The sequence below is a fragment of the Pseudomonas sp. FSL R10-2189 genome, assembly GCF_009600325.1.
GTDB classification, from domain to species: domain Bacteria; phylum Pseudomonadota; class Gammaproteobacteria; order Pseudomonadales; family Pseudomonadaceae; genus Aquipseudomonas; species Aquipseudomonas helleri.
This window is the reverse complement of sequence record NZ_WIVZ01000033.1, coordinates 1-57,671: the sequence shown is the minus strand read 5'-3', so window position 1 is coordinate 57,671 and position 57,671 is coordinate 1. Positions and strand designations below refer to the sequence as shown.

The window sequence follows — 57,671 nt, the reverse complement described above, 5'->3', positions numbered from 1 at the left end:
GGCCTCGCGGGCCCACGCCTGATTATGGCTACACAACTCTGTTACCAGCAGGCTACCGCCAGGTTTCAACAAGGTGGCCAGTTGCCTGAGTGCATCGGCCGGTGCCGCGAAATGGTGCAAGACCATGTTCACCACCACGCAATCGGCCTGCAGGTGCGCATCGTGCAGCGCGTCGGCCAGGAGCAGGCTGACGTTGTTCAGTGACTCGCGTTCACATAGCTGGCGGGCCAGCTCAAGCATTACCGAGCTGTTGTCCAGTGCCGTGACGTGCTGGAAGCGTTGGGCCAGGTCGGGCAAGAAACTGCCGTCTCCGGGGCCGACTTCAAGGGCCGTGGCGGCTGGGCTGAAGCTCTGTTTGTCGAGCAGCGTCAACACGCTGTCCCGATACTGTGGCACGCCAGCGATCAAGTCCTGTTGAGCTCGAAATTTCTCGGCAATACGCGAGAAAAAGTCCTGGCTGGCCGCTGCTCGTTGTCCATGTACGGCACTGATGCGTGCTTGCACGTCGGCGGGCAGGGTCAGGTTGTCGACCTCTTCCAGCAATGCAGCATGCAACTTGCCGCCCAGCAGTTCGGTGTGGGGCAGGGCACGACGATAAAAAATGGCATTGCCTTCGCGACGCGTGGCCACCAGTTGTGCCTGGGACAACACCTTGAGGTGGTGGCTCATGCCTGACTGGCCGGTGGCAAATATGTGCGTCAGTTCCAGCACTCCAAATGAATCGTTGGCCAACGCGCGCAGCACATTGAGTCGCAGCGGGTCACCTCCGGCCTTGCACAGGGCGGAGAGCTCGTCGCAATCGTCATGGCGAATAGAAGGCACGCGTAAGTTCATGGGGGCGCAGTCTAGTTACCCGTCTCACACCTCGCAAGTTCAATATCAAAACTTTTTGATATTGATCGATAACCGGTTCGTTGGTCGGATGTCTTGCACTCAATAACGAAATGAAATGTCCGATCTTCAACAGGTTGAACGGTTAAGCGCATGAAAAACGCTTCAAGCGACTATCTGTCATTGCCCCGAAGGCGGTGGGTGAGGGAAAATGCTCGCCTTTTTTCCGTTTCGATTTAACTTTCAATACCCAGGAGAACAGCGATGCCCAGCCGTCGTGAGCGTGCCAACGCCATTCGTGCACTCAGCATGGATGCCGTGCAAAAAGCCAACAGCGGCCATCCAGGTGCCCCTATGGGTATGGCGGATATCGCCGAAGTACTGTGGCGCGATTATCTGAAGCACAACCCGAGCAATCCTTCGTTCGCTGACCGTGACCGCTTCGTGCTGTCCAACGGCCACGGCTCGATGCTGATCTACTCGTTGTTGCACCTGACCGGCTATGACCTGTCGATCGACGACCTGAAAAACTTCCGCCAACTGCACAGCCGTACCCCGGGCCACCCGGAGTTCGGTTACACGCCGGGCGTAGAAACCACCACTGGCCCGCTGGGTCAGGGCCTGGCCAATGCCGTGGGCTTTGCCCTGGCTGAAAAAGTCATGGGCGCGCAGTTCAACCGTCCTGGCCACAACGTTGTCGATCACCACACCTACGTGTTCCTGGGTGATGGCTGCATGATGGAAGGCATTTCCCACGAAGTTGGCTCGTTGGCCGGCACCTTGGGCCTGAACAAGCTGATCGCGTTCTACGACGACAACGGCATCTCGATTGATGGTGAAGTTGAAGGCTGGTTCACCGACGACACGCCAAAGCGTTTCGAGGCCTACAACTGGCAAGTGATCCGCAACGTTGACGGTCACGACCCCGAAGAAATCAAAACTGCCATCGACACCGCGCGTAAAAGCGACAAGCCAACGCTGATCTGCTGCAAAACCACCATCGGTTTTGGCTCGCCGAACAAGCAAGGCAAAGAAGATTGCCACGGTGCTCCACTGGGCAACGACGAAATCGCCCTGACCCGCACTGCGCTGAACTGGAACCATGGCCCGTTTGAAATCCCGGCCGATATCTACGCCGAATGGGATGCCAAGCAAGCCGGTGCTGCCGTTGAGTCCGAGTGGGACAAGCGCTTCGCTGCCTACGCTGCCGAGTTCCCGGAGCTGGCTGCAGAGCTGACCCGTCGCCTGAGCGGCCAACTGCCTGCTGACTTCGATGCCAAGGCCAGCGCCTACATCGCAGAAGTCGCGGCCAAAGGCGAAACCATCGCCAGCCGTAAAGCCAGCCAAAACACCCTGAACGCCTTTGGCCCGCTGCTGCCTGAACTGCTGGGCGGCTCGGCTGACCTGGCCGGTTCCAACCTGACCCTGTGGAAAGGCTGCAAAGGTGTGAGCGCCGAAGACGCCAGCGGCAACTACGTGTACTACGGCGTACGTGAGTTCGGCATGAGCGCCATCATGAACGGCGTTGCCCTGCATGGCGGCCTGGTGCCTTACGGCGCGACCTTCTTGATGTTCATGGAATACGCCCGCAACGCCATCCGCATGTCGGCCCTGATGAAGCAGCGTGTGATCTATGTGTTCACCCACGACTCCATCGGTCTGGGCGAAGACGGCCCGACGCACCAGCCGGTTGAGCAACTGACCAGCCTGCGTACCACGCCGAACCTGGACACCTGGCGCCCAGCCGACGCAGTGGAATCTGCAGCGGCCTGGAAGTACGCCCTGGAGCGCAACGACGGCCCGTCCGCGTTGATCTTCTCGCGTCAGAACCTTAACCACCAAACCCGTGATGCTGGCCAGATCGCCAACATCAACCGCGGTGGTTACGTGCTCAAGGACTGCGCAGGCGAGCCTGAGCTGATCCTGATCTCTGCCGGTTCCGAAGTAGGCCTGGCGGTTCAGGCGTACGAGAAATTGACCGAACAAGGTCGTAAGGTCCGTGTGGTGTCGATCCCGTGCACCAGCGTGTACGAAGCTCAAGATGCAGGCTACAAACAGTCGGTTCTGCCGCTGCAAGTGAGCGCGCGTATTGCGATCGAAGCGTCCCACGCAGACTACTGGTACAAGTACGTGGGCCTGGAAGGCCGCGTGATCGGCATGACCACCTATGGCGAGTCGGCGCCTGCGCCTGCCTTGTTCGAAGAGTTCGGCTTCACCGTGGAAAACATCCTGGGTCAGGCTGAAGAGCTGCTGGAAGACTAAGCAATCCCCCCGTAGGAGCTGCCGAGGTACGAAGGCTGCGATCTTTTAAAAATCAAAAGATCGCAGCCTGCGGCAGCTCCTGCGGGGGATCGTTGTGTTTACACCCTGATAAGAGAACCCCATGCCTCAACTGCGTCCTTACAAAGTTGCACTCAACGGCTACGGCCGGATTGGTCGTTGTGTCTTGCGTGCGTTGTTTGAGCGAGGGGCGGCTGCCGGGTTTGAAATTGTTGCACTGAATGATTTGGCCGATATGGCCAGCCTCGAATATTTGACGCGCTTCGACTCCACCCATGGCCGCTTCCCCGGCGACATACGGATCGAAGGCGACTGCCTGCATATCAACGGCGACTGCGTGAAAGTGTTCCGCAGTGCCACCCCCGAAGGTATCGACTGGGCCGCGCTGGGCGTTGATCTGGTGCTGGAATGCTCCGGCGTCTATCACTCCCGTGCCGACGGCCAGCGTTTTCTCGATGCCGGGGCACCCCGTGTGCTGTTCTCGCAGCCAATGGCCAGCGAAGCCGATGTCGACGCAACCATCGTGTATGGCGTCAATCAGCACACCCTGACAGGCGACGAGCGCCTGGTGTCCAACGCCTCGTGCACCACCAACTGCGGCGTGCCGCTGTTGCGCCTGCTCGACGAAGCGTTCGGCCTTGAGTACGTGTCGATTACTACGATTCACTCGGCCATGAACGACCAGCCGGTGATTGATGCCTACCACCATGAAGACCTGCGTCGTACGCGCTCGGCGTTTCAGTCGGTGATTCCGGTGTCCACCGGCCTTGCCAAAGGCATTGAGCGTTTATTGCCGGAACTTGCCGGGCGGATTCAAGCCAAAGCCGTACGCGTGCCGACCCTGAATGTGTCATGTCTGGACATTACCTTGGTCACGGCGCGTGACACCGACGCCACCGAAGTGAACCGTGTACTGCGCGAGGCGGCGACCAGCGGCCCGCTCAAAGGCCTGTTGGCGTACACCGAGTTGCCGCACGCCAGTTGCGATTTTAACCACGACCCGCATTCGGCCATCGTCGATGCCAGCCAGACCCGCGTTTCCGGCCCTCGGCTGGTGAACCTGCTGGCCTGGTTCGACAACGAATGGGGGTTTGCCAATCGAATGATCGATGTGGCCGAGCACTATTTGCACATCACTCACCCTAAACCCGCTCTCTAACATTAGAAACTCAGGAACTGCGACCCATGACCGTGTTGAAGATGACCGACCTCGATCTCCAAGGTAAGCGCGTACTGATCCGCGAAGACCTCAACGTCCCGGTAAAGGACGGTGTTGTCGCCAGCGATGCGCGCATCCTTGCTTCGCTGCCGACCATCAAGCTGGCCCTGGAAAAAGGCGCAGCGGTTATGGTCTGCTCGCACCTGGGGCGTCCGACTGAAGGCGAGTTCTCGGCCGAGAACAGCCTCAAGCCAGTCGCTGACTACCTGAGCAAAGCCCTGGGCCGCGAAGTGCCGCTGGTCAGCGACTACCTGAACGGCGTCGACGTTAAAGCGGGCGACATCGTGTTGTTCGAAAACGTGCGCTTCAACAAGGGCGAAAAGAAAAACGCTGACGAATTGGCCAAGCAATACGCCGCCCTGTGCGACGTGTTCGTGATGGACGCTTTCGGTACTGCGCACCGCGCTGAAGGCTCGACCCACGGCGTTGCCAAGTTCGCCAAGGTTGCCGCTGCGGGCCCGTTGCTGGCTGCTGAACTGGAAGCGCTGGGCAAAGCCCTGGGCGCCCCGGCCAAGCCAATGGCGGCCATTGTTGCCGGCTCCAAAGTGTCGACCAAACTTGAAGTGCTCAACAGCCTGAGCCAGATCTGCGACCTGCTGATCGTTGGCGGCGGCATTGCCAACACCTTCCTGGCGGCTGCCGGTCACCCGGTGGGCAAATCGCTGTACGAACCCGACCTGCTGGACACAGCCCGCGCCATCGCGGCCAAGGTCAACGTGCCGCTGCCAACCGACGTCGTGGTTGCCAAGCAATTCGCAGAAACCGCTGAAGCGACCGTCAAACTGATCGGCGACGTGGCCGCTGACGACATGATCCTGGACATTGGTCCGCAAACTGCAGCGCACTTCGCTGACCTGCTGAAATCGTCCAAGACCATTCTGTGGAACGGTCCGGTAGGCGTGTTCGAGTTTGACCAGTTCGGCAACGGCACCAAAGTGCTGGCCCAGGCCATTGCTGACAGCGAAGCCTTCTCGATTGCTGGCGGTGGCGACACCCTGGCGGCCATCGACAAATACGGCATTGCTGATCAAATTTCGTACATCTCGACAGGCGGCGGTGCCTTCCTGGAGTTCGTTGAAGGCAAGGTACTGCCTGCTGTTGAAATTCTGGAAAGCCGCGCCAAAGCCTGACTATGACTCAGGCCCTGAAAGGAAGCATGGACATGGTCAAGTTGTTACCGCTGTTGATAGTTGCGGGCTTTTTGGCCGGTTGCGCCGGTTCGGCCCCGCCGCCGGCAGAGGCCGCCACTCCCGAAGAGAGTGGTTGCTACCAGGCCGACTGGCAGGCGCAGAGCGTGCCGCTGGTCAATAAACGCTCAGGGCCTGAAGCGCTGGAAAAATACGAGACCCCGCAAGCCTCAAAAGGGCGCGGGTGCCCTTGATTTGAAATGCGATTTTCTGTGGGAGCGGGCTTGCTCGCGATTGTATCGATGCGGTTAGGTAAATAAATCGCATTGCCTGCATCGCGAGCAAGCCCGCTCCCACATTGGAAACGCTGGAGCTGTAACGTTTCAGCCGCATCGAATTCGCAGCACCGGGGCCAACCCCCGATCTGCAATAACTTGAATCGCAGCCGCCTCTACGGCAGGCTTGCACGATTAACGACCCTTGTCCGGGAGAGACACACACAATGGCACTTATCAGCATGCGCCAGATGTTGGACCACGCCGCCGAATTCGGCTACGGCGTTCCAGCCTTCAACGTCAACAACCTTGAGCAGATGCGCGCGATCATGGAAGCCGCTGACAAGACTGACTCCCCGGTGATCGTTCAGGCTTCGGCCGGTGCGCGCAAGTACGCAGGTGCGCCGTTCCTGCGTCACCTGATTCTGGCGGCCATCGAAGAATTCCCGCACATCCCGGTGTGCATGCACCAAGACCACGGCACCAGCCCTGACGTCTGCCAGCGCTCCATCCAGCTGGGCTTCAGCTCGGTCATGATGGACGGCTCGCTGGGCGAAGACGGTAAAACCCCGACCGACTACGACTACAACGTTCGCGTCACTCAGCAAACCGTTGCCATGGCGCACGCTTGCGGCGTGTCGGTTGAAGGCGAGCTGGGCTGCCTGGGTTCTTTGGAAACCGGCATGGCGGGCGAAGAAGACGGTATCGGCGCTGAAGGCGTTCTGGATCACAGCCAAATGCTGACCGACCCGGAAGAAGCCGCAGACTTCGTAAAGCGCACCCAAGTGGACGCCCTGGCTATCGCCATCGGTACTTCCCACGGCGCTTACAAGTTCACCAAGCCACCTACCGGCGACGTGTTGGCGATTGACCGCATCAAAGAAATCCACAAGCGCATCCCGAACACTCACTTGGTAATGCACGGTTCGTCTTCGGTGCCACAAGAGTGGCTGGCGATCATCAACCAGTACGGCGGCGACATTAAAGAAACCTACGGTGTGCCGGTTGAAGAAATCGTTGAAGGCATCAAGTACGGCGTGCGCAAGGTCAACATCGACACCGACCTGCGTCTGGCCTCGACTGGCGCCATGCGTCGCCTGATGGCCACCAACCCAAGCGAGTTTGACCCGCGCAAATTCTTCGGCGCTACCGTGACGGCCATGCGCGACGTGTGCATCGCCCGTTACGAAGCCTTCGGCACCGCTGGCAATGCCTCGAAGATCAAGCCGATCTCCCTGGAAGCCATGTACCAGCGTTACCTCAAAGGTGAGCTGAACGCCAAGGTCAACTAAGCCTTAAGCGTCATGAAAAAGCCCGCAGCGATGCGGGCTTTTTTGTGCTCCTACAAGGTGTGGTGTATTTTTTCGGGATCTATGCCGTTGCCCTTGAGCAGGGCGTCCACCAGTGAACGGGCCATCTCGACCGAGTGCACCAGCGACCACACCAGCCCGCGCTCGATGCCGCTGGCCATTTCGGTGATTTCATCCGACACCTCTTCTGCCCCCTTGAGCATGATCGACACGTGCTGCAAGGCTTGCAGGGCGCGAACATCTGCCAGCACGGCAAACGGTGACTCAGGGCTGATGCCTTGCGCTTGCGTCGGCTGCAAGGTCTCCAGGTCTACGGGAGGGTCTTCGCGCAGGCGTTTGAGCAGGTCTTGGGTTGCATCATCGTGCAGATGATCATCACGCTGGATGCGTTTTGCTTTAGGACCGTCGGGCGTCGTCTTTTTCATGTCTCTTCCACGGGGATCATCGGCGACTCAAGAAGATAGCCCCCGGCCTTTCCACGCCGCAAGCAGCGCTTGCGGTCCCCGCGCTTTCTCGGAAGTGTCCGCCTCTTGGCAACGTAAACGTCTGACAAGGTAGCCATAAAAGCTGGATTCGCTACACTGGCGAACTTTTACGCTGTGCGTTGGCGCCCCATGACCGTGCTCAAATACCTCCAGGCTTACCCCCAATCGTTGCAGGATCAAGTGCGCCAATTGATCGAGCGCGACCAATTGGGCAGCTACCTGAACGAGCGTTATCCACAGCGCCATGCGGTGCAAAGCGACAAGGCCTTGTATGCCTACGCGCACGAGATCAAACAGCAATACCTGCGCAACGCGCCGTCCTTTGACAAGGTGCTGTTTGACAACCGCCTCGACCTCACCCACCGTGCGCTGGGCTTGCACACGACTATTTCGCGGGTGCAGGGTGGCAAGCTCAAGGCCAAGAAAGAACTGCGCGTGGCCTCGTTGTTCAAGGACGCTGCGCCAGAGTTCTTGAAGATGATCGTGGTGCACGAACTGGCGCACCTCAAAGAGTCCGACCACAACAAGGCGTTCTACAAACTGTGCGAACACATGCTGCCGGGTTATCACCAGCTGGAGTTTGACCTGCGGGTGTACCTGACCTGGCGCGATGCCCGCACTTAAGCTCGCACCTACAGGTGGCGTACTACATAACGGGAGTTCTGAATGGAAGTCAGTAAAACCAAAAGCAGTTTTTACCGGCGTTTGTACGTGGCCTGGTTGATCGACAGCCAAACCGCCAGCAGTGTGCCAGCGCTGACCGACGTCACCGGCATGCCGCGCCGCACCGCCCAGGACACCATTGCTGCCCTGGCCGATCTGGACATCGTGTGTGAGTTCGAACAACAGGACGGCGCCCGCAATCATGCCGGGCGCTACCTGATTCACAGCTGGGGAGCGATCGACAAGGCCTGGGTTGGCCAGCACCTGGAGCAGATCAAGCAGGTGCTCGGTTACCCTTAACCCCGGCGCATGCCGATGTGCGGGATGTCATCTTCAAGGTACGTCTCGCCTTCGGCCCGAAACCCGTGCTGCTCATAAAATGACTGCAAGTGCGCTTGCGCGGACATGAAAATCGGTTGCCCGGACCAATACTCTTCAATGTTTTCCAGCGCCACTTCCAGTAAGCGGTGCCCAAGCTTTTGCCCGCGCCCCCGGGGGGCAATGATCACCCGGCCAATGACCACGTCGCCGCCTTGGGATTCGGGGTCGAGCAAGCGGGCGTAGGCCACCAGCTTGTCGTCTTGCCAGCCCATCACGTGCAGCGTATCGCCCGACAGGTCTTGGCCGTCGACATCTTGATACGCGCATTTCTGTTCAACGACGAAGACTTCCGAGCGCAGCTCCAGAATGGCGTAGAGCTGTTCTTTGCCCAGATCGTCGTGGTGTTTGCAGAGCCAGTCAGTGGTCACGGTGTTGTCCTTGTTATCGAAACGATGGCCCGATAGTAGGCGTGATACTGACTGGCGCCAAGCTGCGATAAATCCTACGGAGCTTTGACCAAATGTGCAGCCAGGGTGCGCAACGGGCCGAGTTGGCGGCAAATCAGCGCCAACTGGGTTTGCACCAGCCGCAGGTTTTCATCAATGTCATCTGGCATCTGCTCCAGCTCATTGGCCAGTTTTTCTTCCTCGTCGCTTTGCACCGGCACCGGCAGCTTGGCGCTCAAACCATGGGCAATCTGGTCGATGCTGTCAGCAATGCGCCGCCCGGCGCCTTCGATCAACTGCTCGCGCAGCTCTGCCGGCAGTTCAGTGCCGCGATGCGCGCCCAGCCCCGACAAATAACTGAGCAAAGTGTGCGAGAGCACCAGAAAGCGGAAGCCCATGTCGGCGTCCTTACGGAAATGCCCCGGCTCCATCAGCATGTTGGCCAGCGTGGTCGACAGCGCCGCATCGGCGTTGTGGGCATTACGCCGGGCCAGACGATAGGCCAGGTCATCGCTTTTGCCCTGGGCGTATTGCTGGAGGATCTGGCGCAGGTACTGGCTGTTGCAGATCAAGGTATTGGCCAGCGCCTGATTGAGCCGACGGCCCTGCCAGTCCGGCAAGAACAGGAACACCGCCGCTGCCGCAATCACGCTGCCTACCAAGGTATCAAACAGCCGTGGCAAGAACAGCCCGTAACCGTCGCCCACCTGGTTGAAGCAGAACAGAACCATCAAGGTAATGGCGGCCGTGCTCAAGGTGTAACGCGTGGTGCGGTTGGTAAAGAACACCACCCCGGCCACCACCGCAAACAGCGACTGAATGATGGGGTTGGGGAACAGGTCGAACAGCGCCCAGCCCACCGCCAGGCCAATGGCCGTGCCGATAATCCGCTGGCTGAACTTGCGCCGCGTCGCGCCGTAGCTCGGCTGGCAGACGAACAGCGTGGTGAGGATGATCCAGTAACCCTGGCTTGGGTGAATCCAGTGCACCATGCCAAAGCCGATGCTCAACGCCAAAGGCAGGCGCAGGGCGTGGCGAAAGATCAGCGACGTCGGTGTGAGGTGCTGGCGCAGGCGCGACCACACGTCCTTGAGGTTGCGCGGTGAGCGGTCCAGCAGGCTGCTGTCGGTGGCATCGGCCAGGGCGTCGGGGTTGCTCGCATCGCTGAGCAAACGGTCCAGCGTGCCGAGGTTGGCCGCCAGTGCGCGCAGTGAGCGCAGCAGCCCGCGCCAGGCGGGATTGCTCTGAATGCGCAAGTGTTCGAGGGAGGCGTGCAAGTCGCCCAAGGCCTCGGCAAAGCTGTCGTCATAGACAAACGGCTGGCGCAGCTTGATCGACTCCGAGAGGCGCTGGCAGGCTACGCCTTGCTGGCGCAGCAGGCGTTGGCAACGGAACATCACGTCACTGTGGAAGAACGCGTCGGCGAGTGCGTTGTATGGGTAGTGCGACGAGCTGGCGCGTTCGTGAATGTCTTGCGCGAGGAAGTACAGCTTGAGGTAACGGCTGATTTTCGAGCCCGGCCGCGAATTGCCGACCCGGTGCAAAATGATCTCTTTGGCGGTGTTGAGTGCGGCCACCACGCGGCCGTTTTGCCGGGCCAGCTCCAGGCGGCCCGCCTCTACATCCAGCTTGCGCACCGGTTCAAACAGCGCCGACTTGAGCTTGAGGTACAAGCCCAGTTCCCAAAACAGCCGCGCCAGGCTCTGCTGTACCGGCTGGTTGGAAAACAGCGCCTGCCACAGCACCGAGAGCAGCCCGTACCAGGCCGCACCGGCCACCAGCAACAGCGGTTCGTGCCAGAAATCGGTGACTTCGCCACCGCGCTGGTCCACGCCGATCATGGTGTACACGGCCAGAATCAAGGTGGCCGAGGCAATCGCCCCGTAGCGTTCACCCAGCGCTCCGAGCATGGTCAGGGCAAAACTGGCCAGGGCCAGCGCGATGACCAGCAACCAAGGGTAGGGGAAGAGTAATTCGACACTGAGCGCCGAGGCGCTGAAGCACACCAGCGTGACCAGCAACGCATTCAAGCGGCCTTGCCAGCTGTCATCGGTTTCGGCCAGGGCGCTGGCAATAATCCCCAGGAACAAAGGAATCAGCAGCGACATCTCGTCCTGATACCAGCAAAAAGCCATGCTGCCGGTCAGGGCGATGAACACCCGGACGCTGTAACTGAACTTGTCCCGCGCCCACAAGCGGCGCAGTGATTGGCTGAAAGAGGTCGATGACATGGAGTGGCGGTGCCTGGCTCGAGATTCGCTAAATTGAGCCAGATAAGACGTTAGTGCAATGGCACTGTTCACATCGAACAGAAAATATTTTTTGCCTGAATACAAACCCGCGTTGAAGGTACGCCTGTGTCAGGCGTACTGCGCGGCGGCATACCCGGATGCCCACGCCCACTGGAAGTTGAAGCCGCCCAGGTGGCCGCTTACATCCAGCACTTCGCCGACAAAATACAGCCCCGGGCTTTTCAGCGATTCCATGGTCTTGGACGACACTTCGCGAGTGTCCACGCCACCCAGCGTGACTTCGGCGGTGCGATAGCCTTCGGTCCCGGCGGGCACGACAGTCCAGCACGCCAGCTTGTTGGCCACGTCGGCCAGTTCACTTGGTGTGTATTGCTTCATGGGTTTGGACACGAACCAATGCTCGGCCAGCAAGTTGGCCATCTTCTTGGTGAAGATTTCCCCGAGCAGGGTTTTCAGTTCGCTGTTCGGGCGTTCGGCCTGTTGGGCTTGCAGCCAGCTCAGCGCGTCCAGATCCGGCAACAGGTTGATCTCAACCGTGTCACCGCTGTTCCAGAACGACGAGATCTGCAAAATCGCCGGGCCGCTCAGGCCGCGGTGGGTGAACAGAATGTTCTCGCGAAAACTCTGATCGTTGCAGTTCACCAGGCAGTCCACCGAGGTGCCCGACAGTTCACTGCAAATCTCTTTGAGCTGATCGGTGATGGTGAACGGCACCAATCCTGCGCGGGTCGGCAGCAAGGTGTGGCCGAACTGCCTGGCCACTTGGTAACCAAACCCGGTGGCGCCCAGCGTCGGGATCGACAAGCCGCCGGTAGCGATCACCAGCGACTGGCAGTTCAACTGATCCAGCGTGGTCTTGAGGCTGTAACCGCTGTCGGTTTTTTCGATCTGCTCCACCGAGGTGTCCAGGTGCAGGCTGACACCGGCTTGCTGGCACTCGCTGAGGAGCATCTCAAGGATGTCGCTGGACTTGTTATCGCAAAACAACTGGCCGAGTTTTTTCTCGTGGTAAGGCACGCCGTGTTTGCTCACCAGTTCGATGAAGTCCCATTGGGTGTATCGGGCCAGCGCCGATTTACAGAAGTGCGGGTTCTGCGACAGAAAGTTGCCCGGCTCGGTGTACATATTGGTGAAGTTGCAGCGACCACCGCCCGACATCAGGATCTTTTTGCCGGCCTTGTTGGCGTGGTCAATCAGCAACACCTTGCGCCCACGCCCGGCAGCGGTCAGCGCGCACATCAAACCTGCGGCGCCAGCGCCAATAATCACAACGTCGGTGGTACGCAAAGCGGTGTCCTCAAATACGGCGGGGAACTCTGTAGGAGCGAGCTTGCTCGCGATCTATTGATCTTTAAAAGCAAAGATCGCGAGCAAGCTCGCTCCTACAGGGGCGGGGTGGGGGGGGGTTACAACACTCGAACGCGCAGCGAGCGGCCTTTGATTTTGCCTTCGCTCAAGCGCTGGCAAGCCTGCTTGGCGATGGTGCGATCCACGGCCACGTAGGCCTGGAAATCAAAGATCGCGATTTTGCCGACTTGGGCACCGGGGATGCCTGCGTCGCCGGTCAAGGCACCCAGAATGTCGCCAGGGCGGACTTTGTCTTTGCGGCCTGCGCCAATCACCAGGGTGCTCATGGCTGGCAGCAACGGGGCGCCGCCCTTGGAGGTCAGAGTGTCCAGCGATTCCCAGTTCAGCGGGGCCTTTTGCAGTTGCTCGATGGCCTGGGCGCGGTGCGCTTCAGACGGTGCCACCAGGCTGATCGCGATGCCTTTTTCGCCTGCACGGCCGGTACGGCCCACGCGGTGAATGTGGATCTCCGAATCACGGGCCAACTCAACGTTGATCACCATGTCCAGCGCGTCGATGTCCAGACCACGGGCGGCCACGTCGGTAGCAACCAGCACCGAGGTCGAGCGGTTGGCGAACATCGCCAGCACTTGATCGCGGTCGCGTTGTTCCAGGTCGCCGTGCAGGCCAACAGCCGAAATGCCCTTGGAAGTCAGGTGGTCAACGGTTTCTTGTACCTGCTGCTTGGTGAAGCAGAACGCCACGCACGACTGCGGACGGAAGTGCGCCAGCACTTTGGTCACGGCGCTCATGCGTTCATCGGGGGCGATTTCGAAGAAGCGCTGCTCAATCTGGCTGTCGGTGTGCAGCGCCTCAGCCTTGACTTGCTGCGGGTCGCGCATGAACTTGGAGGCCAACTGCTTGATGCCCACCGGGTAAGTGGCCGAAAACAGCAGGGTCTGGCGACGTGCCGGGGTCTGCACAATGATGTCTTCGATGGCGTCGTAGAAACCCATGTCGAGCATGCGGTCGGCTTCGTCGAGCACCAGCGTGTTCAGGCCGTCGAGCACCAGCGAACCTTTGCGCAAGTGCTGCTGGATACGCCCCGGCGTGCCGACAATGATGTGCGCGCCGTGCTCCAGCGAGCCGATTTGCGGGCCGAACGACACGCCGCCACACAGGGTCAGCACTTTGATGTTGTCTTCGGCGCGGGCCAGACGGCGAATTTCCTTGGCCACCTGGTCAGCCAGTTCGCGGGTAGGGCAAATCACCAGCGCCTGGCAGCCGAAGTAGCGCGGGTTGATCGGGTTCAGCAGGCCGATGCCGAAGGCGGCGGTTTTGCCGCTGCCGGTCTTGGCCTGAGCGATCAGGTCCATGCCTTTGAGGATCACCGGCAAGCTCTGCGCCTGAATCGGCGTCATCTGGGCATAACCGAGGGAGTCGAGGTTAGCCAGCATGGCGGCGGACAGGGGGAGCGTGTTGAAAGCGGTGGCAATGGTGGTCACGGGACTGGCCTGCAAAACAAAATGTCGCGCAGTGTAACAGCCCGTTGCCCAATGCCCGAACATTCTGGACGAGAAGTCATCACCTTCTCTGTAGGAGCGAGCTTGCCTCGCGATCTTTTAGACGATCAAAAGATCGCGAGACAAAGGCCCTATTAATGATCCAGCTCATGCTCCGAGTTGGCTTTGGGCTTACGACCGTCCTGCGGTGACAGTTGCAAGAAGATCGCCGCTGCCAGCATGGCCATGATGCCGACGGTCAGGAAGGTCAACTGGAACGCCCCCAGCACGGTGTGCACGTCGTCACCGGCGCCGTCGCCCGAGAACCCGCCCAGCAAGGCACCGGCACAGGCAACCCCAAGGCTCAGCGACAACTGCGCCACCACCGAAAGCAAGCTGTTGCCGCTGCTGGCGCTGGCATCGTCCAGGTCGATCAAGGTCACGGTGTTCATGGCAGTGAACTGCAGCGAGTTGATGGCCCCCAAAATCGCCAGCATCGTCAGCAGCAGCGGGTACGGGGTTTGAGCCGTGACCAGGCCCATGCTGGCCAGCATGATGCCGAGTGCCAGCGTGTTGCCGGTCAGGATCGTGCGATAGCCCAGACGCTCGATCAACGGCCGTGCGCCCCACTTGGCCAGCATGGCGGCGGCTGCCAATGGCAACATGCTCATGCCGGCGTCTGACGGTGAATAGCCCAGCGCCACTTGCAGCAGCAACGGCACCAGAAACGGCAAGGCGCCGCTGCCCAGGCGGGCAAACAGGTTGCCCAAAATGCCCACGGCAAAGGTTTTGGTTTTAAACAGCGTCGGGGAAAAAAGCGGGTTGCTGATGTTGGCGGCCCGCAGCCAGTACGCCGCCAGGCACGCCAGCCCGGCAAACAGCAGCAACATGACCCGCAGGTGCGGCATGTGCAGTTCGCCCAGGCCTTCCATGGCGATGGTGATAAACACCATGGCCGCGCCAAACAGCAAGAAGCCCCAGGCATCGAAGCGTGAGCGCCCGTCGCCGCGCAAGTCGGGGATCATTTTCCAGACCGCCCAGCAGCCCAGCATGCCCACCGGCAGGTTGATCAAAAAGATCCAGTGCCAGCTCAGGTACTGCACCATCCAGCCGCCCAGGGTGGGACCGATCAGCGGGCCGAGCAGGCCGGGGATGGTAATAAAGCCCATGATCCGCACCAGCTCCGAACGCGGGTAGGCCTTGAGCACCACCAGCCGCCCGACCGGCACCATCAAGGCACCGCCCAGCCCTTGAAGCACACGGGCGGCGATCAATTCATTGAGCGTGCCGGACAAGGCGCACAGCAGCGAGCCGAGGCTGAACAGCAAAATGGCGCTGAAGAAGATTTTTTTGGTGCCGAAGCGGTCAGCGATCCAGCCCGAGGCCGGGATCAGCAAGGCCACCGTGAGCATGTAGGCAACGATCACCCCTTGCATGCGCAGCGGGTTTTCCTTGAGGTCGCTGGCCATGGCCGGCAGTGCGGTGTTGAGGATCGTGCCGTCGAGCGACTGCATGAAAAACGCGATGGCCACCACCCAAGGCAACCACCGTAAAATTTCGGGCGTGAGAACCGGACGTTCGGGCATAGGACCTCTTGTTGTGATCATTCAAAAACCTGTGGGAGCGGGCTTGCTCGCGATGCAGGCGACTCGGTATGCCTGCATCATCGTGCCGCTGCCATCGCGAGCAAGCCCGCTCCCACAATTTGGAGTGATGCTGCCTCTTACAACGTGAGCGTGAGTTTTTTGACCACCGCACCCGGCAATAGATTCGATGCAGTCTGGCGTTGGTCGTAGGTGCTGGCCGAGACCAGCAGCTCCCGCTCTGCCGTCAGTGCTTCTAGCTGCGAACCCAGCAGGCTGTACACGCTGTCATCAAACCGCATGGTATTCACCGGGGCCTTGATCTCGCCGTCTTCGACCCAGAACGTGGCGAACCGGGTCATGCCGGTCAGGCGTGCTGCTGGTTGATCAGAATAGTTCAAGTACCACAGGTTGCTGATGTACAGCCCGGTGCCCAACTGCTTGAGGATATCGGCCTGCGCCAGTTGCCCGGCCGCCATTGCCAGTGCGCTGGGTGCTTCGCTGCCCGGCGCGCCGTTGACCTTGAGGCCATATTCAGCGGCGCTGCGCGAACTCACCAGTTGCTCGGCGGCCTTGCCGTGTTTGACCAGCGACAAGTCCTGACGCGGGTAGCCCTCGCCGGAAAACGCCGGGCTTAACGACTGGCTTACGTGTTCGTCCAGCGACACCAGCGGGCTCAGCTCGGCATCACCGCCATAGAGCTTTTGCAGCGGGCTGTATTTGCTGGCCAGCGCTTGGGCCGAGAAGCCGCCCCAGCAGAGCATGCTCATGACTTCTTCCAGTGCCGCAGGGGCCAGGTAAGCGCGGTACTCGCCGGGGGCCAGTACGTGGGCCGGGCGGTCGAGAAACGCCAACTGCTCGCGGGCCAGTTGCATGCGCTGGGCGAAGCGCTCGCTGTCCCACTGGGCACCGGCGTAGCTGGCTTTAACCGCTTGGCCGTTGCTGTGGAACAGGCTCCAGTCAAAGTTGAAACTGTTGGCCTCGTGCCAGCCCAGCGCGCCTTGCGAACTGGCGTAGCCGTAGCTGATCGGGCCGCTGGCGTAGAAGCCGACCAGATCAACCCCGTGGGCGGCGCGGCGGATTTCATCCAGCACCTGCGCCGTGTCCGGCAACGGTTCGGTTTGCTCGGTGTGGCTGTGCCACGGCTCCGAGTTGAGCAGCAAATACGGGTCGACCGGCAGCAGCGGCACGGTGTCGCGCAGTTGTTTCAGCGCATCGGACACCCGTTGTTGGTCAACCGCAGGCTCACCGGCCAGGGTTATGTTGACGCTGGCATGGCGGCCTTCGTTGATCAGCTTGAGGCTAAGGCTGGCCTGCTGAACCACACCGGCCTGGCGCACTTTACCCTTGTTGAAGCGAATAAACTCCGAGGTTTCGGCGTTGTAGCCCACGGTGAATTGCTCGGGGCTGACCAGCGCCTTGCGCAGCCACGCCACCAACCCTTCGAACTGCTCGGCCTGACTCATTGGCGTACCCATCAGGCATCCCCTCCAAACACATCAATTTGACTGAACACACAGGCCGGGGACGCGTGCCCCACGCGGATCACCTGGTTGGGTTCTCCTTTGCCGCAGTTGGGCGTGCCCAATACCTTAAAGGTGCTGGCGTCGCCCACGGCGCTAAGGTCGCGCCAGAACTGCTCGGAAATACCCCGATAGTTGGGGTTTTTCACCACGCCTTTGAGTTCGCCATTTTCGATCAACTGGCCCCATTCACAGCCGAACTGGAACTTGTTGCGGGCATCGTCAATCGACCATGAGCGGTTGTTGGCCATCAAAATGCCGTGCTCGATGCCGCCAATCAACTGCGCCATGGACTGATCGCCCGGCTCGATATTGAGGTTGGCCATGCGGTCAATCGGGGCGCGGTTCCAGCTGCAGGCGCGGCTGTTGGCCACGCCTTCGAGGCCTGCACGGAACTGCGACAGCGCGCCGCCCAGCGGGCGCAGGAGCAGACCTTCGCGGATCAAGAATTCTTTGCTCGCGGGGGTTCCGTCATCGTCAAAGCTGTAACTGGCGAGTTGCTCGGGAATCGTCGGGTCGAATGTCACGTTGAGCAAGTTAGAGCCGTATTGCAGGCTGCCGAAGTCGCTGATTTTGACGAAGCTGGTGCCGGCGTAATTGCGCTCGTCGCCCAAGATCCGGTCCAACTCCAGCGGGTGGCCGATGGACTCGTGGATCTGCAGGATCATCTGGTCGGGCATCAGCAGCAAGTCGCGGGTGCCTTGCGGGGTGTTGGGGGCGAGCAGCAATTGCAGCGCTTGGTCGGCCACCGTGGGGCCTGCGCCGATCAGACCGCAGCGGCGGATCACATCGGCGCCGCCTTGCTGGCCAAAGTTATCGCGGCCCAAGGTGCGGCTTTGGCTGTCTTGGCCGTCGTAGGCGGTCACGCTCATGCCGGGGAAGACAAACCGTTGCGCCTGCCGCAGCTCGGCGCCTGCGCTGTTGAGGTAGATCTGTTCGACGTGGGTCAGCCCTAGCGAGGCAACCCAACTCACCAGCCGCTCGTCCTTGGGCACGGCGGCCGACTCGGCGCCCAGCAGCGCATAGCAGTCGCTCAGGGACGGGAACGCCTGGTCGAGATCGGGCGAGCAGTAATCAGACTTGGCGTTGGACACCGGCTCGTGGCCCAGGTCGAGCAGCGCGTGGTCGGCGATTAACTGGGCCTGGGCTTCGGCACGTTCCAGCGCAGCTTGCAGCCCCGCCTGGGATAAATCGTTGGTGGCCGCGTAGGCTTCTACGCCCTTGAGCCGGACGGTCAGCATCGCCCCTTGATCGTGGTTGAAATAAGGCGGTTCTGCGACGTTTTTGCGTACCGACAGGTATTGCCCGGATTCACGTACATAACGCAGCGAAAAGAACTCGGCTCGGGTACGCAGGGCGGCAAAGCGCTGCTTGAGCTGAGGGTGAAAATCGAACATGCACGGACCTCCGAAAGCGGGAAATCGGGTGTACAGCGGGGAGTGAGACGCGAAACGAGGACCTAGAGTAGGCCTGCGTAGAGGTGGGGGCAAGCGGGGGAGAATGAAACGTCATGGATCTGTAGGAGCGAGCTTGTCTCGCGATCTTTTAAACGATCAAAAGATCGCGAGGCAAGCTCGCTCCTACAGTTATTGCGGTGTTACTGCGCGGTGCGGCTCACTTCGCGCAGGGGCTTGCCACGCACAGGGGCATCGCCTGCGACGTAGTAGTCGGCGGTGCTGCGCGGCAATGGCTGGCGGCCACGAATCTTGTCGGCGATTTTCTCGGCGATCATGATCGTCGGCGCGTTCAGGTTACCGGTGGTGATCAGCGGCATGATCGAGGCATCGACCACACGCAGACCTTGCAGGCCATGTACGCGACCTTCGCCGTCAACCACGGCCATCTCGTCGGTGCCCATTTTGCACGAGCAGGACGGGTGGAAGGCCGTTTCGGCGTGTTCACGGATAAACGTGTCCAGCTCTTCGTCGGTCTGCTTGTCGATGCCCGGGCTGATTTCGCGGCCACGGTACGCGTCCAGTGCAGGCTGCTGCATGATTTCACGGGTCAGGCGGATGCCGTCGCGGAACTCTTGCCAGTCTTGCTCGGTGGACATGTAGTTGAACAGGATGCTCGGGTATTCACGCGGGTCGCGGGACTTCACGTTGACCCGGCCACGGCTCGGCGAACGCATGGAACCCATGTGCGCCTGGAAGCCGTGCTCTTTCACACCGTTGCTGCCGTTGTAGTTAATCGCCACCGGCAAGAAGTGGTACTGAATGTTCGGCCAGTCGAAATGCTCGCGGGTGCGGATAAAGCCACCGGCTTCGAACTGGTTGCTGGCACCAATGCCTTTGCCGGCGAACAGCCACTCGGCGCCAATGGCCGGCTGGTTCCACCACAGCAGCGACGGGTACAGCGACACCGGCTGAGTGCACGCGTATTGCAGGTACAGCTCAAGGTGGTCTTGCAGGTTCTGGCCAACGCCCGGCAGGTCATGCACCACCGGGATGTCGAGGCTGTTGAGCAGTTCGGCCGGGCCTACACCCGAACGTTGCAGTACAGTCGGCGAACCGATGGCGCCGCTGCACAGCAGGACTTCTTTGCGTGCACGGGCTTCAATGCGCACGTGGTTGTCGCCGGTCATGTAATGCACGCCGACCGCACGCTTGCCTTCAAAGATAATCTTGTCGGTCAGGGCATGGGTGACGATGGTCAGCGTCGGGCGCTGTTTGGCGATGTCCAGGTAACCGCGAGCGGTGCTGGCGCGACGGCCGTTTGGCGTCACGGTACGGTCCATCGGGCCGAAGCCTTCTTGCTGGTAGCCGTTCAAGTCTTCGGTGCGCGGGTAACCGGCTTGCACGCCTGCTTCAACCATGGCGTGGAACAGCACGTTGTTACCGGCTTTAGGCGTGGTCACGCTGACCGGGCCATCGCCGCCGTGGTAATCGTTGGGGCCGATGTCGCGGGTTTCTGCCTTGCGGAAATACGGCAGGCAGTCCAGGTACGACCAGTCTTCCAGGCCAGGGTTTTTTGCCCAGCCGTCGTAGTCCATCGCGTTACCACGGATGTAGCACATGCCGTTGATCAGCGACGAGCCGCCCAGGCCCTTGCCACGGCCACATTCCATGCGGCGACCGTCCATGTGTGGTTCCGGGTCGGTTTCGAACGCCCAGTTGTAGCGACGGCCTTGCAGCGGGAACGCCAGCGCGGCAGGCATTTGGGTACGGAAGTCGAAACGGTAGTCCGGGCCGCCTGCTTCAAGCAGCAGCACGGTGACGCCTTGGTCTTCAGTCAGACGGGTCGCCAAGGTGTTACCGGCAGAGCCGGCACCAATGATGATGTAGTCGAATTCTTGGGACATAAAATGCACCCTCTTTGAAGTTGTGGCACAAACCGTGGGAGCGGGCTTGCTCGCGATTCATGCGACGCGGTCTGTCAGGCAGACCGCAGCGATTCCATCGCGGGCAAGCCCGCTCCCACAGGGCTTAGAACACCGAAACGTAGTCGCCCAGCTCTACCTGTACCGATTTGATCTGGGTGTACTGAGCCAGCGAGCTGATGCCGTTTTCACGGCCAATACCCGATTGCTTGTAACCGCCCACCGGCATTTTTGCGTCGGACTCGCCCCACGCGTTGATCCAGCAAATGCCCGCTTCCAGCTGATGAATCACGCGGTGCGCGCGGTTCAGGTCTTTGGTGACGATACCGGCGGCCAGGCCGAACTCGGTGTCGTTGGCGCGGCGGATCACTTCTTCTTCGGTGTCGTACGTCAGGATGCTCATCACCGGGCCAAAGATTTCTTCTTTGACGATGGTCATCTCGTCGGTGCAGTCAGTGAACACGGTCGGGGCCACGAAGGCGCCTTTGCCCAGTGCGCCTTCGGTCAGACGTTCGCCGCCGCACAGCACGCGGGCGCCTTCTTCTTTACCCTTGGCAATGTAGCCCAGCACGCTTTCCATGTGAGCAAAGCTGACCAGCGGGCCGAAGTTGGTGTTTTCGTCTTCCGGGTTGCCGATGCGGATGCGCGCAACGCGCTCCAAAATCTTGGCTTCGAAAGCGGCTTTGAGTGCGGTTGGCACGAACACGCGGGTGCCGTTGGTGCACACCTGGCCCGAGCTGTAGAAGTTGGCCATCATCGCGGTGTCAGCCGCGCGGTCCAGGTCAGCGTCGTCAAAAATGATCAGTGGCGACTTGCCGCCCAGTTCCATGGTCACTTCCTTCAAGGAAGAGCTGGTGGCGCTGGAGGTGACTTTTTTGCCGGTGTCGGTGCCGCCGGTGAACGAGATTTTCTCGATGCGCGGGTGCTCGGTCAGCCAGGTGCCGACTTCACGGCCGCTGCCGGTCAGAACGTTGAACACGCCGTCTGGCAGGCCCGCTTCGGTGAAGATCTCAGCCAGCTTCAAGGTGGTCAGCGAGGTGACTTCGCTTGGCTTGAAGATCATCGCGTTACCGGCCGCCAGGGCGGGTGCGGATTTCCACAGGGCGATCTGGATCGGGTAGTTCCAGGCGCCAATACCGGCCACAACGCCCAGCGGCTCGCGGCGGGTGTAAACGAAAGAGGTGGTGCGCAGCGGGATTTGCTCGCCTTCGATGGCGGGCGCCAGGCCTGCGTAGTATTCCAGCACGTCGGCGCCGGTGACGATGTCGACGTAACGGGTTTCGGAGTACGACTTGCCGGTGTCCAGGGTTTCCAGAGCCGCCAGTTCATCGTTGCGCTCGCGCAGGATCTCAACGGCGCGACGCAGAATGCGCGAACGCTCCATGGAGGTCATGGCGGCCCAGATTTTCTGGCCTTTTTCAGCGCTGACAACAGCGCGCTCGACGTCTTCCTTGGTCGCACGTTGCACTTGTGCGAGGACTTCGCCGTTAGCCGGGTTGATGGCATCGAAAGTAGCGTCGCTACCGGCGTCGGTGTAGCCGCCGTCGATGTAGAGTTTTTGCAATTCGAAACGGGCCATAAAATCCTCGCAAGTGCAGACAAGTGGTGGGCGTTAATCGTCAATCGGGTGCCATCTAACTGTGGCAGCGCAGATTCACGACAGTTCAGGGGTTAAGCGTTAATTGAGGCCTAACTCACCTGTTTCGCCAGTTGTAGATCCATGTATTCGTAGCAGATGCGTTGTGCCTGTTCGGTGTCGAAAGCGTCACCCGACAGAGCACCCCGCAACCATAGACCATCGATGAGCGCTGCCAGGCCCCGTGCGGCGTTGCGGGCTTGAGCCTGCGGCAACACGCGACGAAATTGGCAGCACAGATTGGAGTACAAGCGGTGATCGTTGATCCGCTGCAATCTGTGCAACGACGGTTGGTGCATGCTGGCTGCCCAAAAGGCCAACCAGGTTTTCATCGCCGGGCCACTGACCTGGCTCGCGTCAAAGTTGCCTTCAACGATCACCTTCAAGTGCGCCCTTGGGCTGTCATCGTCGAGTGCTTGGCGGCGCTCGGCGACGTTATCGATCAGAACGTTCATCAGATACCGCATGGTGGCGGCGATCAGACCGTTCTTGTCCTTGAAATAGTGACTGATGATGCCGTTTGAAACGCCCGCCAAACGGGCGATTAGCGCAATGCTGGCATCTGCCATCCCGACCTGATCGACCGCCGTCAAAGTGGCTTCGATCAACTGCTGGCGGCGTATGGGTTGCATACCGACCTTGGGCATTGTGTGCATCTCCTTGGGGCCGGCGCGCAGCGCATGACAATCACTGAACGACGGCCAGTCTATTTTGTTTTGATTGAACGTTCAATCAACAAAGAATAAGATCTGCGACAATTCGTCGCGTGCTGTGGTGCTTTTCCTACAACAAGTGCCGAAAACGACACGGTAAATACCGCCGGATCCCCTGCGTTTGTAGGAGCGAGCTTGCTCCTGCAGAAGCAGGCCCTGCTCAGGGACAGGCAGGGTCCGGTTTTTTTAGCGGTGTCTTTATATCACTCGACCGTTGGTCGCTATGTAACCGATTGGTCGAGTGGTGCGTTGCCTTTAGTCCTTGTGTCGCACTTGCCTGGAGCACCCGTGCAATGAGTTCTGCCTCTCTTATAAAGACCCCGCCACAAAAGGTGACGGTCAATGGTTGGGTGTTTTACACCTCTACCGCCCTGATACTGCTGTTGACTGCCATCCTGATCGCCTTCCCCGAAGAAGCCGGCCACATTCTGGGCGTTGCCCAAGAGTGGCTGTCGCGCAGCTTCGGCTGGTACTACATGGTGGTCATCGCCGCCTATCTGATTTTTGTCGTGGGCCTGGCGTTCTCGTCCTACGGCAAACTGAAACTGGGTACCAAGCAAGACAAGCCCGACTTCAGTTACGGCGCGTGGGCCGGGATGCTGTTCTCGTCGGGTATCGGCATTTCCTTGCTGTACTTTGGCGCGTCCGAGCCGCTGGACCACTTCTTCAACCCGCCAGAAGGCGTGTCGGCCAGCCATGAAGCGGCGCGTCAGGCGTTGCAACTGACCTTCCTGCACTGGGGCCTGCACGGCTGGGCGATCTACGCACTGGTGGGGTTGGCCGTGGCGTACTTTGCTTATCGCCACAACCAGCCGCTGGCGCTGCGTTCGGCGCTGTACCCGCTGATGGGTGAGCGTTGGGTCAAAGGTGCGGCGGGCCACGCGGTCGACGGCTTCGGCATGTTCGTGACTCTGCTCGGCCTGGTGACCAACCTGGGCATTGGCTCGATGCAAGTGTCGTCGGGGCTGGAAAACCTGTTCGGCATGGCGCACAGCAACACCAACCTGCTGATCGTCATCATCGTGATGAGCACCGTGGCCACCATCGCGGCGGTCTCGGGTGTTGAAAACGGCATTCGTCGGCTGTCCAACCTGAACATCATCCTGTTCAGCGGCCTGCTGATTTTCGTGCTGCTGTTCGGCCCTACCTTGCACCTGCTCAACGGCTTCGTGCAGAACGTGGGTGATTACCTCAATGGCATCATCATGAAAACCTTCGACCTGTACGTGTACGAAGGCGACAGCAAGAAAACCGAAGGCTGGCTGGGTCTGTGGACCCTGTTCTACTGGGCCTGGTGGATTTCCTGGGCACCATTTGTGGGCATGTTCATTGCGCGTATTTCCCGTGGTCGTACCGTGCGTGAACTGGTAGCCGGCGTGCTGTTGATTCCGCTGGGCTTCACCCTGGCGTGGCTGTCGATTTTCGGTAACTCGGCACTGGACCTGGTGGTGAACCAGGGCGCGGTAGAACTGGGCAAAACTGCCCTTGAACAACCGTCGATGGCGATTTACCAACTGCTTGAGCATTACCCCGCGTCGAAAATCGTGATTGGTGTGTCGATTTTTGTTGGCTTCGTGCTGTTCCTGACTCCGGCGGATTCGGGCGCGGTGATGATGGCCAACCTGTCGTGTAAAGGTGGCGACGTAGACGAAGACGCGCCGCACTGGCTGCGCATTTTCTGGTCGGTAGTGATCACCCTGGTGACCATTGGTTTGCTGTTTGCCGGTAACTTTGCGGCCATGCAAACCATGGTGGTGCTGGCGGGCCTGCCGTTCTCGGTGGTGCTGGTGCTGTTTATGTTTGGCCTGCACAAAGCCATGCGCCAGGACACCCTGGTGGAACAAGAGCAAGCGGAACTGGCGGCCCGTGGTCGTCGTGGTTTCAGCGAGCGTTTGACCACCCAGGACCTGCAACCGACCCAAGCCGTGGTGCAGCGCTTTATGGACAGGCACGTGACCCCGGCACTGGAAGAAGCGGCGGCGCAATTGCGTGCTCAAGGTCTGCACGTGCAAACCCTGTTGGGCGCTGCTAAGCGCTGCATGGGCGTGCGGGTAGACATGGAAGAAGGCAACCCGTTTGTCTACGAAGTGAGCCTGGACGGTTACCTGGCCGCGCCAAGCGACTCCGGGCAAGACGAAGTGCGCAGCCGTTACTACCGGGCCGAGGTGTACCTGCACAACGGCAACCAGGAGTACGACTTGATGGGCTTCACTGACGAGCAAATCTGCCGAGACGTGCTTGACCAGTTTGAAAGCCATCGCCAGCTCCTTGGCCGCGTTTACAGCTAAGAGCCCAGCACTCCTGTAGGAGCGAGCTTGTCTCGCGATCTTTTAAAAGATCAAAAGATCGCGAGCTCGCTCCTACAAGGGGTTAATCATTAACCCAGATTCTTACCCAACAGGGCGTGGTACAACTCGGTATCACCCAGTATCCCCACCACTTTCTGATTGTCGTGCAGCACCAGTTTGTTACCGGTCTGGTAGCGAATTTGCAGCGCATCGCGCATGCCGATATTAGAGTCCACCAGCGTCGGCCTGCGGCCCAGGCTGTCGACCGATTGCCCGCTTTTCCATTGCTGTAAATCCACCACGCCCGCGCCATTGCGCACGCCTTTGATGGTGTTGCCTTCGTGCAGGTCGATCCACGAATCATCCCCCGGATCAATGCACACCGAGCCGTTGATGCGTTTGCAGTTGTCCAGCGTGCGCATCAGGCTGCGCCCGCACAACACGTTCAGCGGGTTGGTGTGCGCGACAAACGTGCGCACGTAGTCATCGGCCGGGTTGAGCACGATTTCTTCCGGCTTGCTGTACTGGATGATCTTGCCGTCTTTCATGATCGCGATGCGGCTGCCCAGTTTCAGCGCCTCATCCAGGTCGTGGCTAACAAACACGATGGTCTTGCTGAGCTTGCGTTGCAGCTCCAGCAACTCGTCTTGCAGGCCCTGACGAATCAGCGGGTCAAGTGCCGAGAACGGTTCGTCCATCAGCAGAATATCGGCGTCCATCGCCAGCGCCCGCGCCAGGCCAACACGCTGCTGCATGCCGCCGCTCAATTCGTCGGGCTTTTTATTGCGCCATTGGCTCAGGCCCACCAGTTCCAGCTTTTCATCCACCAGCGCCTTGCGTTCTTTTTCAGGGCGGCCCTGCATTTCCAGGCCAAAGCTGATGTTCTCGCGCACCGTCAGCCAGGGCATCAGGGCGAACTTTTGAAAGACCATGGCGATGCGCTTGGTGCGCATCATTTTCAGCTCGGCGGGGGTACACGAGGCGATGTCGATTTGCTTGCCTTCGTGCTCCACAAACAACTGGCCACGGCTCACCGTGTTGAGGCCGTTGATACAGCGCAGCAAGCTGGATTTGCCCGAACCGGACAAGCCCATGAGCACGCAGATTTCGCCTTTGTCGATGTCCAGGCTGGCCTTTTCAACGCCGACAATCTGCCCGGTTTTTTTCAGGATCTGATCCCGCGAAAGGCCCTCGTCCAGCAGCTTCAGCGCCTCACGCGGTTTTTTGGCGAAGATCACGTCAACCTTGTCGAAGCGAATAATACTCATGCGTCAGCTCCTTTTTTGGCGTCCGGCTGTTTGCAGATCCGGTCGAGCATGATCGCCAGCAACACAATCGCCAGCCCGGCTTCAAAGCCCAGCGCGATGTCAGCCGTGTTCAGGGCGTTGACCACCGGTTTGCCCAAGCCATCAGCGCCCACCAGCGCGGCGATCACCACCATCGACAGCGACAGCATGATGCACTGGGTCACCCCGGCCGCGATGCTCGGCATGGCGTGGGGCAGTTCGATACGGGTGAGCAACTGGCGGCGCGAGCAGCCAAACGCCTTACCGGCATCCAGCAGTTCATGGGGCACGTCACGAATGCCCAGGTAGGTGAGGCGGATCGGCGCGGCAATCGCAAACACCACGGTCGAAATCAGCCCCGGTACCACGCCCAAGCCAAACAGGGTCAGGGTAGGGATGAGGTACACAAACGTCGGCACGGTTTGCATCAAGTCCAGCACCGGACGCATGCACGTATACACCGCCGGTTTATGCGCGGCGACAATGCCCAGCGGCACGCCGATGATCACGCACACAAAGGTGGCAAACACCACCTGCGCGAGGGTTTCCATGGTCTCTTGCCAATACCCCAGGTTGAGGATCAGCAAAAACGACAACGCAACAAAGACCGTAAGCCCCCACTTGCGTTGAATCAGGTGGGCAAACAACGCGATTAACCCGATAAACGCCAGCGGGTTGAACCAGGTCAGCGCAAACGTCACGCCATGGATCATGGCTTCGAGTGTGGTCGCAATGGCATCGAAGATATTGGCGCCATGTTTGGTCAGCCAGTCGACGAAGTCGGCGATGTACTCGCCCAACGGGATTTTGTGATCTATCAGCATGGTATGAACGTCCGCATGCAAGTGGAGTGAAAACGGAGCCAGCGCGGCAAGCCGGCTGGCGTCCGCGATTACTTCGCGAGGCTGGCCTTGACCGCCTCAAGCCCCGGCTTGCCATCAACCGTGGTCACGCCCGCGAGCCAGGTGTCGAGCACCTGCGGGTTCTGTTTAAGCCAGGCTTTGGCAGCCACATCCGGCTTGATCTTTTCGTCCAGCACCTTGCCCATCAGCGTGCTTTCCATGTCGAGGGTGAACACCAGGTTTTTCAGCAGTTGGCCAACGTTGCTGCATTCCTGTGAGTAGCCTTTGCGGGTGTTGGTATAGATGGTGGCCTGGCCGAAGTTGGGGCCAAAAAATTCATCGCCACCGGTGAGGTACTTCATCTTGAAACGGGTATTCATGGGGTGCGGTTCCCAGCCCAAAAACACCACGTCGGTGCCGCGTCGCTGAGCGCGTTCGACTTGCGACAACATCCCGGCTTCGCTCGACTCAACCACCTTGAAGCCTGCGTCCTTGAGGCCAAATGCGTTCTTGTCGATCATGCTTTGAATCGTGCGATTGCCGTCGTTGCCCGGTTCGATCCCGTAGATCTTGCCGTCCAGTTCCTTCTTGAATTTAGGCAGGTCAGCGAAGTCCTTAAGGCCCTTGTCATACAGCGCCTGCGGTACGGCGAGGGTGTACTTGGCGTTTTCCAGGTTGGCGCGCACCGTTTCAACGGTGCCCGCATCGCGGTAAGCCTTGATGTCGTTTTCCATGGTGGGCATCCAGTTGCCCAAGAAGACGTCCATGTTTTTGCCATCGGCCAGGGACTTGTACGTCACCGGCACCGAAATCATGGTGGTTTTGGTTTTGTAGCCCAGTGCATCCAGTACTGCGCTGGTGACCGCCGTGGTGACCGTGATGTCGGTCCAGCCCACGTCCGAAAAATTAACCGTGCTGCACTGCGCAGGCTCGGCAGCCTGGGCGATGGCGGGCAGACTCAGTACGGCAGCCAACAGCAAAGGGTAGGAATGTTTCATGCAACGACTCCTGTGTGTCTGGGTGGCAGTTTTCGATCGAAAAGCCGCCCCCTCGGGTGATGCCGGTTGGCATCTGGCAATCGAGTCGAGACTGATCATGTAACAGCCAAAATCAAACGCCTACCGCCCGCGTCGCATCCAGTACAGGCAGGGTCGTATCTGATACCTGCGAGGTCGCATTTGGACGTTTCCTCCCCAAAAACCGCACTTTTCCCGCGTCTAATCCGCATAAAACGGCGACGGCGCTGGCAGACAATAGCGAGTCGTTGCTGGACGTTTTCAGGGGCTGGAAACCGACCATGATGCGAGCACTCATTACGAGGCTCGTCCCCATGGCTATCAGCGTGTTTGACCTGTTCAAGATCGGCATTGGCCCCTCCAGCTCCCACACCGTGGGGCCCATGCGGGCTGCTGCGCTGTTTGTGCAGGGGTTGCGCGAACGCGACCAACTGCAACAGGTGCGACGCATTGAGGTGCAGCTTTACGGTTCCCTGTCGGCCACCGGCATCGGGCATGGCAGCGACAACGCCGTGATCATGGGCCTGATGGGCGAGTGGCCAGACGCCATCGACCCGGCGCACATTGGCCCGCGCATCGCAGAGCTGCACGACAGCCAGACCTTGCTGCTCGATGGCTATCTGCCCATCCCGTTTGTGTGGGCCAGTGACATGCGCCTGCTCGACGAAAACCTGCCGTTTCACCCCAACGCCATGACCCTGATCGCCGAAACCACAAACGGCGAACTGCACCGCGACACCTACTATTCGGTGGGCGGCGGTTTTGTGGTGGATGCGGCGCAAGCGGCCAGCGGTGTCATGGACATGGACCGCACCGAGTTGCCCTATGACTTTGGCAGCGCTGTGGAGCTGCTTGATTTGTGCCGCGAACATCACCTGAGCGTGGCCGCCTTGATGATGGCCAACGAACGCACCTGGCGCAGCGAAGATGAAATCCGTTGTGGCCTGATCAAACTCTGGCGCGCCATGCAGGACTGCGTCGAGCACGGCTTGAAACACGAAGGCATCCTGCCCGGCGGCCTCAACGTGCGCCGCCGCGCCGCCCGTTTGCACCGCAGCTTGCAGGAACTGGGCAAGCCCAACGTGATCGGCTCAACCTTGAGCGCCATGGAATGGGTCAACCTGTTCGCCCTGGCGGTCAACGAAGAAAACGCCGCGGGCGGGCGCATGGTCACGGCGCCCACCAACGGCGCGGCGGGCATCATCCCGGCGGTGCTGCACTACTTTATGAAGTTCAGCGACGAGGTCAGCGAAGCCAACGTCGTCGACTACTTATTAAGCGCGGCGGCGATTGGCATTTTGTGCAAAAAGAACGCCTCGATTTCGGGTGCCGAAGTGGGTTGCCAGGGCGAAGTCGGTTCGGCCTGCGCCATGGCCGCGGCCGGGCTGGCGCAAATCCTCGGGGCCAGCCCCGAGCAACTGTGCAACGCCGCTGAAATTGGCCTGGAACACAACCTGGGCCTCACCTGCGACCCGGTGGGCGGGCTGGTACAAGTGCCGTGCATCGAGCGCAACGCCATTGCGGCGGTCAAAGCCATCAACGCCGCGCAAATGGCCCTGCGCGGGGACGGTCAGCACTTTATTTCACTGGACCGGGTGATCCGCACCATGCGCGACACCGGCGCCGACATGCACGACAAATACAAAGAAACCTCACGCGGCGGGTTAGCCGTGAGTGCCGTGGAATGTTGATAACTGTAGGAGCGAGCTTGCCTCGCGATCTTTTAACGATCAAAAGATCGCGAGACAAGCTCGCTCCTACAGGGGCTGAACCTAGCAGTTCTGCCAGTAGGCAATGAGTCGTGCAGGGCACAAGGTAATGGCATTTGCTGACCTATGGATGTGTCTATGCTCCGCCTCTACCGTTACGACCCACTTGATCGACTGACAGACGTTGCCGGTCACCAGCGCTTCTACAACCAGGCCCGTTTAGCCACCGAAATCCAGGGCACAGTGCCGCGCAGTGTGTTTCAGGTGGGCGATCACTTGTTGGCCGAGGGCGGAGTGGATGGCAGCAACCTGCTGGCCACCGACCTGCAACGCTCGGTGTTGCACGCAGTAAACCCCGATAAAACCCAACCGATTGTTTACAACGCGTATGGCCATCGCCCGCCTGAAAGCGGTGTGGCCAGTGTGCTGGGCTTTAATGGCGAACGGGCTGATCCGGTGACGGGGCATTATTTATTGGGCAATGGCTATCGGGCGTTTAACCCGGTGTTGATGCGCTTTAACAGCCCGGACAGTTGGAGCCCGTTTGGGCGGGGCGGGATTAATAGTTATGGGTATGTGGGGGGCGATCCGGTTAATCGGGTTGATCCCAGCGGGCATTTTTGGCGCGCGTTGAAAAATTGGTTGTTTAAGTCAGGTAGTAAAAGATCTCTCGCAGTACAGGCGGCTCCCATCATTGCCAGACGTAACTCAATCGACCTGGAGAGTCAGTTAATGAAGGATTTTAAAGTGTTAATGCCGAATATTTATGCGGGCCGAACAGTAGCCAGTGATCATAAATTCTCGAGGCTTGAGGTAGTGGGGCATGGTGGTTTTTATGAACACGGTGGTAAACAGGTAGGCGTTATTGCTTCTAGTGGCCAAGCGTTTACAGCAGAAGAGCTGGGTAAAGCGCTAGTGTCAAATGGGCATATGAAGAAGGCCAAAGAGGTCCATTTAATAATGTGTCATTCTGCAGATGTGGCCAGCTATACGGGGAAATCTTTTGCTCAAGAACTCTCTGATCATTTGAATGTACCCGTAACGGGTTACAGGGGGGAGGTCGTGCGCAGGCCTTCAAGTTACCTGCTGGATGTGGTTGATAGTACTGCAGCCGATCCAATGGTTCGCTATGTACGCGTGAGTTCAATGGTTTTAGATAAAACAGCTCTTATCAGGCAAGGGTTATCCAGTGATTACTTTAGGCCAGTAACTTTTACACCTGGATAAGCCCGATTTCAATGCAATACGCAGTGCTTATAACGCGCCTGCTTGCACTCAGGCGCGTGCCGTTTAGTGCGTGACCAGACGGTCCAGCGATGTATCGACAAAGGTCTTGGCCAGCTCCGCCAAGTGCCCTATGGACAGCACCACATCGCGCTGATTGCCGCTCAAACCATTCCCCGCCTCACTCGCCGAAGCAACCATGCAGCGCAACAAGTCTGACGCCTGGGCCAAAGCCGCTTCTAAATTGACGCTGCCGGGTATGGCATACATGGCCTGATCCATGTGCCGTGGAGGCTTATGGTTGTGCAGGTAGTAATCAAGGGCGCGACCGGCCGCTGCACGGTCCAGTAACTGTGACGTGCGCTCAACGGCATCGGGGGATGTGACAGGTGGATCGGGTGTCAGTTTTTTCATGGTTACAGCTCCAACCTCGTTAAGGGAACTGACACCTGTCGCGACTAAACGAATGGGTGGCAGCCGTACGCAGGTTAGTCGACCGGTGAGCTTGGAAACCGGCGCACCCTAAGGTGCCCTGCGCACGGCCACCATAAAGTTGCGGCCGAAAAAAAGCGCCTCACTCAGGTGGCGCTTTGCGCCTTGCTCACATGCTGGGCGACTAAACCCGACCGCTGTTTTTTGCAGCGATGGCCGAGACTATGCTCCGAATGGAGTGGGCGCAAGCGAACGGGATTTTCTCGGAAGTGTCCTTGGATTGAAAGCGAAACGTCGTACGAAATGGCTGATTTTCGCGGTGCCAAGGGGGCTCACGTTTTTTGTAGGAGCGAGCTTGCTCGCGATCTTTTGATCTCTTAAAAGATCGCGAGCAAGCTCGCTCCTACAGAGGTTTATACCTAGCAGATCTGCCAGTAGGCAGTTGCTCCGTGCAGGTGCAAGCTGAGCGCAAGTCCCTGTACACGACGAGCGTATACACATGCCCACAGTCCTTTATGCCTACGACCCACTGGACCGCTTGATCCAGACGGCGGGTATTCGGCGCTTTTACAACAGCTCGCGCATGACCACTGAAATTGAGGGAACAGTGCAGCGCAGTGTGTTTCAGGTGGGCGATCACGTGTTGGCCGAGGGCGGGGCGGGTGGCAGCAACCTGCTGGCCACCGACTTGCAACGCTCGGTGTTGCACACGGTTAACCCCGATAAAACCCAACCCATTGCTTACAACGTGTATGGCCATCGCCCGGCTGAAAGCGGCGTGGCCAGTGTGCTGGGCTTTAATGGCGAGCGCGCTGACCCGGTGACGGGGCATTATTTATTGGGCAATGGCTACCGGGCGTTTAACCCGGTGTTGATGCGTTTTAATAGCCCGGACAGTTGGAGCCCGTTTGGGAAAGGCGGGTTAAATAGTTATGGGTATTGTGGAGGTGATTCAGTTAATCGAGTTGACTCAAGTGGGCATTTTTTTCTGGCTGCGTTGCGAAAAGCAGCAGACAGTTTTTGGGCGTTTTACCGTACGCCGATCGGTATGCATAAAAAAGCGACGTCTAATTATATAAAGCTGAATTCAGACATTTATGCGTATGAACAATTATCAAAAAAAGGTCAGCGTAAAATTGTTTTAGATACACATGGTAGTTTTGAAGATGGGGCGCTGAAGGTTGGGTCAAAAGACAGTCCCGTTAGCCCTGATAAATTAATAAATTTAGCAAGGGAAGGGGGCATTGAGTTCGATAAATACGATGCAGTCAAACTAATGATTTGCCACAGTGCAGAGGCAAATTTTGCCCAGCAAGTCTCTAACTTGACAGGGCTTAAAACAAAGGCTTTTAAAGGGACTGCGGCGGCAGTGCCTATTGACTTCTTAGTTCCTAATATGGAAGTGGGTAAGATTTATCAGCCAATGATTAGTATGCGGACTCTGCGCAATACGGGAGTTTTTAAGCATTTTCCGCTCTCACAGAGAAATTACGACCCAGTCACATTTGTCCCCGAAAAACAGAGTGCTATCAGGCGTAACTGACAGTGCAACATGTGTGCGTGGAGCCTGTAGGAGCGAGCTTGCTCGCGATCTTTTGATCTTTTAAAAGATCGCGAGCAAGCTCGCTCCTACAGAGGTTTATACCTAGCAGATCTGCCAGTAGGCAGTTGCTCCGTGCAGGTGCAAGCTGAGCGCAAGTCCCTGTACACGACGAGCGTATACACATGCCCACAGTCCTTTATGCCTACGACCCACTGGACCGCTTGATCCAGACGGCGGGTATTCGGCGCTTTTACAACAGCTCGCGCATGACCACTGAAATTGAGGGCACAGTGCAGCGCAGTGTGTTTCAGGTGGGCGATCACGTGTTGGCCGAGGGCGGGGCGGGTGGCAGCAACCTGCTGGCCACCGACTTGCAACGCTCGGTGTTGCACACGGTTAACCCCGATAAAACCCAACCCATTGCTTACAACGTGTATGGCCATCGCCCGGCTGAAAGCGGCGTGGCCAGTGTGCTGGGCTTTAATGGCGAACGGGCTGACCCGGTGACGGGGCATTATTTATTGGGCAATGGATATCGGGCGTTTAACCCGGTGTTGATGCGTTTTAACAGCCCGGACAGTTGGAGCCCGTTTGGGCGGGGTGGAGTTAATGCATATGGTTACTGTGGAGGGAACCCTGGAAATTATAGTGATCCATCTGGGCATTTATTTGTATGGGCGCGTAATGCGATCAATGCGGTGATGAAAAGAAAAACGACGGTCGTTGATTCAGCGGGTGAATATTGGTCTTCGGCCTATGCTCAAGATAATGTTGTTTATGAGAATATAAAGAAAATTCAATCTGGTGTTTATGTGGCAGACGAAATACACAAAATAGATGGTCTGCCAGCAAGGCGGTTAGTTATTGATGCTCATGGGATTAAACAAGGGTATCCATTGAGCGGGCGCAGAGTGTTGAGCAATAAAAAGATGTTAGATTTACTTCGCAAGAATAAAGTGGATGTGGCGAATTATAATAGTGTTCACATGATTAGTTGTTTTTCGGCGGTGAGGGGTAAACACTCATTGAGTGCGAAAATTTCTTTGAAGTACAAAGTGCCCACTACAGCCTATATGAAAGTCGTCGCGGTTGGTTTAGGGCCAAAGGATATCTGGAGGCAAGAAACCAGAGCAATATCATGGTTAGAGCGCGGAATGACAGAAGTCAGAAGCGCTACCTTTTTAAGATCCAATGGCGTCGATGTTTCTGATAAGGATTTTTTCCCCGTTGTTTTCAACGGCTGACCTTCAGACATTTTGATTTAACGCGCCTGCTTGCACTCAGGCGCGTACCGTTTAGTGCGTGACCAGACGGTCCAGCGATGTATCGACAAAGGTCTTGGCCAGCTCCGCCAAGTGCCCTATGGACAGCACCACATCGCGCTGATTGCCGCTCAAACCATTCCCCGCCTCACTCGCCGAAGCAACCATGCAGCGCAACAAGTCTGACGCCTGGGCCAAAGCCGCTTCTAAATTGACGCTGCCGGGTATGGCATACATGGCCTGATCCATGTGCCGTGGAGGCTTATGGTTGTGCAGGTAGTAATCAAGGGCGCGATCGGCCGCCGCACGGTCCAGTAACTGTGACGTGCGCTCAACGGCATCGGGGGAGGTGACAGGTGGATCGGGTGTCAGTTTTTTCATGGTTACAACTCCGAACTTAATTAAAGGAGCTGTACCTGTCGCTACTAAACGAAGGTGGCAGCCGCACGCAGGTTAGTAGACCGGTAAGTTCGGGACCCGGCGCGCCCGAAGGCGCCCTGCGCACGACCACCATAAAACGCAGGCCGTAAAAAAGCGCCTCGCGGAGGTGGCGCCTTGCGCCGAACTAAACCGGGCTACTAAACCCGACCGCTGTTTTTGGCAGCGATGGCCGAGACTATGCCCCGAATGGAGTGGGCGCAAGCGAACGGGATTTTCTCGGAAGTGTCCTTGGATTGAAAGCGAAACGTCGTACGAAATGGCTGATTTTCACGGTTCCAAGGGGGCTCACGTTTTTTGTAGGAGCGAGCTTGCTCGCGATCTTTTGATCTTTTAAAAGATCGCGAGCAAGCTCGCTCCTACAGAGGTTTATACCTAGCAGATCTGCCAGTAGGCAGCCGTGTAGCGCCGGTGCAAGCTGAGCGCAAGTCCCTGTACACGACGAGCGTACACACATGCCCACAGTCCTCTATACCTACGACCCACTGGACCGCTTGATCCAGACGGCGGGTATTCGGCGCTTTTACAACAAGTCGCGCATGGTCACCGAAATTGAGGGCGCAGTGCAGCGCAGTGTGCTTCAGGTGGGCGATCACGTGTTGGCCGAGGGCGGTGCGGGTGGCAGCAAGCTGCTGGCCACCGACTTGCAACGCTCGGTGTTGCACACGGTTAACCCCGATAAAACCCAACCCATGGCTTACAACGTGTATGGCCATCGCCCGGCTAAAAGCGGCGTGGCCAGTGTGCTGGGCTTTAATGGCGAACGGGCTGACCCGGTGACGGGGCATTACTTGTTGGGCAATGGCTATCGGGCGTTTAACCCGGTGTTGATGCGTTTTAACAGCCCGGACAGTTGGAGCCCGTTTGGGAAAGGCGGGATTAATGCATATGGGTATTGTGGGGGGGACTCGGTAAATAGACGCGATGACAGTGGGCATGCTGTTTTTTTCTTGAGCGGTAAGGGAGCAGTAGAAAGTTTAGGATTTTTTTCAAAGTTGTTATCTAAGCGCAACTCAAAGACTGCGGCTAAATATGCAGCTCGTTCAGGGGCAACAGTCAATAAGGAGACTGTAGAGTTCTTTCGAATTTCAGAGTTGGAGCCTGGTATTTTTGCTGCTTATGACCGCAGGGCCACGGGTGAGCTGAGATTGACGTTGCATGGCCACGGTAATGTTGGATATATGGTCAATGATGCAGGGCAAGGGCTAACCGCTTCTTATTTGGCTCGGCTTGTTAAGAAAAAGGGATATACCGAACATACGACATCCAGAATTTGGTCATGTTATTCGGGCGCGGGGCATGCCGGGTCTTTAGCTCAGGCTTATGCTGATATTACTCAACAGAGTGTTAAAGGCATGGAAATGTCTTTGGTGTCAAAATTTGGACTTAGGCAAATAATGGAAACACTCAATAGTAAAGAGATAATTTTGGATATTCGTGACAGCGTCAGAGTAGGAAAAAAACATACCGTTATGAAAAATGCAGAACTGTTTGAAAGTAACGAGAGAGTATTTCCAGGGTATCGGAGCCGAGTGTTTACTCCCTCGGTAAGATGAAGAATTGATTTTAGTGTCGGGTGGGCGACGTCTAGCGCTTTCTGTTTGGCGCGCTTTTTAAGCGCACCGCGCCCCCTTTCAGCGCACATCCCGACCTGCACCTTTGGTGACACGGTGCGTTCCTACGTGTTTCCCACAAGTGCTACCGATTTGCTCAACACGGCTCTGCGCCCTGCGCTACGTCTGTTTAGACGGTGTTTAGAGCCGTGTTCGGCACCTCCCACCTAGACGCATTACGACGTCGTTTTCAGATTTTGTTGAATACCTATTCAAGTTTAGGCGCGGCATTTGCATCGTCATGGCAAAGCCCCCGTAAACGGTGGGTCATAACAAGAGCCTGCGCCTGGGGCCATCACCCGCTTTGTGTGAGGAGATACCGCATGACGTCGTTCAACTCCGAGGCCCAACCCCAGAACCGTACGCCTCAATCCATCGGCTTTCTGCTGCTGGACAATTTCACACTTATTTCTTTGGCGTCTGCGATTGAGCCCCTGCGCATGGCCAATCAGTTGTCGGGCCGCGAGTTGTATCGCTGGAGCACCTTAAGCGCTGACGGTAGCCAGGTGTGGGCCAGTGATGGTTTGCAAATTACCCCCGACGCCAGCATGCACAAGGCGCCGGCGCTAGACATGGTGATTGTGTGCGGCGGTATCGGCATTCAACGCGCGGTAACGCGTGAGCACGTGTCTTGGCTGCAAAGCCAGGCGCGCCAGTCGCGCCGTTTGGGTGCGGTGTGCACCGGCAGTTGGGCGCTGGCGTATGCCGGGCTGCTGGACGGTTTTGATTGCAGCGTGCATTGGGAATGTCTGGCCTCGATGCAGGAAGCCTTCCCGCGGGTGTCCATGAGTACCCGTCTGTTTACCCTCGACCGCAGCCGCTCTACCAGCTCGGGTGGCACGGCGCCGATGGACATGATGCTGCACCTGATCAGCCGCGATCATGGCCGCGAATTGTCGGCCGCCATTTCGGAAATGTTTGTGTATGAGCGCATTCGTAACGAACAGGACCATCAGCGCGTGCCGCTCAAGCACATGCTGGGCACCAACCAGCCGAAGTTGCAGGAAATCGTTGCGTTGATGGAAGCCAACCTTGAGGAGCCCATCGACCTCGATGAGCTGGCGGTGTACGTGACCGTGTCGTGTCGCCAGTTGGAGCGGCTGTTCCAAAAATACTTGCACTGCTCGCCGTCGCGGTACTACCTCAAGCTGCGCCTGGTGCGTGCGCGCCAATTGCTCAAACAAACGCCGATGTCGATTATCGAAGTGGCGGCGGTGTGCGGGTTTGTCTCGACGCCGCATTTCTCCAAGTGTTACCGCGAGTACTTTGGCATCCCGCCGCGTGATGAGCGTGTGGGGTCCAATACTGCGCAGCAAACCACCTTGGTGCCGATCCCGCAGTCCCTGCTGCTGACCCCGCTGGCCGGGCCGATGGCGTCGCTGCATCAGGCGCGGCACGAGTCGACGTTTGCCAGTGTGAGGGTGTAGTCAAAGCCTCTGTAGGAGCGAGCTTGTCTCGCGATCTTTTAAAGGTTCAAAAGATCGCGAGGCAAGCTCGCTCCTACAGGGGGTTACGCTCACCCCCGGCTTTGCTTGTATTGCACCAGCCCCGGCAGCAACTGCTGGTCGATGGCCTGGCGCACGGCGGGCAAGATGGTTGCGCTGCCGGTGTAGAGCTTTTCTACCAGGCCCTTGAGTGCGCGAGCGTTGGTCTCGTTCAGGCCGCACACCACCGCAGAGCAGGCTTGCTCGGCGTTACCCGACACGTCAAAGCCCAGCGAGCGCAGTTGGCTCAGCAGGTCCTGCTCATCAATCAAGTCTGCGTGCATCATGCTTTTTATCCTTTCACAGAGAGGCGATCGAAGCTTGATTCTGGTAGGGCTTCCACGAACGGGCAAGCGAGGTTTGGCGCGATGTCTGGTATGCCTAAGAACAGGTCGTTTTTGGCTAAGTGCCAAGGCGCGGGGCAGGGCACACTGGGCTCAGTAACATTGCCCTAGGTTTGGTCACCGCACGGCACTCACACTGTTGGCCCCGACGCTGTAACGGCAGTTTCGGGGCTTTTTTGTGCCTGGTGTTCAGCCCTTGAGCAGCGCTGCGCAGGCGGTTTTGTAGGCGTCGTGCTGGTATTTGTTGAGCGAGGCTGGCAGCTCATACGCGTGCTTTTTAAATTGCGCGTTAAGGGTTTGCGGCGACAGTAACTGCACCTCGCAGCCCTCCAGCAATTGCAGGATGCCTTCGATTTTGAAGGTGGTGGGGCCACCAGCAAACTCGCCTTTTTTGCTGCGCTTTTTGATCGCGATGCGGGTGATGGCGTTGGCCTTCACACAGTCGGCCAGTTGGGCGGCGAAGGCTTTGACGCTGGCGGCGTTTTCATCGTCGTCCAGGGCAATTTTTTTGGTGCTGATGGCCACGTGCTCAAGGCCGCCAGCGCCCTGGGTGGCCAGGGCAAAAATGGCTTCGCTGCCTTTGATTTCAATCCCGCAAATAGTCATACGTGCCTCATGGGTCATTCCTGACCAATCGATTCCAGAAACTCCGAGCGGTCATCGCTGACTGCCGCAATGCAGTCGTTTTGAGCAATGTTGAACGCCTCGGTGCCGGCTTTGGCCGGGAACACCACAATCGCGCAATCGGCGTCACGCTGGTGCACCCACAGGGTCTGCGCGGTTTTGATTTTGCTGGTGATGTTGTTGAGCTGCGTCGCATTGGCGCCGTACAGCGCGTTGATGCGCGCTTGCAGGGCCTCGAAGTTTTCAGCCAACAACTGTTCGGCGGTATTGCGGCTAAATACCGAGCACGCCAGCGTTTGCTGGTCGTTTTCGACGGCATCACACGGGTTGTGGTCGGCATCATCGGCTACAGCTGCGCCACTGGTGATCAACGCCAAGGCCAGGAGAATCGATTTCATTGCGGCTTCCTAATCCATAGTTGAGGCGGATTCTGGCTTAAGCGCCGCGCAAAAGACAGTCACCGGCGCATCGGCGGGTGTTGTGGTCGCCAGCGCTTTGTCGCGCATTGACGCTTTCGGCAATTGCGCTGTCGCTTTTGCACCCGGCTGTTTTTACCCCCAAGCCTATGCTGGCCCCAAAGCGCCGGCAGACGATTCGGCGCAGCAAACGCCTATAAGGGGACGCCTGATGAGCCCAGCCGAGTTGCACGCAGACAGCATCGTTATCGACGGGCTGATCATTGCCAAATGGAACCGCGAGTTGTTTGAAGACATGCGCAAAGGCGGGCTCACGGCCGCCAACTGCACGGTGTCGGTGTGGGAGGGCTTTCAGGCCACGATCAATAACATTGTCGCCAGCCAAACCCTTATTCGCGAAAACAGCGACCTGGTGATCCCGGTCAAAACCACCGCTGACATTCGCCGCGCCAAGTCCTTGGGCAAAACCGGGATCATTTTCGGCTTCCAGAATGCCCATGCGTTTGAAGACCAATTGGGCTACATCGAGATCTTCAAACAGCTCGGCGTGGGCGTGGTGCAGATGTGCTACAACACGCAAAACCTGGTGGGCACCGGCTGCTATGAACGCGATGGCGGGCTTTCGGGTTTCGGCCGCGAAGTGGTCGCTGAAATGAACCGCGTGGGCATCATGTGTGACCTGTCGCACGTGGGCTCCAAAACCTCTGAAGAGGTCATCCTCGAATCGAAAAAACCGGTCTGCTACTCGCACTGTTTGCCGTCCGGGCTCAAAGAACATCCGCGCAATAAATCCGACGCTGAACTCAAGTTCATTGCCGATCACGGTGGCTTTGTCGGCGTGACCATGTTCGCGCCGTTTCTGGCCAAGGGCATTGAGTCGACCGTCGACGATTACGCCGAAGCCATCGAATACACCATGAACATCGTGGGCGAAGACGCCATCGGCATCGGCACCGACTTCACCCAGGGCCACGGCCAGGATTTCTTCGAAATGCTGACCCACGACAAAGGCTACGCGCGGCGTCTGACCAGCTTCGGCAAGATCATCAACCCGCTGGGCATCCGCACCGTGGGCGAGTTCCCGAACCTCACCGAAACCCTGATCAAGCGCGGCCACAGCGAACGCGTGGTGCGCAAGATCATGGGTGAAAACTGGGTCAACGTCCTCAAAGACGTCTGGGGCGAATAAGCCGCCACTCGCCCTCACCCATCCCTCTCCTCCGGGAGAGGGCAGGGTGAGGGGGCGAAACGAACCTTACCTCGAATTTTGGAGTTTTATTCCATGGCTAAAATCGCCCCGCAATTACCCATCGAAGTCGACAGCGAGACCGGCGTCTGGACCTCTGACGCGCTGCCGATGCTCTACGTGCCACGGCACTTTTTCGTCAACAACCACATGGGCATCGAAGAGGTGCTGGGCGCTGACGCCTACGCCGAGATCCTCTACAAGGCGGGCTACAAATCGGCCTGGCACTGGTGTGAAAAAGAAGCCGAATGCCATGGCCTGGAAGGCGTGGCGGTGTTCGAGCATTACATGAAGCGCCTGTCGCAACGTGGCTGGGGCCTGTTCACCATTCAAGACATTGACCTGGACAAAGGCACCGCCACCATCAAGCTCGAACACTCCTGTTTCGTGTACGTGTACGGCAAGGTCGGGCGCAAGGTCGACTACATGTTCACCGGCTGGTTTGCCGGGGCCATGGACCAGATTCTGCAAGCGCGCGGCAGCCAGATTCGCACCGTGGCCGAACAGGTCTACAGCGGATCCGAAGAAGGCCACGACCACGGTCTGTTTATCGTCAAGCCGCTGTAAATCGAGGATCGGGATATGGCGTTCGAAGCAATGTTTGAGCCGATTCAAATCGGCAAACTGACCATTCGCAACCGCGTGCTGAGCACTGCACACGCCGAGGTGTATGCCACGGACGGCGGCATGACCACAGCGCGCTACGTGCAGTACTACGAAGAAAAAGCCAAGGGCGGCATCGGCCTGGCGATTTGTGGCGGCTCATCCGTGGTGGCCATCGACAGCCCGCAGGAGTGGTGGAGTTCGGTCAACCTGAGCACCGACCGCATCATCCCGCATTTTCAAAACCTGGCCGACGCCATGCACAAGCACGGCGCCAAAATCATGATCCAGATTACCCACATGGGCCGTCGCTCGCGCTGGGACGGCTTTAACTGGCCGACCTTGATGTCGCCGTCCGGCGTGCGTGAGCCGGTGCACCGTGCCACCTGCAAAACCATCGAACCGGAAGAGATCTGGCGCATCATCGGCAACTACGCCAGCGCGGCGGGTCGGGCCAAAAAAGGCGGGCTCGATGGCGTGGAACTGTCGGCGGTGCACCAGCACATGATCGACCAGTTCTGGAGCCCACGGGTGAACAAGCGCACCGATGAATGGGGCGGCAGTTTTGAAAATCGCATGCGCTTCGGGCTGGAAGTGCTCAAGGCCGTGCGTGCCGAAGTGGGCCCGGATTTCTGCGTGGGCATCCGCCTGTGCGGCGACGAGTTTCACCCCGATGGCTTGAGCCACGAGGACATGAAACAAATCGCCAAGTACTACGACGACACCGGCATGCTCGACTTTATCGGCGTGGTCGGCTCGGGCTGTGACACCCACAACACCCTGGCCAACGTGATCCCGAACATGAGCTTCCCGCCGGAGCCGTTTTTGCACCTGGCGGCGGGCATCAAGGAAGTGGTCAAGGCGCCGGTGCTGCACGCGCAAAACATCAAAGACCCCAACCAGGCCACGCGGATTCTGGAGGGTGGCTACGTCGACATGGTGGGCATGACCCGCGCCCACATTGCCGACCCGCACCTGATCGCCAAAATCAAAATGGGCCAGGTCGACCAGATCAAACAATGCGTGGGCGCCAACTATTGCATCGACCGCCAGTACCAAGGGCTGGACGTGCTGTGCATTCAGAACGCTGCCACTTCCCGTGAATACATGGGCGTGCCGCACATCATCCAGAAAACCACCGGGCCCAAGCGCAAAGTGGTGGTGGTCGGCGCAGGCCCGGCCGGGATGGAAGCGGCACGGGTGGCAGCCGAGCGCGGACACGACGTGACCCTGTTCGAGAAAAACGAGGCCATTGGCGGGCAAATCAGCATCGCCGCCAAAGCCCCGCAACGTGACCAGATGGCCGGTATCACCCGTTGGTTCCAGCTGGAGCTGGCACGCTTGAACGTCGACCTGCGCCTGGGCACGGCGGCCGATGTTGCGACCATTCGCGACCTGCGCCCCGACATCGTGGTGCTGGCGGTGGGCGGGCATTCGTTTGTCGAGCAGAACGAACATTGGGGCGCCGCTGAGGGCTTGTCGGTGAGCAGCTGGGACGTGCTCGACGGCAAAGTGGCGCCGGGTAAAAACGTGCTGGTGTACGACACCATTTGCGAGTTCACCGGCATGTCCGTGGCCGACTTTATGGCCGACAAAGGCTCGCAGGTCGAGATCGTCACCGACGACACCAAGCCCGGCGTGGCGGTGGGCGGCACGTCGTTCCCGACCTACTACCGCAGCCTGTACCCCAAAGAAGTGATCATGACCGGCGACATGATGCTGGAGCGCGTGTACCGCGAAGGCGACAAGGTGATTGCCGTGCTGGAGAACGAATACACCGGCGCCAAGGAAGAACGCGTGGTGGACCAGGTGGTGATTGAAAACGGCGTGCGCCCGGACGAAGAGCTGTATTACGCGCTCAAGCCCGACTCGCGCAACAAGGGCCAGATCGACGTTGAAGCGCTGTACGCGATCCAGCCGCAACCGTGCCTGAGCGAAGCGGGTGATGGCTACTTGTTGTTCCGCCTCGGTGACTGCGTGGCGCAGCGCAACGTGCATGCCGCCATCTATGACGCCCTGCGGTTGTGCAAGGATTTCTAAGCAGCGCCCCATACCTCTGTAGGAGCGAGCTTGCCTCGCGATCTTTTGATCTTAGAAAAGATCGCGAGACAAGCTCGCTCCTACAGGGATCGTGTGAGACCCGGGAGCTTCATCATGTTGACTATCATCCTCCCCATCCTGTTATTCGCCTCCCTCGCGCTCGCCATTCTAGGCGCGGTGCGGCGCATGGCTATGTGGCGTCGTGGCCGTGCGTCGAAGGTCGATCTGCTCGGCGGGCTGCTGGCCATGCCGCGTCGCTACATGGTCGATTTGCACCACGTGGTGGCACGCGATAAATACATGGCCAACACCCACGTCGCCACCGCGGGCGGGTTTGTCCTGGCGGCGGTGCTGGCGATTGTGGTGCACGGCTTTGGCGTGCATAACCAGATCCTCGGGTACGCCTTGCTGTTCGCCACGGCGCTGATGTTTATCGGCGCGCTGTTTGTATTTAAACGCCGTCTCAACCCGCCGAGCCGTTTGTCCAAGGGCCCGTGGATGCGCCTGCCGAAAAGCCTGCTGGCGTTTTCTGCGAGCTTTTTTATCCTCACCTTGCCGGTCGCCGGGGTGCTGCCCGAAGGGTTTGGCGGCTGGTTTCTCGCAGCATTGCTGGCGGTGGGCGTGGCATGGGGCGTGTGTGAATTGTTTTTGGGCATGACCTGGGGCGGGCCCATGAAGCACGCCTTCGCCGGGGCGCTGCACCTGGCCTGGCACCGCCGCGCCGAGCGCTTCGGGGGCGGCCGTTCGACCGGCCTCAAAGCCCTCGACCTGACGGATCGCAGCGCGCCGTTGGGCGTAGAAAAACCCAAGGATTTCACCTGGAACCAACTGCTCGGTTTCGACGCTTGCGTGCAGTGCGGCAAGTGCGAAGCGGCGTGCCCTGCGTTTGCTGCAGGCCAACCGCTGAACCCGAAAAAACTTATTCAAGACATGGTCGTGGGCCTGGCCGGTGGCACCGATGCGCACTTCGCGGGCAGCCCGTACCCTGGCAAGCCGATTGGCGAACACGGCGGCAACCCGTATCAGCCGATCGTCAATGGTCTGGTCGATGCTGAAACCCTGTGGTCGTGCACCACCTGCCGCGCCTGTGTGGAAGAGTGCCCGATGATGATCGAGCACGTAGACGCCATCATCGACATGCGCCGCTTCCTCACCCTGGAAAAAGGCGCGACGCCGAACAATGGCGCGCAGGTGCTCGATAACCTGATCGCCACCGACAACCCCGGCGGTTTTGCACCCGGTGGGCGGATGAACTGGGCCGCTGATTTGAACCTCAACGTGATGCGCGACACGCCTTCGGTCGACGTGTTGTTTTGGGTCGGTGACGGCGCGTTCGACATGCGCAACCAGCGTACCTTGCGTGCCTTCGTCAAAGTGCTGAAAGCGGCCAAGGTCAGCTTTGCCGTGCTCGGTCTGGAGGAGCGCGACAGCGGCGACGTGGCCCGGCGTTTGGGCGATGAAGCGACGTTCCAGGCGCTGGCCAAACGCAACATCCAGACCCTGGCCCAGTACCGCTTCAAGCGCATCGTCACCTGCGATCCGCACAGTTTTCATGTGCTGAAAAACGAATACCCAGCCTTTGGTGGCGAGTACCTTGTGCAGCATCACAGCACTTACATGGCCGAGCTGCTGGCTGCCGGGCAATTGAACGTGAGCGCCGATACCGGCGGTAGCGTGACGTATCACGACCCGTGCTATTTGGGCCGCTACAACGGGGAATACGAGGCGCCGCGGGCGGTGCTGCGGGCGCTGGGCATTGAAGTCAAAGAGATGCAGCGCTCGGGCTTTCGCTCACGTTGCTGCGGCGGTGGCGGCGGCGCGCCGATTACCGACATCCCCGGCAAGCAGCGTATCCCCGACATGCGCATGGACGACATTCGCGAAACCGGCGCCGAGCGCGTGGCCGTGGGCTGCCCGCAGTGCACCGCCATGCTTGAAGGCGTGGTTGAGCCACGGCCGTTGATCAAAGACATTGCTGAACTGGTGGCCGATGCGCTGGTTGAACCCGCAGCGTCGGCCAAAACCACCCAGCGTGCCCCCGAAGAGGTGATCGCATGAGTGACATTATTCGCCGCGACCCGCGTGCCGAGTGGATCGCCCGTAACCGCTTGCACCCGTTGCACGCAGCCCTGCAGCCGTCGCAGCAAAGCTGGATGGGGCCTAACGGCGTCCTGCGCAAAAACGTCCACGGGGTGGGTTTTATCGGCCCCAACGGCATCAAGCGCATCGACCGCAGCGGCGTGCAGCAGGGCGGCGCGAGCAAGCGCACGGCCCGGGTTGAGGTGCAATTGCCGTTGCACCAAGTACCCGCCCCGGCGTTTTACATCGCCGTGGTGCCGGACATGGTCGGTGGCCGCTTGAGCAGCCATGACCGCGACATACTCGGGCTTGCCCATCAACTGGCGGGTGCCGACGGCGCGGTGCTGGCAGTGGTGTTCGGCGAGTCCAAGGAAACCGCGTTTGCCACGGCCGGTGTCGACCGCTTGTTACAACTCGACAGCCAGGGTTATGCACCGGAGCAACAAGTATTGAGCTTGCGGGCTGTGGATAACCAATTCACGCCCAAGCATTGGTTGCTGCCCGACAGCCGCTCGGGGGGCGGTGAGCTGGGGCGGCGTCTGGCGGCCAGCCTGGGCGAACGCCCGGCGACCCGCGTGTGGCAAATCAAGGACGGCCAATGCGTGGGCCGCGCCGGGGCCGGGCTTGAAGACGTGGCGCAAGCCGTGCCGCGCCTGATCCTCGCGGCCGCCGAATGCGCTGAGCCGGTGAGTGAAACCCGCCATGAGGCCCTGGCGGTGGAGTTATCCACAGCGGTGGTGCCGTGCTTGCCTCGCATCGAAGATGTGGGCGCGGTGGAGGTGGACCCGGCGGCGATTCCCATGGCCGAGGCGGAATTTATCCTCAGTGGTGGCAACGGCGTGAAGGACTGGACACTTTTCCACAAGACGGCTTCGGCCCTGGGCGCCACCGAAGGCGCATCGCGGGTGGCCGTAGACGACGGCTTTATGGGCCGCGAGCGCCAAGTGGGCGCCAGCGGTACGTGGGTCACGGCGCGGGTGTATGTGGCGGTCGGCATCAGCGGCGCGATCCAGCACCTGCAAGGTATTGGCGCGTGCGACAAAGTGGTGGCGATCAACCTCGACCCCGGCTGCGACATGATCAAGCGCGCTGACTTGTCGGTGATTGGCGATGGCACCGCGGTGCTGCAGGCGTTGATCGCGGCGGTTGAACAGTGGCGCCATGGCGCTAAGCGGGAAGTGGCTTAAAGGCGCCCTCACCCCAGCCCTCTCCCGGAGGGAGAGGGGGCACAAGGCATTGCATTGAGTTTGAATTCCCCTTGGTCAGTCCCCTCTCCCTCCGGGAGAGGGCTAGGGAGAGGGGCTTTTGATCTGGAGAGTTATGTATGAGCATCGACACTGTCGCACTGGTTTCAATCGGCGCTCACCCCGCTTCCGGGCGGGCCCGGCGTGCCGAGCACGATGCTCGCGCTGTTGAGCTGGGCCTGCAACTGGCTGGGGATAACCTGCATGTGCTGCACGCCGGTAACCCCCACGAGCCTGCGCTGCGCGCTTATCTGGGCATGGGCCTGGACGAATTGCATGTTCTTGAACAACCCGAGCATGCCGACGCGGTGCCGGTGCTGCGCGATTACTTGCGTGAGTCCGGGGTTCAGTTGGTGCTGACCGGCAGCCAGGCCGAAACCGGCGAAGGCTCGGGCATGCTCCCGTACCTGCTGGCCGAACAACTGGGCTGGCCGCTGCTGGTGGGCGTGGCGCAGATCGAATCTATCCACAACGGTGTGGCGACGGTGCTGCAAGCGCTGCCCCGTGGCCAGCGACGTCGGCTCAAGGTGCGCCTGCCGTTTATGGCCACTGTGGATAACGCCGCGCCTAAAGCCCGGCAGAGCGCCTACGGCCCGGCCACACGGGGGCAAATCGGCGCCCAGGAAGTCGAGGTGGTGGAGGACGAGTTATCCACACGGGGGCTTTTCCAGACCGCCAAGCCGCGCCCCAAGCGTTTGAAGGTGATCAAGGCCAAAAGCGGTGCTGACCGCATGAAGGCCGCCACAGCCAAGGCGGCCGGTGGTTCGGGGCAAGTGCTCAAAGGCGTGAGTGCCGAAGAGGGCGCGCAGGCGATTTTGAAGTTACTCATCGAAGAAGGCGTGGTGCGCTGAGTTGCCCACAAAGTCTGTTAGCGCTTATGTGGATAAGTTGTTTGCTATTGGCTAAGCGCCATACAGATCAAGGCTTTCAAGCATCTGATCAAAAAACAGCCAATTACCGTTGTTATCCACCGCGCAGCCGTTAAACCCTTGAGCAATGGCGCCTTTAAGGGGTTTTCCACAGTCGGGCAGGGCGGTGCATAAGTTGCACACATTCTCTGTTGGCGGTTATGTGGATAACGTGTTCGCGGTTAGCTACAGCCCATATAAACCGTAGCCTACACAGTTTTGGTCAAAAAATAGCCAATCGCCTTTTTAAGGATAACTTACCCACTTCCCCACAATTGCTGTGGGTGTGGCTGTGGATAAGATGTTGGTGAAGGGCTGCATGCCTTTGAACGCGTGGCCTGGGGCGTGTTGATCAAAAAATGAGCTGTGCACAGTAACACTTGGTCATAAACCCCCTTGGCGTACGCGCCGTGGGCTGCGTTAAAAAGAGCGCCTCAAGCCTGTGGAGTGACGCGTATGCCAATTTTGTTTCGTCCAGCGTTGCAAACGGATGCGCGCGACATCGCGCGCCTGTTTCAAATTTCATCGGAGGGGGGCGCCGATTACATCTGGAGCCTCATCGCACAACCGGGCGAGGCGCTGCTGGACGTGGGCGAGCGTCGCTATGCCCGCGAAGGGGTGAATTTCTCGTATGAGAACTGCCTGATTGCCGAGGCCGAAGGCCGCGTGATTGGCATGATGCACAGCTACGTGATGCGCGAAGACCCGAACCCTGAGCCGGTGACCGACCCGGTGCTGGCGCCGTACGCCGACATGGAGGTCCCCGACACGCTGTATATCTCCAGCCTGGCCTTGCATGAAGGGTGGCGCGGCCTGGGCCTGGGCCAAGAGTTTCTTAAGTACGCGCACCAGCGTTGTGATGAGTTGGGGCTCAAGGGCTTGAGCCTGATCGACTACGCTGCCAACACCGGCGCCCGCCGGTTCTATGAGCGTCATGGGTTTACGATTGTTAAAACCTGCACCGTCGTCCCGCACCCGATGATCGGGGTGACGGGCGAGGCGTATTTGATGTTTTTGGAGCGTAAGTCCCTGTAGGAGCGAGCTTGCTCGCGAGCTTTTAAAAATCAAAAGATCGCGAGCAAGCTCGCTCCTACAACGTTTTGTGTGATTACTGGGTGACGACGCCTTTGAGGTAGGCCGCTGGCGCTGCCCCCAGGTTGTTCAGCAGGCGGTCGCTGTACCAGTCGATAAAGTTGACCACACCAAACTCGTAGGTCTTGGAGTACGGCCCCGGCTGGTACGCCGTGGAGTTGATGCCGCGCTGGTTTTCTTCGGCCAGTCGACGGTCCTGGTTGTTGGTTTCGTCCCAGACTTTGCGCATGCGCTCCACGTCGTAGTCCACGCCTTCTACCGCATCTTTGTGCACCAGCCATTTGGTGGTGACGATGGTTTCTTGCGGGCCGATCGGCCACACGGTGAACACCAGAATGTGGTCACCCATGCAGTGGTTCCAGGAGTGCGGCAGGTGCAGGATGCGCATCGAGCCCAGGTCCGGGTTTTTGATCCGGCCCATGAGTTTTGCACAGCCTTGTTTGCCGTCCAGGGTCATCGATACGGTGCCTTTGAGCAGCGGCATGCGCACGATGCGGTTACGCAAACCGAAGCTGGCGTGGGCATAGGGGATTTTCTCGGCGTCCCAGGCTGCGGCAGAGGCGGCCACGTGGTCCTTGAAGGCCTGGTCGGCGCGCGGGTCGGTCACGTCGTCCCATTCCAGCAGGGTTTTTAGCAGCTCCGGGTGCGAGCCGCCGCAGTGGTAGCACTCGCGGTTGTTTTCAATCACCAGCTTCCAGTTGGCTTTTTCGACCAGGGTGGTCTGGATCGCCACCTTGGTGTTTTCCATGTCGTAGGGTTCCATGTAGTGGTTCAGCGTAGCCAGGAACTCGTCAATCGCCGGTGGGTTCTCGGCCATGCTGATAAAGATGTAGCCGCCTGCGGTTTTCACGTTGACCGGCTTGAGGCCGTACTGCTTCATGTCGAAATCGGCGCCCATCTCGGTGCCGGCAAACAGCAGGCGCCCGTCCAGCTCGTAGGTCCATTGGTGGTAGTGGCACACCAGCTTGGCGACTTTGCCTTTCTCGCTGGTACACAGCCGCGAGCCGCGATGGCGACACACGTTATGGAAGGCATGCACCTGGCCTTCTGCGCCACGGATCACGATGATCGGGTTCTTGCCCACTTGCAGGGTCAGGAAGTTGCCCTTGGCCGGGATCTCGCAGGTCATGCCCGCAATCAGCCATTCCTTTTGAAAGATTTCTTGCATGTCGATTTCGAACAGACGCTCGTCGTTATAAAACGGCTGCGGCAGCGAAAACGTCCGCTCGCGATTTTGCAACATCTCGGCGGTGGCCTTGCGTGCAGGTTCTAGTGGATCGCCCAGGCTCAGGGTTGCGGTGACGTCCATCGTTGTAGTCCTCATGGCCATTCGACGTGGCCTAAAAGTGGCTGATCAGGGGTGCGACACAAGGCAAAGCATTCACTGTTGTCAGTGGCGCTGAGTGTGCGTTCGAAGCGCCTGATCGCCATATCTGCGGGCGACATGGCCCAATCTGTTCCCGACGCTGCAGGGGCTGTTTTCAGCGGCTGGTCGCGATAAGTATGTGAATGTCGCGAATAGGTAAATGGCCGCCCAACGGCATGCGCAAAATCGCCAGCAAGAGGCCGACAGTCGGCCGTGGAGAAGCGTATGTCCAACAGCTTTCTGAATCCGGTTACCACTCAAACCTGGGCCAATGGGCGGCACATCGTGCGCTGCGTCAAAGTGATTCAGGAAACCTGGGATGTGCGCACGTTCTGCTTTATGGCGGACCAGCCGATTTTGTTCTTTTTCAAGCCGGGGCAGTTCGTGACCCTGGAACTGGAGATCGACGGCGATCCGGTGATGCGCTCGTACACCATCTCCAGCTCACCGTCGGTGCCGTACAGTTTTTCGGTGACGATCAAGCGCGTGCCGGGTGGGCGTGTGTCCAACTGGCTGCACGACACCCTGCAAGAAGGCCAGGAGCTGGCGGTGCATGGCCCGGTCGGGCTGTTTAACGCCATCGACGCGCCCAGCCCGAAGGTTTTGTACCTGAGCGGCGGCGTGGGCATCACCCCGGTGATGTCGATGGCGCGCTGGTTTTACGACACCAATGCCAATGTCGACATGGTGTTTATCCACAGCGCCCGTTCGCCCAAAGACATCATTTACCACCGCGAGCTGGAACACATGGCGTCGCGCATCGACAACTTCAGCCTGCACCTGATCTGCGAGAAACATGGTTTGGGTGAACCGTGGGCGGGGTATCGCGGTTATCTGAACCACAAAATGCTCGACCTGATGGCGCCCGACTTTATGGAGCGCGAAGTGTTTTGCTGCGGGCCGACGCCGTATATGAATGCGGTGAAACGCCTGCTGGAAAGCAACGGTTTTGACATGAGCCGTTACCACGAAGAGTCGTTTGGTGCGACGCCACCCGAAGTGCGGGCAGACGCCATCGAACAAGCCGAGCAAGCGGCCGATGCGCCGGAGCTGGACGTGGCTGACCTCAACCAGGTGGAATTCACCGCGTCAGGCAAGAGCATCCGCGTGGGCCCGGCCGAAACCGTGCACGCGGCAGCAGCCAAGCTTGGCCTGATGATCCCCAAAGCCTGCGGCATGGGCATTTGCGGCACCTGCAAAGTGCTCAAGTTGGGCGGCGAAGTTGAGATGGAACACAACGGCGGCATCACCGACGATGACGTGGCAGAAGGCTACATCTTGTCGTGTTGCAGCGTGCCCAAAGGCGACGTGCGTATCGAATTCTGAACCCTGTAGGAGCGAGCTTGCTCGCGATCTTTTGATCTTTTAAAAGCTCGCGAGCAAGCTCGCTCCTACAGGTTTAGCAGGGTTGCGGGAACAAAGGTTGCAAACCGCAGTCTTTAGGGCGCGTAAAGGCAGGTCTTCGCTAGCTTAGCGGTCGACTTTTCTTTATCGTACGCGCCCTCTGAAAACTGCTTGAGAACACCACCATGATTGAGTCATCCCTTAGCAAACTGGAACAACTGGTCAGCGACCTGGTTCAGCAAAAACAAGAACTGCTGGACGCCAACACTCAGCTGAACGCTGAACTGGCACAGGCCAAAGATGAAAACGAAAGCCTGCAACTGTCGCTGATGGAAGCTGAAGAGAAGCAAGGCGCTACCGCTGCACGCATTCAAGCCCTGGTTGAGCGCGCGAGCGTGAGCCCTGTCAACGCATGAGCGCGGACAGAGACGGTGTAAATGTCGTCTCGATTTTGGGGAACGACTACACGATCAAGGCACCGGAAGGCGAGAAACAAACGCTGCTGGCCGCCACGGTCATGTTGAAAGCTGCCCTGGCCGAAACGAAAAGAAAGTACCCGAGCTTGATCGGGGACAAATTGCTGGTTTTGGCCGCGTTGAATCTGTGCTCGCAACAGATTGAATTGCAACTGAGCCACAAACAGGAACTCGACCGTTATCAAGAGCAAGTCAGCGCCACGGTCGATGTGATTGAGCGAACCCTCGGGCAAGTCTGAGTCGGCGCGCATCACAGAGGCGGGCAAGGCAGGTAGCACCAGCACACGCTGCCTTGTCCGCTATTAACCTGAGCAGGCCTTGCTTATTTGGGTAGCCTGATCGACGTGAGCGGTTTCAAGAACGCTTCGAGTTGCTGCATTTCATCTTTAATAGCGTCGACGTTGTCGGAGGATAACGGGCCGTCAAAGTTAACCTTGCCCATATAGTGCTCTATCCGACGGGTAACGTTTGTCGCTTGCGTGTGGTAATCGTTTTTTAAAACGTTTAAGGATTCGGCCTCATTCAGCGCCTGGGTGACGGCGGTGTGATTATTTTGTAACCCGACCAGTACGGATTCACGATCTCGGCATTTCTGGATCTCAAGCCTTAATACGTTTCGGGCTTCGATCATTTTTAGATAGTTCAAATGCTCGGAAATATAGCTCACGTACTTTTTCAACAGAAGGAGTGCTTGTTTGAGTATTTCGACTTTTGACGCTGAAAAACTGACAGCGTTAATGGTTTCTTCGCTGGGGATCCAGTCCATCAGGTAATCGGCAATATTTTTATCGTCAATTAAATGAATGGCAGTGCTCAGGGTTTGTAAGTCAACGGTCAGCTGTTGTTGGCGTATCTTGCTATTTTCAAGCTCGGTGTTAATGTCCTCGGTCATCGAGTGCGGTACGCGCAAGTCCAGTTCAGACAATTTGATATCTTCGAGGTCATTTTGTGTGTTCTCCATGGCCAGGAGCAATTGGGCGATGACACGGTGCGATTCTTTTTGGCTGGTCAGGTAGTCGTATTCCAGGGCTGCGATCGATTGTTTTTTTTGTTCGTCGCCCAATGACGGGCTGTTTTCTATCTCCAGGATCATTGGCCGTAAGCGGATGTAATTTTTGTCGGTTAACCGTACGGCTATTTTTACTGTGTGAGTGAGCAGTGTCTCGTGGGCTGCATTAATTGCTTTATCCAGGCGCTGGACCTTTGAGCACAGGGCGCTGTTAAATGAAAGTTCCAGACGGCCTGCCAAGGCATTGATATTTTTTTTATTGTTCTTGATAAGCGCAATATTGATTAAGGGGAAGTCAGTCACAGTAAACATCCTTGCTTAAGTGTTTGATTGATTGGCGGTGTATAAAACATCCAGCAATGCGCTAACGGTCAGGTTGACTTCTTTCCAGGGCGCGATAGTGCGATCGATATTGGCCTGAAAAGAAATTAATGCCTGACCGGTTTTAATCAGCTTGAAGTCAGTCGCTGAGGTTTCGATATGGGCAATGATGGTTGCCCATACTGTTTTTAGCTTTTCGGTGGCTTCTGCCGCGCTACCCATGACGGTCTGCAACGTACGCAGAGACAGGCTGTGGTTGGTAACCAGCTTTGGAATACCTTCGGTGGCGAGGATCTCGCTTTCGAGTTGGGTGATCTCCCGGTTCAGTTTCCCCACGTGGTGTATGACGTCTATCAGCTCAGGGCTTAACGAAGCGGGGCCATTAAGAAAGTTTATGAAGAGGCTAAGTGGGTTGGCAGCGGACAGTCCGAACTTGCTAACGTCGAACGCCAAGAGTTTGGTCTTTTCGTTACTTTTTTGTTTGTGTGTTTCCCGTGCGTCGTTCAAGCGCAACATTAACCGATCGGCGTGTTCGGCGTGGGACACTTTACTCAATGTATTGATGCTGCGTGCGACAAGAGGAATCAAGTGTTGCTCAAGTTTATTATTAAACGAGGTGATCTCTTTGTGCAGGCTGTCGGTCTCACTGGATGCCTTTGCGATGCTTATTTTAAGGTCATCAAATGTACTGCCGAGTGTCTTATGGATTTTTTCGTCTACGGGGTCAAAGGTAATGGGCGGCAAATGTTTGATTGAGGTGCTCTCAAACTTTTCAATCTTTTCAACAATAGGCATTTGGGAAATGGTGTCAGACAGGCGGGTGATGAAGGTGGTCAGGTTATGTGAGAACACTTTCAGGCGCTCACCCGAGGTAAACAGCCCTGTCTCTATATCGGGCCAGAGCAGCGCGTGACGGTGAATGCTCTCATGAATGGTTAACAGCTCAAGAGTGCTAAATTCGGCTGTTTCAAGTTTGCCAAGTTGTTCATGTATGTCTGGCAGGGTTTTAGGCAGTTTTTTAGCGGTGCGAACATACTCTTTAATGAGCTTCATGTCTTCGGCTGTTAAGAATAATCGCGCCTCCGGACTGTTGAGTGCTTCGAAGAAGGGTGGGGGTTCATTAATGGCGGTTTTATTAATACGCTCGCGGTTTATAAATTCAATGCCGGGTGTCATTTGTTTCATGGTGTTAACCTTTTATCAGTCAGTTATGTGGTGACCCTCAAGCAGGGGGTTGCATGGCCTTAGTCAAACGCTATTTGAGTGTATTAGCCATAAGTGGAAGTCGTTTGTAGAGGTAAGAATACTGACTTGTTTTACTATTGTTCAGGCGTTGAAGATGTAGGTTTTGTGGGTGCAAGTTAGATTAATTGAAATAATTTACAGAAAAAAAAGGGAGCATAAGTAGCTCCCTTAGTGGTTTAAAACTGGACGTCGCGTGATGTTTAGTGAGCCGCCATCACTTCTCGAATATCCGCTGCCAATTCCCGTACCCGTGCTTCCTCGGTGTCCCACGAGCACATGAAGCGAGCGCCGCCTTTGCCAATGAAGGTGTAGAAGCGCCAGCCCTTGGCGGTCAAGGCGGCCACCGCGGGCTCCGACAGTTGCAAGAACACGCCGTTGGCCTGTACCGGGAACATCAGTTCCACGCCTGGAATGTCGCTGACCAGTTGGCTGAGCAGTTGCGCGCAATGGTTGGCGTGGCGTGAGTGTTTGAGCCAGGCCTGGTTTTCCAGCAAGCCCACCCACGGCGCTGACAAAAAGCGCATTTTCGACGCCAGTTGCCCGGCCTGTTTGCAGCGGTAGTCAAAGTCCACCGCCAGGTCGTGGTTGAAGAACAAAATCGCCTCGCCCACCGCCATGCCGTTTTTCGTCCCGCCAAAGCACAGCACGTCTACCCCGGCTTTCCAGCTCAGGTCGGCCGGCGAGCAGTTCAAAAACGCACAGGCATTGGAGAAACGCGCGCCGTCCATGTGTAGCAGCAAGCCCAGCTCTTTACAGGTGGCGCTGATGGCGCGGATTTCTTCAGGGGTGTACACCGTGCCCACTTCGGTGGCCTGGGTGATGGTCACTACGCGGGGTTTTGGGTAGTGAATGTCTTTGCGCTTGAGGGCGATCTCGCGGATCGACTCCGGGGAGATCTTGCCGTTTTCCGTGCGGGCCAGCAGCAGTTTGGAGCCGTTGGAGAAGAACTCCGGGGCGCCGCATTCGTCGGTTTCGACGTGGGCGGTTTCGGAGCAGATCACGCTGTGAAAGCTCTGGCACAACGACGACAACGCCAGCGAGTTGGCCGCCGTACCGTTGAAGGCAAAGAACACTTCGCTGTCGGTTTCAAACAAGGTGCGGAAGTCGTTGGCCGCACGCAGGGTCCACTCGTCATCGCCGTAAGAGCGTTGATGGCCGTGGTTGGCTTTTTCCATGGCAGACCAGACTTCGGGGCAGATACCGGAGTAGTTGTCGCTGGCGAATTGTTGGCTCTTATCAGTCATTTCCCGGTTCCGTGTCGAAGGGTGTGCTGCACTTTATCCAAGAACGCGGCAGGTGCACAGACACACATATCCTGTAGGAGCGAGCTTGCCTCGCGAGCTTTTAAACAATCAAAAGATCGCGAGGCAAGCTCGCTCCTACCGATTATGGTTTTGCGTGATGTCGTAAACGCGCCATTGCGTGGCGCGCGCAGGCATTTGATCGGCCTGTACCGGCTCTACCATCTGGCTCAAAGGGCATAAGCCTCACCGAGACGAATGGCGCGCTGGCGCTGGGAGAACGCAATGTTCAGCAAACAGGATCAGATTCAGGGTTACGACGATGCCTTGATGGCGGCGATCAACGCTGAGGAGCAGCGTCAGGAAGATCACATCGAGCTGATTGCCTCCGAGAACTACACCAGCCAGCGGGTCATGCAAGCGCAGGGCAGCGGCCTGACCAACAAGTACGCCGAAGGCTACCCCGGCAAGCGCTATTACGGCGGTTGCGAGCATGTGGATAAAGTCGAGCAATTGGCCATCGACCGCGCCAAGCAGCTGTTCGGCGCCGACTACGCCAACGTGCAGCCGCACTCGGGCAGCCAGGCTAACGCTGCGGTGTACCTGGCGTTGCTCAATGCCGGTGACACCGTGCTGGGCATGAGCCTGGCCCATGGCGGCCATTTGACCCACGGCGCCAGCGTGAGTTTTTCGGGCAAGTTGTACAACGCCGTGCAGTACGGCATCGACACGGCCACCGGGCTGATTGACTACGACGAAGTGGAACGTTTAGCGGTCGAACATCAGCCAAAGATGATCATTGCAGGGTTCTCGGCCTACTCCAAAACGCTAGATTTCGCACGCTTTCGCGAAATCGCTGACAAGGTCGGTGCGTACTTTTTTGTCGACATGGCCCACGTGGCCGGGCTGGTTGCAGCGGGCATGTACCCGAACCCGCTGCCCTACGCCGACGTGGTGACCACCACCACCCACAAAACCCTGCGCGGGCCACGTGGCGGGCTGATTTTGGCCAAGAGCAACGAAGCGCTGGAAAAGAAATTCAACTCGGCGGTGTTCCCCGGCGGTCAGGGCGGCCCGTTGATGCATGTGATTGCCGCCAAGGCGGTGTGCTTTAAAGAGGCACTGGAGCCGGGCTTCAAAACCTATCAGCAGCAGGTGATCGACAACGCCCAGGCCATGGCCGAGGTGTTTATCAAACGCGGCTACGACGTGGTCTCGGGCGGCACCGATAACCACCTGTTTTTGGTCAGCCTGATCCGTCAGGGCCTGACCGGCAAAGACGCCGACGCCGCCTTGGGCCGTGCGCATATCACCGTCAACAAAAACGCCGTGCCGAACGACCCGCAATCGCCGTTTGTGACCTCGGGCCTGCGCATCGGCACCCCGGCGGTGACATCCCGTGGCTTTAAGGTGGCGCAGTGCACGGAGTTGGCGGGCTGGATTTGCGACATCCTCGATCACCTCGGTGACCCCGATATCGAGGCCGATGTGGCGCGTCAGGTGACGTCGCTGTGCAAAGACTTCCCGGTTTATCGCTGAGCGCGTTTTTGGAGTAAGCCCTATGCAACGGTATTCAGGTTTCGGCCTTCTTAAGCACTCGTTCAGCCACCACGAAAACTGGCAAAAAATGTGGCGCACGCCGACCCCCAAAAAGGTCTATGACGTGGTCATCGTCGGCGGCGGCGGGCATGGTCTGGCCACCGCGTATTACCTGGCCAAAGAGCACGGCATCACCAACGTGGCCGTGGTCGAAAAAGGCTGGCTGGGCGGCGGCAACACGGCGCGAAACACTACCATCGTGCGTTCCAACTATTTGTGGGACGAGTCGGCGCACCTGTACGAACACGCCATGAAATTGTGGGAAGGCTTGTCCCAGGACCTCAACTACAACGTCATGTTCTCGCAGCGCGGCGTTTACAACCTGTGCCACACCCTGCAAGACATGCGCGATTCGGAACGCCGGGTCAGCGCCAACCGCCTCAATGGCGTGGACGGCGAACTGCTTAACGGCAAGCAAGTGGCGGACGAGATTCCGTACCTCGATTGCTCAAAAAATACCCGCTATCCGATCATCGGCGCCACCGTGCAACGGCGCGGCGGCGTGGCCCGGCATGACGCCGCGCCGTTGCACGGTGGCGCCGATGATCGGATAGCGGGTATTTTT

Annotated in this window: 50 protein-coding genes (1 of these 50 running past the window's edge); 26 read left to right on the top strand and 24 right to left on the bottom strand. The window is 58.5% G+C overall.

From position 1 onward, the window contains the following. Window positions 1-834, bottom strand: partial view of a metalloregulator ArsR/SmtB family transcription factor gene (locus GHO32_RS20545; protein WP_048370865.1) — the 5' portion only. The gene continues 162 nt to the left of window position 1, outside the view; 834 of the gene's 996 nt are visible here — the first part of the coding sequence; its start codon is at window positions 832-834; its stop codon lies beyond the left edge, outside the window. Window positions 835-1,095: 261 nt separating this feature from the next. On the opposite strand from GHO32_RS20545, the gene tkt reads away from it, so the two are divergent. The 5 genes from tkt to fba all read left to right on the top strand — a co-directional run bounded on the left by tkt (window position 1,096) and on the right by fba (window position 7,024). Beyond that, on the top strand, window positions 1,096-3,093 hold the full coding sequence (gene tkt / locus GHO32_RS20540) for a transketolase (RefSeq protein ID WP_153335120.1): 1,998 nt from the start codon (window positions 1,096-1,098) through the stop codon (window positions 3,091-3,093). 121 nt (window positions 3,094-3,214) lie between these two features. Further along, entirely contained in the window at window positions 3,215-4,270 is a 1,056-nt protein-coding gene (gene epd, locus GHO32_RS20535) for an erythrose-4-phosphate dehydrogenase (RefSeq protein WP_048370861.1), read from the top strand. Window positions 4,271-4,296: 26 nt separating this feature from the next. Further along, a complete protein-coding gene (locus GHO32_RS20530; RefSeq protein WP_153335121.1) occupies window positions 4,297-5,460 on the top strand; it encodes a phosphoglycerate kinase in 1,164 nt (387 codons plus the stop codon). A 32-nt stretch (window positions 5,461-5,492) separates the two neighbouring features. Continuing rightward, entirely contained in the window at window positions 5,493-5,711 is a 219-nt protein-coding gene (locus tag GHO32_RS20525; RefSeq protein ID WP_048370857.1) for a hypothetical protein, read from the top strand. A gap of 248 nt (window positions 5,712-5,959) precedes the next feature. Next, a complete protein-coding gene (fba, locus tag GHO32_RS20520; protein WP_007913760.1) occupies window positions 5,960-7,024 on the top strand; it encodes a class II fructose-bisphosphate aldolase in 1,065 nt (354 codons plus the stop codon). Window positions 7,025-7,074: 50 nt separating this feature from the next. Here the strand turns inward: fba and GHO32_RS20515 are convergent, their stop codons facing one another. Beyond that, window positions 7,075-7,467, bottom strand: a complete 393-nt coding sequence (locus GHO32_RS20515; protein WP_048385015.1) for a hypothetical protein — start codon at window positions 7,465-7,467, stop codon at window positions 7,075-7,077. 189 nt (window positions 7,468-7,656) lie between these two features. Between GHO32_RS20515 and GHO32_RS20510 the strand changes: the two genes are divergently transcribed. Both GHO32_RS20510 and GHO32_RS20505 read left to right on the top strand, forming a co-directional pair. Then, window positions 7,657-8,151 carry a YgjP-like metallopeptidase domain-containing protein gene (locus GHO32_RS20510; protein ID WP_153335122.1) on the top strand — a complete coding sequence of 165 codons (495 nt, stop codon included), beginning with the start codon at window positions 7,657-7,659 and terminating at the stop codon, window positions 8,149-8,151. 42 nt (window positions 8,152-8,193) lie between these two features. After that, on the top strand, window positions 8,194-8,490 hold the full coding sequence (locus GHO32_RS20505) for a helix-turn-helix domain-containing protein (RefSeq protein ID WP_153335123.1): 297 nt from the start codon (window positions 8,194-8,196) through the stop codon (window positions 8,488-8,490). Here GHO32_RS20505 and GHO32_RS20500 read toward each other — a convergent pair. From GHO32_RS20500 to betI, 10 genes are all read right to left on the bottom strand, one after another. Continuing rightward, window positions 8,487-8,939 carry a GNAT family N-acetyltransferase gene (locus GHO32_RS20500; protein WP_368668388.1) on the bottom strand — a complete coding sequence of 151 codons (453 nt, stop codon included), beginning with the start codon at window positions 8,937-8,939 and terminating at the stop codon, window positions 8,487-8,489. The genes GHO32_RS20505 and GHO32_RS20500 overlap by 4 nt on opposite strands. A gap of 74 nt (window positions 8,940-9,013) precedes the next feature. Continuing rightward, a complete protein-coding gene (yccS, locus tag GHO32_RS20495; protein ID WP_153335124.1) occupies window positions 9,014-11,188 on the bottom strand; it encodes a YccS family putative transporter in 2,175 nt (724 codons plus the stop codon). Between the two features lie 129 nt (window positions 11,189-11,317). Beyond that, window positions 11,318-12,496: an NAD(P)/FAD-dependent oxidoreductase gene (locus GHO32_RS20490; RefSeq protein WP_153335125.1), complete on the bottom strand. Its 1,179-nt coding sequence runs from the start codon at window positions 12,494-12,496 to the stop codon at window positions 11,318-11,320. A gap of 119 nt (window positions 12,497-12,615) precedes the next feature. Beyond that, entirely contained in the window at window positions 12,616-13,953 is a 1,338-nt protein-coding gene (gene dbpA, locus GHO32_RS20485; protein ID WP_256665477.1) for an ATP-dependent RNA helicase DbpA, read from the bottom strand. 200 nt (window positions 13,954-14,153) lie between these two features. After that, window positions 14,154-15,584: a multidrug transporter subunit MdtD gene (mdtD, locus tag GHO32_RS20480; protein ID WP_048370838.1), complete on the bottom strand. Its 1,431-nt coding sequence runs from the start codon at window positions 15,582-15,584 to the stop codon at window positions 14,154-14,156. A gap of 137 nt (window positions 15,585-15,721) precedes the next feature. Beyond that, a complete protein-coding gene (locus tag GHO32_RS20475) occupies window positions 15,722-17,059 on the bottom strand; it encodes a TldD/PmbA family protein (RefSeq protein WP_153335127.1) in 1,338 nt (445 codons plus the stop codon). Further along, the gene (locus GHO32_RS20470; protein WP_153335128.1) at window positions 17,059-18,501 is read right to left on the bottom strand and encodes a TldD/PmbA family protein; all 1,443 of its coding nucleotides are present in this window, start codon (window positions 18,499-18,501) and stop codon (window positions 17,059-17,061) included. The genes GHO32_RS20475 and GHO32_RS20470 overlap by 1 nt, the downstream gene beginning before the upstream one ends. 200 nt (window positions 18,502-18,701) lie before the next feature. Then, entirely contained in the window at window positions 18,702-20,405 is a 1,704-nt protein-coding gene (gene betA / locus GHO32_RS20465; RefSeq protein WP_153335129.1) for a choline dehydrogenase, read from the bottom strand. A gap of 124 nt (window positions 20,406-20,529) precedes the next feature. Next, complete coding sequence (betB, locus tag GHO32_RS20460) at window positions 20,530-22,002, bottom strand: betaine-aldehyde dehydrogenase (protein ID WP_048373953.1); 1,473 nt, start codon at window positions 22,000-22,002, stop codon at window positions 20,530-20,532. Between the two features lie 110 nt (window positions 22,003-22,112). Then, window positions 22,113-22,706: a transcriptional regulator BetI gene (betI, locus tag GHO32_RS20455; protein WP_048373954.1), complete on the bottom strand. Its 594-nt coding sequence runs from the start codon at window positions 22,704-22,706 to the stop codon at window positions 22,113-22,115. 416 nt (window positions 22,707-23,122) lie between these two features. Between betI and GHO32_RS20450 the strand changes: the two genes are divergently transcribed. After that, entirely contained in the window at window positions 23,123-25,060 is a 1,938-nt protein-coding gene (locus GHO32_RS20450) for a BCCT family transporter (protein ID WP_227024806.1), read from the top strand. A gap of 89 nt (window positions 25,061-25,149) precedes the next feature. On the opposite strand, the gene choV is transcribed toward GHO32_RS20450, so the two are convergent. From choV to GHO32_RS20435, 3 genes are all read right to left on the bottom strand, one after another. Beyond that, entirely contained in the window at window positions 25,150-26,328 is a 1,179-nt protein-coding gene (gene choV, locus GHO32_RS20445; protein ID WP_153335130.1) for a choline ABC transporter ATP-binding protein, read from the bottom strand. After that, window positions 26,325-27,170 (bottom strand): choline ABC transporter permease subunit, encoded by an 846-nt coding sequence (gene choW / locus GHO32_RS20440; protein ID WP_048373962.1) that lies wholly within the window; start codon window positions 27,168-27,170, stop codon window positions 26,325-26,327. Before choW ends, choV begins: the two co-directional genes overlap by 4 nt. 68 nt (window positions 27,171-27,238) lie before the next feature. Continuing rightward, window positions 27,239-28,186: a choline ABC transporter substrate-binding protein gene (locus GHO32_RS20435; protein ID WP_153335131.1), complete on the bottom strand. Its 948-nt coding sequence runs from the start codon at window positions 28,184-28,186 to the stop codon at window positions 27,239-27,241. A 332-nt stretch (window positions 28,187-28,518) separates the two neighbouring features. Here GHO32_RS20435 and GHO32_RS20430 point away from each other — a divergent pair, with 332 nt between their 5' ends. Further along, window positions 28,519-29,895 carry an L-serine ammonia-lyase gene (locus tag GHO32_RS20430; protein ID WP_153335132.1) on the top strand — a complete coding sequence of 459 codons (1,377 nt, stop codon included), beginning with the start codon at window positions 28,519-28,521 and terminating at the stop codon, window positions 29,893-29,895. A gap of 156 nt (window positions 29,896-30,051) precedes the next feature. Next, a complete protein-coding gene (locus GHO32_RS20425) occupies window positions 30,052-31,140 on the top strand; it encodes an RHS repeat-associated core domain-containing protein (protein WP_256665473.1) in 1,089 nt (362 codons plus the stop codon). Between the two features lie 63 nt (window positions 31,141-31,203). On the opposite strand, the gene GHO32_RS20420 is transcribed toward GHO32_RS20425, so the two are convergent. After that, complete coding sequence (locus GHO32_RS20420; protein WP_153335134.1) at window positions 31,204-31,551, bottom strand: DUF6124 family protein; 348 nt, start codon at window positions 31,549-31,551, stop codon at window positions 31,204-31,206. Window positions 31,552-32,068: 517 nt separating this feature from the next. Here GHO32_RS20420 and GHO32_RS20415 point away from each other — a divergent pair. Then, on the top strand, window positions 32,069-33,112 hold the full coding sequence (locus GHO32_RS20415) for an RHS repeat-associated core domain-containing protein (RefSeq protein WP_153335135.1): 1,044 nt from the start codon (window positions 32,069-32,071) through the stop codon (window positions 33,110-33,112). Between the two features lie 182 nt (window positions 33,113-33,294). Then, entirely contained in the window at window positions 33,295-34,356 is a 1,062-nt protein-coding gene (locus tag GHO32_RS20410; RefSeq protein ID WP_153335136.1) for an RHS repeat-associated core domain-containing protein, read from the top strand. Window positions 34,357-34,407: 51 nt separating this feature from the next. Here GHO32_RS20410 and GHO32_RS20405 read toward each other — a convergent pair whose 3' ends face one another. After that, entirely contained in the window at window positions 34,408-34,755 is a 348-nt protein-coding gene (locus tag GHO32_RS20405; RefSeq protein ID WP_048384996.1) for a DUF6124 family protein, read from the bottom strand. A gap of 512 nt (window positions 34,756-35,267) precedes the next feature. On the opposite strand from GHO32_RS20405, the gene GHO32_RS20400 reads away from it, so the two are divergent. After that, window positions 35,268-36,368, top strand: coding sequence for an RHS repeat-associated core domain-containing protein (locus tag GHO32_RS20400; protein ID WP_153335137.1), 1,101 nt, complete (start codon window positions 35,268-35,270; stop codon window positions 36,366-36,368). 380 nt (window positions 36,369-36,748) lie between these two features. After that, the gene (locus GHO32_RS20395) at window positions 36,749-37,852 is read left to right on the top strand and encodes a GlxA family transcriptional regulator (RefSeq protein ID WP_153442979.1); all 1,104 of its coding nucleotides are present in this window, start codon (window positions 36,749-36,751) and stop codon (window positions 37,850-37,852) included. 89 nt (window positions 37,853-37,941) lie between these two features. On the opposite strand, the gene GHO32_RS20390 is transcribed toward GHO32_RS20395, so the two are convergent. From GHO32_RS20390 to GHO32_RS20380, 3 genes are all read right to left on the bottom strand, one after another. After that, entirely contained in the window at window positions 37,942-38,196 is a 255-nt protein-coding gene (locus tag GHO32_RS20390; RefSeq protein ID WP_123750853.1) for a hypothetical protein, read from the bottom strand. 246 nt (window positions 38,197-38,442) lie between these two features. Further along, window positions 38,443-38,859: a DUF3010 family protein gene (locus tag GHO32_RS20385; protein WP_048372361.1), complete on the bottom strand. Its 417-nt coding sequence runs from the start codon at window positions 38,857-38,859 to the stop codon at window positions 38,443-38,445. Between the two features lie 14 nt (window positions 38,860-38,873). Beyond that, window positions 38,874-39,275: a lysozyme inhibitor LprI family protein gene (locus GHO32_RS20380; RefSeq protein ID WP_153335139.1), complete on the bottom strand. Its 402-nt coding sequence runs from the start codon at window positions 39,273-39,275 to the stop codon at window positions 38,874-38,876. A gap of 229 nt (window positions 39,276-39,504) precedes the next feature. Here GHO32_RS20380 and GHO32_RS20375 point away from each other — a divergent pair, with 229 nt between their 5' ends. From GHO32_RS20375 to GHO32_RS20345, 7 genes are all read left to right on the top strand, one after another. Then, entirely contained in the window at window positions 39,505-40,482 is a 978-nt protein-coding gene (locus GHO32_RS20375) for a dipeptidase (protein ID WP_153335140.1), read from the top strand. Between the two features lie 93 nt (window positions 40,483-40,575). Next, entirely contained in the window at window positions 40,576-41,106 is a 531-nt protein-coding gene (locus GHO32_RS20370) for a 4-vinyl reductase (protein WP_153335141.1), read from the top strand. A 15-nt stretch (window positions 41,107-41,121) separates the two neighbouring features. Beyond that, window positions 41,122-43,182 carry a dimethylglycine demethylation protein DgcA gene (gene dgcA, locus GHO32_RS20365; RefSeq protein WP_153335142.1) on the top strand — a complete coding sequence of 687 codons (2,061 nt, stop codon included), beginning with the start codon at window positions 41,122-41,124 and terminating at the stop codon, window positions 43,180-43,182. Window positions 43,183-43,296: 114 nt separating this feature from the next. Beyond that, window positions 43,297-45,240, top strand: coding sequence for a dimethylglycine demethylation protein DgcB (gene dgcB / locus GHO32_RS20360; protein ID WP_153335143.1), 1,944 nt, complete (start codon window positions 43,297-43,299; stop codon window positions 45,238-45,240). Continuing rightward, entirely contained in the window at window positions 45,237-46,448 is a 1,212-nt protein-coding gene (locus tag GHO32_RS20355; protein WP_153338149.1) for an electron transfer flavoprotein subunit alpha/FixB family protein, read from the top strand. Before dgcB ends, GHO32_RS20355 begins: the two co-directional genes overlap by 4 nt. Before the next feature lie 137 nt (window positions 46,449-46,585). Next, a complete protein-coding gene (locus GHO32_RS20350; protein ID WP_123750858.1) occupies window positions 46,586-47,356 on the top strand; it encodes an electron transfer flavoprotein subunit beta in 771 nt (256 codons plus the stop codon). Between the two features lie 513 nt (window positions 47,357-47,869). Further along, on the top strand, window positions 47,870-48,448 hold the full coding sequence (locus tag GHO32_RS20345) for a GNAT family N-acetyltransferase (protein ID WP_153336555.1): 579 nt from the start codon (window positions 47,870-47,872) through the stop codon (window positions 48,446-48,448). A 73-nt stretch (window positions 48,449-48,521) separates the two neighbouring features. On the opposite strand, the gene gbcA is transcribed toward GHO32_RS20345, so the two are convergent. Next, on the bottom strand, window positions 48,522-49,814 hold the full coding sequence (gbcA, locus tag GHO32_RS20340) for a glycine-betaine demethylase subunit GbcA (protein ID WP_048372345.1): 1,293 nt from the start codon (window positions 49,812-49,814) through the stop codon (window positions 48,522-48,524). 282 nt (window positions 49,815-50,096) lie between these two features. Between gbcA and gbcB the strand changes: the two genes are divergently transcribed. From gbcB to GHO32_RS20325, 3 genes are all read left to right on the top strand, one after another. Beyond that, on the top strand, window positions 50,097-51,197 hold the full coding sequence (gene gbcB / locus GHO32_RS20335; RefSeq protein ID WP_048372343.1) for a glycine-betaine demethylase subunit GbcB: 1,101 nt from the start codon (window positions 50,097-50,099) through the stop codon (window positions 51,195-51,197). Window positions 51,198-51,400: 203 nt separating this feature from the next. Next, on the top strand, window positions 51,401-51,631 hold the full coding sequence (locus GHO32_RS20330) for a hypothetical protein (protein WP_048372341.1): 231 nt from the start codon (window positions 51,401-51,403) through the stop codon (window positions 51,629-51,631). Next, complete coding sequence (locus GHO32_RS20325) at window positions 51,628-51,930, top strand: cell division protein ZapA (RefSeq protein ID WP_048372339.1); 303 nt, start codon at window positions 51,628-51,630, stop codon at window positions 51,928-51,930. The genes GHO32_RS20330 and GHO32_RS20325 overlap by 4 nt, the downstream gene beginning before the upstream one ends. Before the next feature lie 83 nt (window positions 51,931-52,013). Here GHO32_RS20325 and GHO32_RS27245 read toward each other — a convergent pair whose 3' ends face one another. The 3 genes from GHO32_RS27245 to GHO32_RS20310 form a co-directional block, all read right to left on the bottom strand. Next, window positions 52,014-53,003 (bottom strand): alpha-xenorhabdolysin family binary toxin subunit B, encoded by a 990-nt coding sequence (locus tag GHO32_RS27245; RefSeq protein ID WP_178113916.1) that lies wholly within the window; start codon window positions 53,001-53,003, stop codon window positions 52,014-52,016. A 15-nt stretch (window positions 53,004-53,018) separates the two neighbouring features. Beyond that, window positions 53,019-54,206: an alpha-xenorhabdolysin family binary toxin subunit A gene (locus tag GHO32_RS20315; RefSeq protein ID WP_153336557.1), complete on the bottom strand. Its 1,188-nt coding sequence runs from the start codon at window positions 54,204-54,206 to the stop codon at window positions 53,019-53,021. Window positions 54,207-54,466: 260 nt separating this feature from the next. Further along, the gene (locus GHO32_RS20310; protein WP_153336558.1) at window positions 54,467-55,510 is read right to left on the bottom strand and encodes a low specificity L-threonine aldolase; all 1,044 of its coding nucleotides are present in this window, start codon (window positions 55,508-55,510) and stop codon (window positions 54,467-54,469) included. A gap of 282 nt (window positions 55,511-55,792) precedes the next feature. Here GHO32_RS20310 and glyA point away from each other — a divergent pair, with 282 nt between their 5' ends. Then, window positions 55,793-57,046: a serine hydroxymethyltransferase gene (glyA, locus tag GHO32_RS20305; RefSeq protein WP_153336559.1), complete on the top strand. Its 1,254-nt coding sequence runs from the start codon at window positions 55,793-55,795 to the stop codon at window positions 57,044-57,046. A 22-nt stretch (window positions 57,047-57,068) separates the two neighbouring features. Continuing rightward, window positions 57,069-57,671: FAD-dependent oxidoreductase (locus GHO32_RS20300; protein WP_153442977.1), on the top strand; the 603-nt coding region annotated here is incomplete at its 3' end.

Excerpts from the sequence above, each read along its gene's own strand:
- GHO32_RS20410 (WP_153335136.1), top strand. The coding sequence starts at position 33,295 with ATGCCCACAGTCCTTTATGCCTACGACCCACTGGACCGCTTGATCCAG.
- GHO32_RS20390 (WP_123750853.1), bottom strand. The coding sequence starts at position 38,196 with ATGATGCACGCAGACTTGATTGATGAGCAGGACCTGCTGAGCCAACTG.
- choV (WP_153335130.1), bottom strand. The coding sequence starts at position 26,328 with ATGAGTATTATTCGCTTCGACAAGGTTGACGTGATCTTCGCCAAAAAA.
- tkt (WP_153335120.1), top strand. The coding sequence starts at position 1,096 with ATGCCCAGCCGTCGTGAGCGTGCCAACGCCATTCGTGCACTCAGCATG.
- choW (WP_048373962.1), bottom strand. The coding sequence starts at position 27,170 with ATGCTGATAGATCACAAAATCCCGTTGGGCGAGTACATCGCCGACTTC.
- GHO32_RS20430 (WP_153335132.1), top strand. The coding sequence starts at position 28,519 with ATGGCTATCAGCGTGTTTGACCTGTTCAAGATCGGCATTGGCCCCTCC.
- GHO32_RS20405 (WP_048384996.1), bottom strand. The coding sequence starts at position 34,755 with ATGAAAAAACTGACACCCGATCCACCTGTCACCTCCCCCGATGCCGTT.
- GHO32_RS20380 (WP_153335139.1), bottom strand. The coding sequence starts at position 39,275 with ATGAAATCGATTCTCCTGGCCTTGGCGTTGATCACCAGTGGCGCAGCT.
- GHO32_RS20470 (WP_153335128.1), bottom strand. The coding sequence starts at position 18,501 with ATGTTCGATTTTCACCCTCAGCTCAAGCAGCGCTTTGCCGCCCTGCGT.
- dgcB (WP_153335143.1), top strand. The coding sequence starts at position 43,297 with ATGTTGACTATCATCCTCCCCATCCTGTTATTCGCCTCCCTCGCGCTC.
- GHO32_RS20355 (WP_153338149.1), top strand. The coding sequence starts at position 45,237 with ATGAGTGACATTATTCGCCGCGACCCGCGTGCCGAGTGGATCGCCCGT.
- fba (WP_007913760.1), top strand. The coding sequence starts at position 5,960 with ATGGCACTTATCAGCATGCGCCAGATGTTGGACCACGCCGCCGAATTC.
- GHO32_RS20310 (WP_153336558.1), bottom strand. The coding sequence starts at position 55,510 with ATGACTGATAAGAGCCAACAATTCGCCAGCGACAACTACTCCGGTATC.
- GHO32_RS20525 (WP_048370857.1), top strand. The coding sequence starts at position 5,493 with ATGGTCAAGTTGTTACCGCTGTTGATAGTTGCGGGCTTTTTGGCCGGT.
- GHO32_RS20330 (WP_048372341.1), top strand. The coding sequence starts at position 51,401 with ATGATTGAGTCATCCCTTAGCAAACTGGAACAACTGGTCAGCGACCTG.
- GHO32_RS20515 (WP_048385015.1), bottom strand. The coding sequence starts at position 7,467 with ATGAAAAAGACGACGCCCGACGGTCCTAAAGCAAAACGCATCCAGCGT.
- GHO32_RS20315 (WP_153336557.1), bottom strand. The coding sequence starts at position 54,206 with ATGAAACAAATGACACCCGGCATTGAATTTATAAACCGCGAGCGTATT.
- GHO32_RS20420 (WP_153335134.1), bottom strand. The coding sequence starts at position 31,551 with ATGAAAAAACTGACACCCGATCCACCTGTCACATCCCCCGATGCCGTT.
- GHO32_RS20385 (WP_048372361.1), bottom strand. The coding sequence starts at position 38,859 with ATGACTATTTGCGGGATTGAAATCAAAGGCAGCGAAGCCATTTTTGCC.
- GHO32_RS20530 (WP_153335121.1), top strand. The coding sequence starts at position 4,297 with ATGACCGTGTTGAAGATGACCGACCTCGATCTCCAAGGTAAGCGCGTA.
- dgcA (WP_153335142.1), top strand. The coding sequence starts at position 41,122 with ATGGCGTTCGAAGCAATGTTTGAGCCGATTCAAATCGGCAAACTGACC.
- GHO32_RS20350 (WP_123750858.1), top strand. The coding sequence starts at position 46,586 with ATGAGCATCGACACTGTCGCACTGGTTTCAATCGGCGCTCACCCCGCT.
- glyA (WP_153336559.1), top strand. The coding sequence starts at position 55,793 with ATGTTCAGCAAACAGGATCAGATTCAGGGTTACGACGATGCCTTGATG.
- GHO32_RS20345 (WP_153336555.1), top strand. The coding sequence starts at position 47,870 with ATGCCAATTTTGTTTCGTCCAGCGTTGCAAACGGATGCGCGCGACATC.
- betB (WP_048373953.1), bottom strand. The coding sequence starts at position 22,002 with ATGGCCCGTTTCGAATTGCAAAAACTCTACATCGACGGCGGCTACACC.
- GHO32_RS20505 (WP_153335123.1), top strand. The coding sequence starts at position 8,194 with ATGGAAGTCAGTAAAACCAAAAGCAGTTTTTACCGGCGTTTGTACGTG.
- GHO32_RS20415 (WP_153335135.1), top strand. The coding sequence starts at position 32,069 with ATGCCCACAGTCCTTTATGCCTACGACCCACTGGACCGCTTGATCCAG.
- gbcB (WP_048372343.1), top strand. The coding sequence starts at position 50,097 with ATGTCCAACAGCTTTCTGAATCCGGTTACCACTCAAACCTGGGCCAAT.
- yccS (WP_153335124.1), bottom strand. The coding sequence starts at position 11,188 with ATGTCATCGACCTCTTTCAGCCAATCACTGCGCCGCTTGTGGGCGCGG.
- betI (WP_048373954.1), bottom strand. The coding sequence starts at position 22,706 with ATGCCCAAGGTCGGTATGCAACCCATACGCCGCCAGCAGTTGATCGAA.
- GHO32_RS20425 (WP_256665473.1), top strand. The coding sequence starts at position 30,052 with ATGCTCCGCCTCTACCGTTACGACCCACTTGATCGACTGACAGACGTT.
- GHO32_RS20510 (WP_153335122.1), top strand. The coding sequence starts at position 7,657 with ATGACCGTGCTCAAATACCTCCAGGCTTACCCCCAATCGTTGCAGGAT.
- betA (WP_153335129.1), bottom strand. The coding sequence starts at position 20,405 with ATGTCCCAAGAATTCGACTACATCATCATTGGTGCCGGCTCTGCCGGT.
- epd (WP_048370861.1), top strand. The coding sequence starts at position 3,215 with ATGCCTCAACTGCGTCCTTACAAAGTTGCACTCAACGGCTACGGCCGG.
- dbpA (WP_256665477.1), bottom strand. The coding sequence starts at position 13,953 with ATGCTGGCTAACCTCGACTCCCTCGGTTATGCCCAGATGACGCCGATT.
- mdtD (WP_048370838.1), bottom strand. The coding sequence starts at position 15,584 with ATGCCCGAACGTCCGGTTCTCACGCCCGAAATTTTACGGTGGTTGCCT.
- GHO32_RS20400 (WP_153335137.1), top strand. The coding sequence starts at position 35,268 with ATGCCCACAGTCCTCTATACCTACGACCCACTGGACCGCTTGATCCAG.
- GHO32_RS20435 (WP_153335131.1), bottom strand. The coding sequence starts at position 28,186 with ATGAAACATTCCTACCCTTTGCTGTTGGCTGCCGTACTGAGTCTGCCC.
- GHO32_RS20375 (WP_153335140.1), top strand. The coding sequence starts at position 39,505 with ATGAGCCCAGCCGAGTTGCACGCAGACAGCATCGTTATCGACGGGCTG.
- GHO32_RS20370 (WP_153335141.1), top strand. The coding sequence starts at position 40,576 with ATGGCTAAAATCGCCCCGCAATTACCCATCGAAGTCGACAGCGAGACC.
- gbcA (WP_048372345.1), bottom strand. The coding sequence starts at position 49,814 with ATGGACGTCACCGCAACCCTGAGCCTGGGCGATCCACTAGAACCTGCA.
- GHO32_RS20475 (WP_153335127.1), bottom strand. The coding sequence starts at position 17,059 with ATGGGTACGCCAATGAGTCAGGCCGAGCAGTTCGAAGGGTTGGTGGCG.
- GHO32_RS20325 (WP_048372339.1), top strand. The coding sequence starts at position 51,628 with ATGAGCGCGGACAGAGACGGTGTAAATGTCGTCTCGATTTTGGGGAAC.
- GHO32_RS20395 (WP_153442979.1), top strand. The coding sequence starts at position 36,749 with ATGACGTCGTTCAACTCCGAGGCCCAACCCCAGAACCGTACGCCTCAA.